Below are 57,671 nucleotides of genomic sequence, written 5' to 3'. Positions count from 1 at the left end.
GGAATCTGTGGGGCAAGAACCGATCGGTCAACTTCTTCAGCCGGGTGTCCTTCAGGCGGCATGGGGCGACCGACGCGAGCAACCCGTTGGTGCCCCCGGTCACCATCACGATGACCAATCTCGAGTACCGCGTCATCGGCTCGTACCGCGAACCGCGGTTCCTCAATACCCGCGGCGACCTGCAGGTCTCCGCCGTGCTGGAGCAGGGCAGTCGTACCAGTTTCCGGTACAAGCGCCGTTCGGCGCGTATCGATCTCGGTGGGCGCCTGGCGAGCGGCTGGAGCCTGCTCGGGCAGTACTCCTTCGAGCGCAACGAGATCTTCGACGATCGCATCAACGCGATCGACCGACCACTGATCGACCGCCTGTTCCCACAGGTGCGATTGTCGATCCTGTCGGCATCCACGGTCCGCGACACACGCGACGATGGGCTGGATCCCGGCAAGGGGAATCTGGTCAGCATCAGTGGGGACCTGGCGCTGCGGCAGATCGGATCCGAGGTGGGGCTTGCGAAACTGTTCGGCCAGGCGTTCATGTACCGGCAACTGCCGACCAGCCGGCGCATCGTCTTTGCCGCCGGGGCCCGGCTCGGATTGGGAACCGGTTTTCGCCGCAGTGTTCAGGTGCTCGACGCCAGCGGCCAACCCGTGCTCAACTCCGACGGCCAGCCGACGTACGAGAATGTGCGTGATCTGCCAGCCAACGAACGATTCTTCGCCGGCGGCGACACGACGGTGCGTGGGTTCCAGCTCGATCGGCTCGGTCGCCCCGATACGTTCGACCGGGACGGTGTGCCGATAGGCGGTCACGCGGAAGTCGTGCTGAACAGCGAATTGCGGATGGCGGTGTGGAGGGATGTGGGCGTGGCGGCGTTTCTCGACGTCGGCAACGTGTTCAGCCAGGTGTCCGACCTCAATGTGACGCACTTGCGCACCTCGGCCGGGTTCGGCCTCCGGTACAAATCGCCGGTAGGGCCTCTGCGTGTGGATCTGGGATTCAAGCTGGGCACGCTGCAGTCGTTTGGGACCTATTCAGAGAGCCGTCTGGCGCTGCACATCAGCATCGGCCAGGCGTTCTAGGGTAGAGATGGACAAGAGCCGTCGCGTGCGCGTGTTCGCGGTTGTGCTGGCCTTGGCGGTCTGCGTCGCGGGCGTCCGTGCGAGCGAACTGCTCGACCGCGTCATCGCGGTGGTGTCCGGATCCGTGATCACCCTGTCCGATGCGCGCACGGCCATCATGTTCGGCCTGGTCGATACCCACGATGCCCGCGATCCGGTGGCCGTCGCGATGCAGTGGCTCGTCGATCGACAACTGGTGCTCGACGAGGTCAATCGTTACGAAACGCCGGATCCTGACCTGGCACACGTCGAACCCGCGTTCTCAGAGATTCGCAAGAAGCTCGCCGGCGGAAAGGGTGCTGCCTCGGCGCTGGCGTCGCTCGGGCTCGACGAAGATGGCGCGAAGCGGTTCGTGCGCGATACCGTGCGCGTGCAGCAATACCTGAGACAGCGGTTTGAGTCGATGCTGCCCGGAACAGACGAGGAACTGCGACAGTACTACTCGGCCAACAGAGGTCGATTCACCCGAGACGGCCGACAGCTCACGCTGGAGGAAGCCCGGGATCTCGTGCAGGAAAGCCTGCAGGAAAGTCGCCGCATCCAGGCCATCGACGCCTGGCTGGCCCGTCTGCGCCGGAGGGCCGACGTGAACGAATTGTACCTGCCGGTCCGCTGAATCCTGCTACCGGTTTCATGACCCGTTCCTGCGGCCGGCTCTAGCTGCCGTACGCAGGTTATGAAACCGTCTCTAGTGAGACAGCTTGCGAATGCGGATGACGGGCCCGGGGTTCGCGGGCGTCGGCTCGATGACCTTGACCTCGGTGCCGGCAGCCGCCAGCCCCGCATAGGCTGCGGGCATCGGCGGCGCCCCACCGGATTCCGTCGCGCCGCCCCACGCATCCGACGACAGCACGACCCATTCGGTGCCCTCTGCGAGGAGCGCGGCCGGGTCGCGGCCCGCCAGCGACTTGACCGTGCTGAACTTGTAGCGCTCGGGAGGCAGATCCAATCCCCGGGCTTCCGACACCATCTTCGACTGGTACCACACGTTGTGGATAATCCACTCGTAGGCCAGCGACTGCGTCGTCTTCGTGCCAAAGTCGCGAACCCACCGCACCGACTTCACCGATGGTGGCAGCAGCGCCGCGACGGTCAGTCCCACGATGAGTGTCGTGCGAACGACCCGCGGAATGTCGAACCGGCGCAGCAGACTGACGCCGGAAATCGTGGCGATGGCTGCCCACAGGCACATGAACGGCACGATCGGCAGCGCGTACCTCGCAAACAGGAAACTCCAACCCGTGATGAGGTTGAAGAAGACCAGGGGGAAGATCACCAGCAACACAAACCGCACGTGCCCCGGGCCCTGGAACATGCGCACCGTGCTCAGTCCCAGGCCGTAGAGTGCCAGCAGGAAGGCCGGCCAGCCGAGATTCGCGATCAGATGCTGGACATAGATGAGGGCCGTTGAATCGCCGCCAGGCTGCCTGGGCACGAATGCCCGGGTCTGCGTACCGAACCCGTTCAGGAAATGGGGCAGATCGAGAATGGCATACGGCGTCGTCACGAAAAACGCGACCACACAGGACACGACCACCAGCACGACGTCGATGGCCGCGCGCTTTCTGGTCGATCCGGCCATCAGCGCGGCACAAAGCGGCATGATGGCCGCGTAGAGGCCGTTGTACTTCACACCAGCCGAGAGGCCGGCCGCGGCCCCGGCCAGGACGAAGGTGAGGGTCCCGGGCTTCTCGAGCGCGCGCAGAGACAGCAGCAACGTGAGCGTGACGCAGAAGACGAGCGGCGTATCGGTCAGCGCAAAGTGGGCTTCGCGCACGTGGAGCGGCATCACCGCGAAGAGCCCCGCGGCGAACAGCGCGTGGCGTGCCCCCCAGCGCATCCCGACCTGGTGCACGAGAACGATGGTGGCAGCGCCCAGCGTGGCCGTGGCGACTCGACCCCACAGGTAGAAATCGGCCATACCGACCTGTTCCACGGCGTTCCAGGCGTGGCGCATCGCGCCCGTCAGAAACTGGACGACCGCGACGCCGAGCTGGAAGTAGACGACGCCAGTCGGGTATTCGAAGAAGTGCGGATTGTAGTCGCCGGACTGCAGGATGCGCACCACGGTCGACATGATTGCGGGTTCGTCGATGCCGACCGCAAACGGCACGCCGGTGCTGATGTTCCACAACCGGAGCGTGAACCCGATGCCCACCACCACCAGCAGGACCAGCACGGACGGCTTGATGTCAGACGATTCTCGCCACTCTCGTTCGGTCACGACGTCCTCGTCTCTTGGAGAAGTTCCGAGAAGACCGCCAGCAGGCGGTCGGTCACAACGGTCCAGGAGAATTCTGCGTCAACCAGGGCTCGTCCGGCGAGACCCATTTCTGGAAGGCGCGTCGGCTCCGCCAGCGCCCGGCGCAACGCGGCGGCCAGCGCGCCGGGATCCCCTGGCGGCACGAGCCAGCCGGTGTGACCGTCCCGCACCTTGTCCGGGAGTCCGCCCGCATGGCTTGCGACCACGGCCCGTCGGTGCGCCATCGCCTCGAGGGTCACAATCGAACTGCCCTCATAGAGCGTGGGATGGACAAAGAGCGTGGCGGCTTCGTACCACGCATGGAGCGCCGGTTCACCCTGTGACCCGACGAGCATGACCCGATCGATGAGCCCCGAGTGACGCAATCGCCGTTCAATCACCGGACGGAACGATCCGTCGCCTACCAGGACCCAGCGCCAGGGGATGTCTGCCATCGTGGCCAGCGCGTCGGCCAACACATGAAAGCCCTTGTTGTGTTCGAGGCGGCCCACGCTGAGGAGGATCGTCTCGTCGCGGGCGATCCCATCGTGCTCCCGGATCCGTTCGCCCTCTTGTGGTCCCGCCAGTTGCTCGGCACGCCGCAGGTCAACCGCGTTGGGGACCAGGCGCATATTCTGTTCGGCGATCCCGAGATGACGCACGATCGCGGGCTCAATGGCGCGATCCGTCGCAATCACGCGCTCGGCCGTCCTGGCACAGAGGCGCACGGCGGCTCGCAGGGGAGCGTATCCGATCCGCTTGAAGGTGTGTCCGCCATACGTACCATCGATGCCGCCGAATTCCTCGAGGCCATGCGGGTTGAAGACGAAGGGCGGCGTCATGTGCCGCCGGCGTCGATGCACCATCGCGTACCCGAGCGCGCTTGCGCCGTGTCCGTACACCAGGTCGAGGCGACCACCTTCAGCCAGCTTGGCCGCGACGCGTCCTGCGCGATACCCGAACAGCGGATACGCCGTCGAGCGATCCAGCACGGTCGTACCTCGGCGGCCGGCCAGCGGAAACGTGCGATACGGCACCTCGTGCACGACCAGACGCGGGTGGGTCAGATTCGCGAGTTGTTCGGGGTCAGTGACGCCGCGCGTGATGAGTGTCACCTCGACGTCTCGTTCGAGCATGTGCCGCACCAGATCGCCGACGTGCCGCTCCAGGCCGCCGATGCCGTGCAGCGGAGCCACCGATCGCGCGATGATCGCGAGTCTCAAGCCGGCCGGGAAGGCAGTGCGGTCAGGCATGCGCCGTCCCTCGCTTGGCGACCGCGGCGTAGATCGCCTCGATGCGCGCGACGACCGACGCCGCCTCGAAATGCCGATCGACGTGGGTGCGAGCCTGAGCGGCCAATCGCGCCGCCAGCGCCCGATCCGCCACCAGCCGCGCCACGTGATCGCCCAGTTCGTCCGGCGTCGACGACAACAGCCCCGTCTGTTCGTGCTGCACGATATCGATCGTGCCGCCGGTGTTCATGGCGGCCATCGGAACACCCAGAGAGGCCGATTCGAGCAGGACGCGGCTCAACGATTCCGGGCCGTATGACGGGAACACCAGCAGGGATGCGTGCGCCAGCCAGGCCAGCGCCTCGTCACGCCCGAGCCACCCGGTGAACCGCACGTCCCGCCCAAGCCGCCGGGCCGAAGCCTCCATCTGATCGCGCAAGGCGCCATCGCCAACCACCACCAGTGGCCAGGGCAGACGTGCACGCTCGACGGCCGGCAGCAGGAAAGCCGCGCCTTTGTTCACCTCGAGCTTGCCGACAAACACGGCGTACGGCTCCTCAAGGGGCGCCGTGGTGCCGGCAGCCGCGGCGCGCACGCCAGTGATGTCCACCGGGTTCGGCACCACCTCGATCCGGGCATGCCGCAACAGGTCGGACCGGTCCGCCAGATCCCGTGCGATCGTCGAACTCACGGCCACAATCGCATCGGCGCGTGCCAGGGACTGCTGCTTTCGCCGGAGGTTGCCCCGCATGTACGGGATGAACGGAATGGCCGCTGGCCAGGCTGCTCCGGCGCGTGGACGCACGCACCGCGTCATCATGCCCGCCGAACAGGCCGGACAGAGTGTGGCCGACTGCGGATCGTGGATGAGCGTCCCCCAATAACAGACGGGCCAGTAGTCGCGCACGGTGCAGACGACCGGGATCCCCAAGGCCTGCCCGGCCTCCACCGCGGCTGGAGCGGTCAAGACGTGTTGCGCGTGGATAATGTCGGCGCCGATCGCCCGTGCCACTTCCTGGATGCGCACCGCGAGCTGCGCCCACAGCCGCTCGTTCTTGAAGACATTCCTGACAAACGGCACGCGCGGCGCGGCCCATGCCATCTCCTCGATCCCGAAGCCATCATAGTCGCGTGTGCCGCTCGATGCCTGTCCCGGACGCGGCTGAACGATGATCAGTTCGTGGCCATGCCGGCGCAATCCACGCGCCAGCTCGTACGTGCTCCACCCGCTGCCGCCGCAGTGAGGAGGAAACGCGTCGGTCGCGATGAGGATGCGCATCAGGACGTGTGCCTGGCGCCAGGGCCCTGGCCCGACGCCACACGGGCGTCGAGCGCCGCGGTGAGCGCCTTGTCGAGTCGCGTGCAGTGGGCCTTCCAGCTGAACGACGTCGCCACACGCTCGCGCGCCGCGGCTCCCAGCGTCCGCCGCAACGCGGCATCGTCGACCAGGCGCCCGAGCGCTTCGGCCAGACCGCCGGGTTCACGGGGATTGTAGAGCAGGCCCTCCTGGTGTGACCGCACGATGCTGGCGAGGCGGGGAATCGCCGGTGCCACAACCGGGAGGCCCGCGGCCATGTACTCGAACACTTTGAGCGGCGACCAGTAGAACGCGAGTTGAAGCGGCGGGTGCGCCTCGAGATCGAAGGGCGCGACGCCGATGTCGGCGGCAGCCAGGCAGGCCGGCATCTGATCGTGCGGAACGGCGCCGGTCAGCGTGATGCCAGGCACGTGCGACGCTTCCTCTTTGACCCGCGGCCATTCGGGGCCGTCGCCAATCAGGACGGCCTGAAGACCGCTCCGGCCGCGCGCACGCAGGGCGCGGACGGCACGGACCAGATTGATGGCTCCGTGCCAGGCGCGAAAGGCCCCGGCGAAGACCGCGAGGACTGCGCCCGGTTCCCTGGTAAACGGCAGTTGACCCTCGGCGCCTGGCCTGAACGATTCAGTGTCGGCGCCCCACTCGATTTCGACGATGCGGTCCGGCGGCACAAACGCGGGGATGATGGCGGCGGTCGGTGTGATGACCAGATCGGCGCGCCGGCATTGCCACTCACGCCATCGACGCATCGGCTCGACAACGAGGAGTCGGTCGAACCAGGCTTTCGGCGACCCCGGATAGTCGATGACCGGGGCATTGACCTCGAGTACCGCCAGCGCATCAGTCGCATCGGCCGCGCGGATGCCTTCCCCGCCGAAGTTGTGGTAGCGCTCGATGACGACTTCGGCGCCGACGCGGTAGGCCATGCGGGCGACCGCGGCGGCACGCAGGCCGCGCAGATGACGCATCCCGAACGGCGGCGACATGGCATGCCACTGGACCTGGCCGGCGGGAAACGGCCCGTCGCCCGGTGTGGTGAGCACGTCGACGTCATGACCCAATGCCGCCAGGCCGTCGGCCACCGACCTCACATGGACCGATCCGCCGGTGGTGCCGGGGACCCGCTGGTCGAGCGCCACATACAGGATCTTCACCGGCGCCGCTCCTTGCTGGTCGCGTCGTCCTTTACCAGCAGGGCAAAGAACGGGCCCGAGCGCACGCGCCCAAAGAGCAGCATGTCGAGCGTCATGGCCCAGGTGGTCAGCCGCAACGCCATGTAGGGCAGACCCCGGCCATCCACCCGCGCCTTGGCGGTCGAACGCGCCTGCCGGGCGGCTTCGGCCGTGTCGATGGCGCGGCCGGCTGACGCCGCGCGTCGGGCCGCGCGTCGGGAAAGCCAGTGCTCCGCGAGCCTCATGAAGATGTTCTCGACCACCGCCCCGACCGCCGGCGTGTAGTACCGGATGCGCGCGATCCGGAATCCGGCCGACGCGACCACCGCCTCGAGATCGGGAATGTCCGCCAGCGGGTTGAGGTGATCGGATTTTCGCAGCCGCTCGCGCGACAGATCCATCAGGCCGCGGCGTTCGAGCCAGCCCGCCAGGGCATTGACCATTTTGAGACCGCCAGCCAGCCGGGAGTTCTTCCTCACGTGGCTGTAGACGAACAGCGCGCCGCCAGGGGCCAGCACGCGTGCGGCTTCGCGCAGCACGTCGACCAGCGTCTCGTGCGACACGTGCTCGAACACGTCGAGCGCATAGCCTTTCGAAAACGCGCCGGTGGCAAACGGCAGCCGGCGCAGGTCGCCAAGCACCAGATCGATCTCGGCTCGGGCCTCCCGCGCGAAGTACGGGCTGACGTCGATGCCAACCTGGTATGCGCCCATGTCGGCGTTCCAGACGAGGGCCTTGCCACTGCCGCACCCGAGATCGATCACGGTGTCGGACGACCCCGGTGCGAGGAACTGCCGGAGCACGTCATTGCGGATCTTCGCCGACAGGAGCGGCGGCGACACGTGTTCGTGCCGTGCGTCGGCGTGCAGCGCCTCGTCGAGGTACTTGGTCTGTTCCGCGTAACTCACGCCGGGGTGCAGCACCAGGTACTCCGCGGATGTCGCGAATTGGCGACCACACGCCGCGCAGACCAGTTCGGGCTGGCCGCTGCGCAGCGTTCCGCCGCAATCAGGACACCGGACCAGGGTCAGCAACCGTGACGAGATCACGCGCGCGTCTCCATCGCCGCCGTCAGGGCGGCATCGAGCCGTTCGGCCCGCTTGTCCCACGTGTACTCGGCGACGTCGCGACGCGCGTTCGCCGCCAGTCGTCGACCGAAAGCCGCGTCGCCGACGACGCGCCGGATGCCCGCGGCCAGGGCGTCGACGCTTCCAGGCTCCACCAGTACCGCGTTGTCATCAGGCCGGAGCACTTCCCGGAGCGCCGGCAGATCGGACGCCACCACCGGACGGCCGGAGGCCATGTACTCGAACAGCTTGAGCGGCGACGTATAAGCGGCCGATATCCGGCTGGGCAGATTCGGAACGACCAGCACGTCGGCTCTCTGCAGGAGGGCCGCGACACGCGGCGGTTCGACCATGCCCGCAAACTCCACGCGGCCCGGCGCCGCCTGCTCGGCCAGGGCCTTCACCCTGGCGAAGTCGCTTTCACCCTCGAGGCCGCCCACGATGAGCCCACGCATGTCGGTCAGTTGGCCGAGCGCGCCGACCAGTACGTCGAGCCCCTTCCACGGATACAGATGACCCGCGTAGCAGACGACCGGCGTGGCGTCGGGAGCGTGGTGCACCAGATCGGATCGATTGCCGGCCACAGGCAGACGCGCGCCGTCCGGGATAATGGCAAGGCGAGGGCGAGGACCGTAGCGCTGTTCCAGTTCGCGCGCGAGCCCAGCCGTGATCGTGACATACGCGTCGGCCCGACGCCATACACGCTGTTCGCGTCGGTCGAGACGCCGGCGTTTCGCGCCTCCAGCCTCAGGTGCGCCCGCGTGAAGCGTGGGCATCTCGGCGCTGACGGCAGGGGCGAATCCGTGCGACTCATACACGACCGGAGGACGCCAGCGCGCCGGGAGCATCAAAAGCAGCGCCGCCAGTCCCAGATCGCGGGTCAGCACGACGTCGGTGTCGTTCGCGCAGACCGTGCGCCGGATCGCCTGCGCAAGGTACGCGAGGCGGCGCGCCGGAAGATGGCGAGGCGTCGCGACCTGTTCAATGTGCAGAGACGCCATCGGCGGCAGGCCGTAGTACGAGAACGGATCACGCCCGGGCGTGAAGCGATCGGGTCGCACCACCAGGTGCACGTCGTGGCCCAGGCGTGCCAGCGCGTGACACGTCTCCATCGTCTGCACGCCATTGGCGCGCTCCAACGGGAAGCGAATATCAGCCAAGTACCGAATGCGCAATGGACCCCGTCTTGTTCGTCAGCGCGTGCCGTCTGGCACCGTGGCGTTCCGGTAGAAGCTCTGTCGCTCGAAGAGATAGCGATAGGCAATCTCCGGCAGTCGCCGTGGCACGGTGACGAAGGTATTGTAGGCGTTCTTCGGCAGATCGAGGCGTTGGCGGTCCATCCAGCCGGCGCCGAACTGGACCATGAGGCCGAGGTTCCACCACACGCTCATGACCACGACGAGCGAGAGCGCGGCGCGCGCGAGGCGTGTGCGGGCCCGGGCATACAGCACCGCGACCCCGACGACCAGCAGCACCGTCAACACGACGAAACGGCGCTGACCGAACGCGCCAGCGACCGTCCAGCTCTCAACCGATCCGGCGACGTAGATCTGCGAGAGCGCCATCACCAGCATGCAGAGGCCGAGCCAGCGCAGCGGCCGCGTGTGCTGGTTGGCGGGGGATGGCGGAAGACGCCACGTCAGCATCATCACCCAGCCCACCATCGCCAGCAGCGCGAGCGGCGTCCAGCACACGTAGCCGTGCTCCGGCGACAGCAGCACGTCCAGCGCGTGTGGCGCCGTCCAGCTCATCTTCCGGCTGACCAGTCGAGATGGGCTAAGCCGTCCGTTGAGCGCCAGGTAGGCCGCGGCTTGAGGAAGAAACGTGAGCGCGAACGCTCCAGAGAACGCGAGCGCTGAGGCGAGCAGGCGGGGCCTGGGGCGCCGCCGCAGCGACCAGGCGAAGTCGAGGCCAGGCCCCAGCGCAAGAAAGGCATCCTGCTCGCGGACCATGGTCATCATCGCGGCCAGCACGCCGAGCACGGCCAGGCCGCCTGGCGACCAGCGCTCCCGCACCATCAGCCATGCCCAGACGAAGGCGGCAGCGGTAAAGGCGGACACCGCGTGCGTATACGGAGGCGCCACGTACATGTAGAACAGCAGCGGCGTCCCCAGCCACACGGCCCACGTGGCGGCGGCCGCCGGTCCCGCATCCCGCATCCCGCCGATCTGCAGCACGCGCCGCGCGACCGCGAACGCCAGCACCAGCGCCATCACGCCGTAACACGCGGAGCCGTAGCACACCGCCGCGACATAGGGCCTCGAGTAGCCGTCTGCCTCGACGGCGTAGCCCAGCCCGCGCGCGACGCGAACGCCGGCATCCGCCACGGCGTAGAACGGTGCCCACAGCAGCGCGCAGCCGATTGTGCTGAAGTTTCGCCGCAGCCCGGTTTCCGTGGTGAACTCGAGAAACGTCAGTCGGAAACCTTCGTCGGTGATGACCCGGCTCTCGTACAGGTGGCGGTACTCGTTGTCAAACGAGAAGTCGTGATCGAACCAGAGCGATCGGAGAAACGAGAACGCCTCGACCTCGTCGGCCGCATAGAGCCTCGTCGTCACGCCCGGCATCGACAGGGCGGCGACCAGCACCAGGAGGGCGATCCACCGGGCGCTACGATCCGAAGACCACGAACTGGACAATCTGCGCCACATTGAAGCCAGAGTGACTCACGGCGGAGGCGGTGAAGCTCCCGCGTTTCAGGTAGAGGATGCCCCAGAAGAGGCCGAGCAGCGTCGTGACGACGCCCACGTCCCATCCCTGGATGAAGTGTCCCGCGCCGAAGACCACGCTGAAGATCACGAGACCGACCCGCGCGCCGCCGAGATGCTGCTCGAAGCGGCGCAGCACGAAGGCCCGCTGGAGTTCTTCCTTGATGCCGCCGCTCAGCACGGCGACGGTGGCGAGAATGGCGGCATCACTGCGCGATTGGATCAGGTCTTCGAATGGATTGATCGCGACGTTGTGCAGGCCCGGCCACAGCAGGCGCACGGTGACCAGGGCCCCGATCACCAGCCCGAAGACCACCGGTACCAGAGCCAGGCCCAGCCCGGCCTCGCGCAGGATCGATCGCGTACCGAACAACAGCACGCTGAGGCGCTCGCCGCGAAGCCGGACGAGCGCCACGATGAGGCCGACCAGCACAACCGCGTCGACAAGCCACAGCGTCACCACGTAGGTCATTGAAAGGCGGCCGCCTGGGGCGTGCGCATCGAGGCCGGCCCCGACGAGCAGCAGCCCGATCGCCACCTGCGTGGGGAATCCAGAGGCCAGCACAACCTCAACCAGCGCGGAGACCCGCGCGGCAAGCGTTGGTGGCGTCGCGGTCCGGGCCGTCGGCACGACCGGAACCGACGCCGTTACGGGATCTTGCACAATCCAGTGACTCTATCATGCGGTTACGCGCGGCCCGAAGTGGCGGCGCGCCGCCATCAGCCGCCGTCCTGCAACCGAAACCCTGGAAGGGGCGTCTTAAACTCTACAGCAGACCGAAAAGCGAACAAATGGCGAAAAATGTGAAAATGCGCCATAATACACACTATATTGCGTCCGCCCTAATCATGGGACACTATATGTGGTGTAATTCCGCTTGACAAGATCGGCCTGGCCAGCGCATATTGACGCTTCGATATCAGATAAGGGTGCGCGAGAATCTCCCAGCTTCTCGCCAGTGGAAGTCAGAACAGGACGGCGGGTTCGTACCGAGGATCGGCGAGGTTCCCGGGATGTCAGCAGCGCATCGGCGCTGCAGGTGATTGCACCGTGATGATGGGACACCGATCGACGGGCGGACTGGCCATTCTGGCCACGCGGTTGCCGGACATCGCGGGTGGAGAATCCGGGCCGCAGTCACCAACCAGCGGTTGAGTGTCGTTGGCAACGCGCCTGTCGGGGCCAGGGTGGCGTTGTGTTGTCGGAGGACGTATGCAGAGAGGGGCGCAGGACACCAGGGCGATGGGCTCCGAAGGGGTTGATCCCGGCAGCGACGCGTCGCGGCGTGCCGCGACGTCGGCGCCGGGGATGGAGTACTCGAGGTACTTCACGGTGGCCGGGCGCGATCCGTTCGACGAGATCGTGTGGGACACCCGCGATGCCGTGATTGCCAACGAACGCGGCGAGGCTGTCTTCGAGCAGCGCGGCGTCGAAACCCCGAAGTTCTGGTCGCAGCAGGCCACCAACATCGTCGTCTCGAAGTACTTCCGCGGGACCCTGGGCGTGAGCGAGCGCGAATGGAGCGTCCGGCAGTTGATCGGGCGCGTGGTCGACACGATCACCGGTTGGGCGCGCGCGCAGAAGTACTTCGCGACCGAGGAGGCCGTCCAGGCCTTCAGCGACGACCTGAAGCACCTGCTGGTGTATCAGAAGGGCAGCTTCAACAGCCCCGTCTGGTTCAACTGCGGCATTGAGAAGCACCCCCAGATGTCGGCGTGTTTCATCAACTCGGTTGAGGACACGCTCGACTCGATCCTGACGCTCGCGAAAACCGAAGGCATGCTGTTCAAGTTCGGATCCGGGACCGGGACGAACCTGTCGTCGCTGCGCTCGTCACGCGAGATCCTCGCTGGCGGAGGCACGGCATCGGGCCCCGTGTCGTTTATGAAGGGCTACGACGCCTTCGCGGGGGTGATCAAGTCTGGCGGCAAGACCCGCCGCGCGGCGAAGATGGTCATCCTGAACGCCGAGCACCCGGACATCGTGGACTTCATCAACTGCAAGGTCGAAGAGGAGCGCAAGGCCTGGGCGCTGATTGACGCGGGCTACGACGGGTCCTTCACGGGACCGGCCTACGCGTCGGTGTTTTTCCAGAACTCCAACAACAGCGTGCGCGCGACCGACGAGTTCATGCGTGCCGTCGTGGATGACGGACCGTGGCACACGCGGGCCGTGGTCAACCACGACACGATCATGGACACGTACAAGGCGCGCGATCTGATGCGGATGATTGCCGACGCCACCCACATCTGCGGCGATCCGGGGATGCAGTTTGATACGACGATCAACCAGTGGCACACCTGCCCGGCCTCCGACCGCATCAATGCGTCGAACCCGTGTTCGGAATACATGTTCCTCAATGACTCGGCGTGCAACCTGGCGTCGATCAATCTGATGAAATTCGCCGACGAGCGGGGCGAGTTCGACGTTGAGGCCTTCAAGGCGGCCGTGCGGACGTTTATCACCGCCCAGGAAATCGTCGTGGGCAGTGCCAGTTACCCGACCAAAGCCATCGAGCGCAACAGCATCGACTACCGTCCGCTGGGCCTGGGCTACGCCAATCTCGGCGCGCTGCTGATGTCGCGCGGCGTGCCCTATGACAGCGACGCCGGCCGCGCCTACGCGGCGGCGATCACGGCGCTGATGACCGGAGAGGCGTACGCGCAGTCAGCCCGCATCAGTCGGGACCAGGGCGGTCCTTTCGCCGGCTACGAGCCGAACCGCGAGCCGTTCCTGCGCGTCATGCGCAAGCACCGCGACGCACTGCGCGATGTCGCGTCCGCGCTTGTGCCCAGCGACATCTTCGAGGGCGCTCAGCAGTCCTGGGATGACGCCATCGACATCGGTGGGGAATTCGGGTATCGCAACGCCCAGGCCACCGTGCTGGCGCCGACCGGGACGATCGGCTTCATGATGGACTGCGATACCACGGGCATCGAGCCCGACATCGCGCTCGTCAAGTACAAGAAGCTCGTCGGCGGCGGCATGATGAAGATCGTCAACGGGACCGTGCCAGCCGCGCTCACCCGTCTCGGGTACACCGATGCGCAGGTCAAGGCCGTCGTCGAGTACATCAACAAGAACGAGACCATCGAGGGCGCACCGTACCTGAAAGAGAAGGACCTGGCGGTGTTCGATTGCGCCTTCAAGCCGTCCAAGGGACAGCGCACGATTCACTACATGGGACACATCAAGATGATGGGCGCGGCCCAGCCCTTCATTTCGGGGGCCATCTCGAAGACGGTGAACGTGCCGAAGGAGGCGACCGTCGAGGACATTTCCCAGGCGTATCTCGAGTCGTGGCGACTGGGCGTGAAAGCCATCTCGATTTACCGCGACGGCAGCAAGCGCACGCAGCCGCTCAATACGTCGAAGGACAAGAGTCAGGCGGCCGGCCCCGCGGCAGCGCCCAAAGCCGGACCCCACATCGTGCGGCGGAAGCTGGCCGAAGAGCGGAAGGCCATCACGCACAAGTTCGATATCCAGGGACACGAGGGCTACATCACCGTCGGCCTCTACGAAGACGGCATGCCCGGCGAGCTGTTCCTGGTGATGGCCAAGGAAGGGTCGACGATTTCCGGATTTGCCGACGCGTTCGCCCAGGCCATTTCCTACGCGTTGCAGTACGGCGTGCCGCTGCCAGTGCTCGTGGAGAAATTCAGCCACATGCGGTTCGAGCCGTCGGGCATGACGAAGAACCCGCAGGTGCGCTTCGCCAAGTCGATCGTCGACTACGTCTTCCGCTGGCTGGCGACGAAATTCCTGTCGACCGAAGCCCAGTTCCGGGCGGGCGTGAACGGCCCGGAGCCGGGCGTGGAGAATTCGCCGAAGAGCGCGGACGGCGAACAACTGAAGCTGGCTGTCGTGGGCGCGTCTGCCGAGGGCCTGGCTGGCGGGCAGGCGGCGGCCATGTCGACCATTCAGAATCAGGAAGACGCGCCGCCCTGTAATCTCTGCGGGGCCATCATGGTGCGCAGCGGCAGCTGCTACAAGTGCGCCAACTGCGGCTCGACCAGCGGGTGCGCGTAGGGCGCTGACGCAGAACAGAAGCCACGCGTCAGTCGCTGGTAGACAGATGACGTCGATCCCGTAGGGGCGGGCCCCTGTGCCCGCTCCCTTCCTACGCACTGCCGTCAGGCGTATCGTCGGCCGTGGACTGGAGTTCCGACTTCCGCGCTGCCGCTTCCTTTCGCTGCCCGGCCAGCGCCAGCACCATCACGCCTGACCAGAATGCCGCCCGGGCCGACTCGGCCAGCACCCGGATTTCGCCGTAGAGATGCATCGAGTTGTGGAGACTGATGGCCTGCAGCCCGAGCAACGCCGCGAACCCCAGAGGCAGACCGCCGGGGATGCGGGCTCGAATCAGTACAGCCGCCGGAAAAAGCAGCAAGGCTATCGCTGAGGTTGCGACATCGGCCCACCGTTCCAGCCGCGACCAGACAACCAGGTCGATGACCGACCATCCCACCGTATACAACGCGTATCCGAGCAGTGCGAGCGTGGCGGCGGTGAGCACGGCACTGTTGTATCATGCGGCGTGTGACACCGCACGGTTCTTCGTGGCGAGCTATCCTTTGTTCGACGAGCACCCATGGATCTTGAACTGACTGATAAAGTGGCCATCATCACCGGATCGAGCCGGGGTCTGGGGCTCGCCAGCGCGACGGCGTTGGCGCTCGAGGGTTGCCGCGTCACGCTGTGCGCGAGAAGCGCCGAACCTCTCGAGGCAGCCGCCCGGCAGTTGCGCCAGCGATGCGGGGACGCGACGCGCGTCCATGTGATTCAGGCGGACGTCGCAACGTCGGCGGGCGTGGCGACGATCGTGGATGGCACCGCGGCACATTTCGGCGGGATCGATATCCTGGTAAATAACGTCGGAATGGCGCGTGGCGGTGACCTGCTGGCGACCACTGACGCAGACTGGCAGGAGGCATTCGATCAGACGATGTTCCCGGCCATTCGGGCGTCGAGAGCCGTCGTCCCTCACCTGCGTCGGCGGGGCGGTGGCGTCATCCTGATGATCGCCTCGATCTTCGGCCGCGAGACCGGCGGCCGCATGACCTATAACGCCGTGAAGGCCGCGGAGATCAGCCTCGCCAAGTCGCTCGCGCAGCAGTTGGCCACAGACCACATTCGCGTCAACAGCATTGCGCCCGGCTCGATCATCTTCCCCGGCGGGTCGTGGTGGAAGCGCCAGCAGGCCGATCCAGCCTGGATCGCGGAGTTCGTGGAGCGCGAGCTGCCGTTCGGCCGGTTCGGCACGCCCGAGGAGGTCGGCACGGTCGTCGCGTTTGTGGCCTCGCCGAAAGCCAGCTGGGTGAGCGGCGCGAGCATCGTCGTCGACGGTTGCCAGTCCAGGTCGCTTTTCTAACGCTCTTTCTTCGCCTTTCGCCTCTTGATCGATTTCTGGCGGCCTAGTACCATGCCGGACATGCCGCTTTCCCCTGAACCGACGCGCCCGGATGGGCGGAGCGATGCGCGGCGGGACACCGCCCTTGAGCTGGCCCTGCGGGCCGTCGTGCCTGGGCCCTGGCCTGTCGACCGTCCCGATAGCCCCGATGGCTTCATCACCGCCATCCGTCGCCTTCCCGAGGAGGAGGCGCGCTACGAGGACTTTCCGGCTGGCATCGACCCGCGTCTCCGGGCCGCGCTGGCCAGCCGGGGCATTGAGCGGCTCTACACGCACCAGGCCCGGGCGATTGAGCACGCCCTGGCCGGGCGCCACGTGGTCATCACGACGCCGACAGCCTCGGGTAAGACGCTCTGCTACAACGTGCCCGTCATGAATGGCATCCTGGCGGATCCGTCGTGCCGGGCGATGTACCTGTTTCCGACGAAGGCGCTCGCGCAGGACCAGCTGGCGGAGCTGGACCGGCTGTCCCAGGAAATTGCGAAGGCCGCCGATGTCGAGGTCGGCGTATTCACCTATGACGGCGACACGCCGCAGGACGCCCGCCGCGCGATTCGCGGCCGCGCCCACGTGGTGCTGACCAACCCCGACATGATGCACTCGGGCATCCTGCCGCACCACCCGCGGTGGGCGAAGCTGTTCGAGAACCTGCGCTACGTCGTGATCGACGAGCTGCACGCCTATCGCGGGGTGTTCGGCAGTCATCTCGGCAACGTGTTGCGGCGATTGCGGCGCATCTGCCAGCACTACGGCTCGTCGCCGACGTTCATCTGCTCGTCGGCCACCATCGCCAATCCGCTCGGGCTGGCCGAGAGTCTCGTCGAGCAGCCGTTCGCGCTGGTCGACCAGAGCGGCGCCCCGCGGGGCGAGAAGTACTTTCTCTTCGTCAACCCGCCGATCGTCAACAGGCAACTGGGCATCCGGCGCTCCTACATCGCGCAGGCCAGGGCGGTCGCGCTCGACTTCCTGAACAAGGGCCTGCAGGTGATCGTGTTCGCGCAAAGCCGGCTGTCGACCGAGATCCTGACGAGGTACTTGAAAGACGCGCACGAAGGCGAACCGGGCGCATCCGATGTGATTCGCGGTTACCGGGGAGGCTACCTTCCGCATCGGCGCCGCGAGATCGAGAAAGGTCTCCGCGACGGATCCGTCCGTGGCGTGGTGTCGACCAACGCCCTGGAACTGGGCATCGACATCGGTGCGCTCGACGTGGCCGTGCTGGCCGGTTATCCCGGAACCATTGCGTCGACGTGGCAACGAGCCGGTCGCGCGGGGCGGCGAGCGGGCCGGTCGGCGGCGGTCATGGTGGCGCGCAGTGCGCCGCTCGATCAGTTCGTCGTACGCCATCCGTCGTATTTCTTCGACGCATCGCCGGAACACGCGCTGGTCAACCCCGACAACCTCCAGATTCTGGTCGACCACATCAAGTGCGCGGCATTCGAGTTGCCATTCACGGTGACCGAGACGTTCGGGCGCGAGAACTTGCAGGAGATTCTCGGCATTCTCGCCGAGGAAGGCCTCGTGCACCTGAGCCGGCCGCCAGGCGGCGACGAGACGACAGGGCAGTGGCACTGGACCAACGAGTCGTACCCGGCCAATGCCATCAGCCTCCGGTCGATCTCGTCGGACAACTTCGTCGTGGTCGACAAGACCGACACGACGCGCGTCATCGGCGAGACCGACTTCAACACGGCGCTCGAGATTCTCCATCCCAAGGCGATCTACATCGTCGAGGGTCGGCTCTACCAGGTGGAAGAACTCGATTTCGTGGGCCGCAAGGCCTACGTGCGGCACATCGACTGCGATTACTACACCGATGCGATCACGTACAGCCGCGTCACCGTGCTCGACACATTCAACGCGTCCGGTGAGCGGCCACGGGCGCTGCCGGCCCATGGCGACGTGCACGTGGTGTCGCGGGTGGTCGGCTTCAAGAAGATCAAGTTCTACACGAATGAGAATGTGGGCTCGGGCGAGCTGGACCTGCCCGAACGCCAGATGCACACGACCTCCTATTGGCTCACGGTGCCACGCGAGTTGATGACCGCGCTGCCGTGGAGTGCGGATGACAGACGCGACGGCATCGTGGGGCTGTCGTATGCCATGAGGCAGATTGCGCAGTTGCTGCTGATGTGCGACGGACACGATATCGGCGTCTCGATTGGGCCGGCCACCGACGGAGACGCGGCCTCGCAGCCCGCGGCGGTGCCTGCCGCCTCGTGGTCGTCGTCTGTGGCCGAGGGCGATGAGCCGCGCGTGTTCATCTACGACAACTACCCCGGCGGGATTGGATTCAGCGAGCCGTTGTTCCGGATGCACGACGATCTGGTCGCCCGGACACGCGAGTTGATCGCGGGTTGCTCGTGCGAGTCGGGATGTCCATCGTGCGTCGGTCCGCTCGGCGATGTGGGCGTGAAGGCGAAGGACGTCGCGCTGGCGATCTTGGGGCGATTGTAGAGTGTGGGAAACGATGCTCCGTGGGCCGGGCTGGAGCCCGGCGATCCCAGGGGTGTCACGCTGTTCACTTGTCCGATCTGTCTCGAGCCTGGGATTGTGGTCGCCCCAAGTGCGCCCTCAAGCCTGGGATCGCCGGGCTCCAGCCCGGCCTCGAGGCGCAGTTGCTGTCTGTGCATCGTCATCGCCTGAGCATGCCCACTGACCCCTCCCGCCTCTCGTCCCGCCTGAGGGACCTGTTGCGGACGAGCTCCACGCCGGGCGCCGCGCGAGACGAGGTGCGCCCGATCGAGGGCGAAAATCCTCGCGCCGAATCCTCGTGCGAGCGGCGCTACGTGCCGGATGATGACGTGCCGGTTGGGCACGAGGTTCCAACCGGCTGCGTGGTGATGGAGCGGCACTACGAGCTCGAGCGGCATCACGGCAGGCAGGCCGTCGGGCACTATGCCGAGGTCATCGAGCGATGTCTGCCGGCCCTGGCCGTGCTCGCTACCGACGAGCGCGCGGCGGGCGGTCCCAGACTCGAGCGCCCGCGGCGGCTGCACTTCGAGGCCACGCGACCGTTTGCCGATGACCGTCGGCGACCGATGGTCCCGACACAGGGGCCGCTGCTGTTTTTCGATCTCGAAACCACGGGCTTGAGCGGCGGCGCAGGCACGATCGCGTTTCTCGTGGGCTGCGGCTACTTCGATGGCGAGGGGTTTCACGTGGTTCAGTACTTTCTGTCCGGCTACCACGCCGAACACGAACTACTCGTCAGCCTCGCCGCGCTCACGGAGAAATTCGGCGGCCTGGTGACGTTCAACGGCCGGACCTTCGACGTGCCGCTCATCGAGACCCGTTATTTGTTCCACCGCCTCTCGTCGCCCTTTGGCGACATGCCGCATTTCGACATGCTGCACCCGGCGCGGAGGCTCTGGCGGAGGCGCGGCGACTCGGGCGCTGGGCGGGATGACGGCCGGGGAGCCGACTCGTTCGATCAGTCGAGTTGCGCGCTCGGCGCGCTCGAAGAAGCCGTTCTCGGCGTGCATCGCGTCGATGACGTGCCCGGATCCGAGATTCCGTCCCGTTACTTTCACTACCTGCGCACCGGGGATCTACAACCGCTGGAACCGGTGTTTGAACACAACCGGTTGGACCTGATCTCGCTCGCGGCGTTGACGGCGCTCGGGATGCGGATGGTGGATGGCGGGGCCGAGGCCGTGCCGTCGCCGCACGAGGCACTGGCCATGGGGCAGATCTACGAGCGCCTCGGGCGAAGCGGAGAAGCCGAGGCGCATTTCGCACGGGCGGCAGGATTGGACCCCGCGCCATGGGACGCGCGATCAATCGATCACACCATCCGTGCGGAGGCCCTCCATCATCTGGCCGTCCATCGCCGCCGGCAGCGGCGCTACGCGGCGGCCGCCGAAGCCTGGCATGGCATGCTCGATGCCGGCGCCGGGCAGCCGCTCGCGCAGGAAGCCAGGCGCGCGCTGGCGATTCACCACGAACACCGGTGTCGTAATCTCGACGCCGCGCGGGCGTTCGTCCTGCACGCGCTGGAATCCGAGCGTGACCCGGCCCAGATCGACGCCTTGCGGCATCGGCTGGCGAGACTGGACAGGAAGCGCCTGGCAGGGAGAGAAGAGCATCCCGACCAGGCGACGCTCAGGCGGGACTGAGTGACGAGGAGGCGCTGCCCTCAGGCAGACGCCTCTTTGCTCGCCTTCTTGGTCGTCGTTGTCTTCGTCGCGGCAGCCTTCTTGCGGGATTCGACCGTCTGGGCGCCGAATTTCTTCGTGAAGCGCTCCACGCGGCCCTCGATGTCCAGAATCTTCTGGCGGCCGGTAAAGAACGGGTGGCAGCTCGAGCAGATTTCGAGGTGCAGCTCCTGCTTGGTGGAGCGCGTCTTCCAAGTCGCACCGCATGCGCAGCGCGCCTCGACCTCGTAGTACTTCGGGTGGATACCTTCCTTCATACGGGCTCCTTCCGGACATCCAGAACCATCAAGTATAGCAGCGGGTCGGCGAAAAAGGCTAGGGGATCACGGGCGCGACCACCTCCGCCAAGGCTACGGCGGTCCGCCGAAGCTCTACGCGAAGGCGGATGAATCGCGCCCCTACGGGATCACCGTCGTCCGATCCCACCGGTGCTTGCGCATCGAGGCGAGCAGGGCTGGGGGAAGCGGCCTGCCGTCGCCGGCAGCGAGATTGCGATCGACGTGCGCCACGGTGCGCATGCCCGGGATGACGGTGCTGACCGACGGGTCGTGCAGCGTGAACCGCAGCGCGACCTCAGGCAGATCCAGACCGGCAGGGATATCAGCCTTCACCCGGTCGACCCGCGCCAGCGTCTCGCGGAGGTTGGCGGGCGTGAAGTACAGATTGCGCCAGTCGCCCTGGGGCCAGGTATCGTTCGCGGTCATCGTGCCGGTCAGGCTGCCTTCATCAAACGGCACTCGGGCAATGATGGCGACGTCGAGTTCCCGGCAGACGGGAAACAGTTCGTCCTCTGGAGCCTGATCAAAGATGTTGTAGACCACCTGCACTGCGTCCACGACTCCGGTCCGCAAAGCCTTGATGACGTTGGTCGGCTCCCAGCGATTGACGCTGATGCCAATACCCTTGACCAGTTTCTCGTCCTTCAATGCCGCGACGGCGCGCACGAATCGATCATCAGCGGCCCAGGCGTCGGTCCACACATGGAACTGCTGGAGATCGATCTGGCTCACGCCGAGATTCGTCAGGCTGCGCTCGGTGGCCTCGCGGATGTAGTCCGACGGGAAAACAGCGTCGAGCGGAGTGGACGGGCGAGCCGGCCAGCGTCCGTTCTTCGGCGGGATCTTCGTCGCGATGATCGGGCGGGCTCCGGTCCAGTCAGCCAGGACGTCCCGGATCAGCTGTTCACTGCGACCGTTGCCGTACGCGAGCGCCGTGTCGAGAAAGTTGCAGCCAGACTCCAGCCCGCGTCGAAGCGCCGTCCGCGACTGGTCGTCGTCGGATCCGCTCCATCCGCCCATGCCCCAGGTGCCGAAGCCGACTTCGGCGACCTGCCACCCGAGACGCCCAAAGACGCGATACTTCATTCCGGTATTGTACCGCGGGCTGAGATCCCGGGGCCTTTCGCGTTGTTGACTTTGCCTGTTCGGACCCCTAGGATAGGGCTGCTCCCTTCGTGGGCAGCGATCGAACTGGCTCGGCCAACACGGCCATGGCGGTTGGATGGTTGCCGACTGTCCAATTCATACCAGGGAGAGCATCATGAAAATTTCGGCCCGTTTTAGCAGGATGGCCGCAGTGGTCGGCATCCTCCTGCTTGTTGTGACGCAGGGTACCGTCTCGGCCCAGACCACGTTGGGTCGTCTGGCGGGCACGGTGATGGATGCCTCTGGGGGCGTCCTGCCTGGCGCAACCGTGACCATGACCAACACGCAGACCAACCAGGCGCAGACGACGGTCACGGGCGCCACGGGAGCCTTCCTGTTCCCGCAGCTGCAGGCCAGCACCTACAAGGTGGTGATCGAGCTGCAGGGATTCAAGACGGCGACGTACCCGAGCACCGCCATCAACGTGAACCAGGAATCCTCCCTCACCGCGCGGCTGGAAATCGGGGGGCTTTCCGAGACCGTCATCGTCGAAGGGACCTCGCAACAGGTCCAGACGACGACGCCTGAAATCACCCGGACGGTCTTGCAGCAACAGTTGCTGCAGCTCCCGGTCGTCAACCGCGACATGACGAACTTGATTCGTATGCAGGCGGGCGTGCCGGGCGTGGTGGCGCGCGTGAATACGGGCATCAACGGCGGCCGTGCGACGTGGACCCAGGTGACCCAGGACGGCATCAACGTCCAGGACAACTTCATCCGCACCAACTCGCTCGACTTCCTGCCGAACCGGCCGACGTCGGACAACGTCGCGGAGTTCACCATCACCTCGTCGGTGGCGGGCGCCGACTCGGCCGGCGGCGCGACGTCGATCCGCATGGTGACGCCGTCGGGCACCAACCAGTTCCGGGGAAGCGCCTTCGAGCAGAACCGCGACAACAGGTTCGCGGCCAACTCGTTCTTCAACAACAAGTCCGCCGTGCCGAAGCCTATCCTGAAACAGAACCAGTTCGGCGGAAGCGTCGGCGGCCCGATCCTGAAGAATAAGATGTTTTTCTTCGGCTTCTACGAGGGATTCAAGCGGCAGCAGGCGGGAGCCCAGAACGTGACGATCCCGGCGTACGCCGACACCTTCCAGGGCGTGTGGCGGTACCTCGGCCTGGACGGCCAGGTGCACGCCGTCAACATCCTGCAGGCGGTCGGCCTGTCGATCGACCAAAAGATGCAGTCAACCATCCTCTCGAAGATCCCCGACGCCTCGCACGTGAACAACTACGACCGAGGCGACTCGAAGGCGGGGGCGGTGCTGAACACGGCGGGCTACCGGTGGAACCAGAACCGCCTCACCAACCGCAACTACTTCGGCGGCCGGGTGGACTACGAGTTGAATCAGAACCACCACGTCGAGTTGATCGGCAGCTACTTCCACGAGACCGACGACCGTCCCGATCTGGATTTCATCAGCCAGGATCGGCCGCTCGCCTTCACCGATTCGCCGGTGAAGCGCTTCGTCGGGTCGTGGCGCTGGATGGTGTCGTCGAAGTTCCAGAACGAGATGCGCGCGGGCGGCAACCTCGCGCCCGTCAAGTTCGAGGTCACCGCGAGCGCGATTCCGACGCTGAGGTTTGCGGGCCAGACCGGGACGCTCCCGCTCACGCTTCAGGATCCGGAGATCAACTTCCTGCCGCAGGGCCGGTACACGAACACGTACCAGTTCAACGACAATGCGTCGCTGACGCTGGGGACGCATGCCCTGCAGATGGGCATGAGCTACCAGCGGATCCACGTCAACCCTTATAATTACGAGGCGAGCGTTCCGACCATCGCCTGGGGATTCAGCTCGACCGCGCCAGCCAGCGTCCAGCTCACGAACAACATGTTCCCGGGCGGCATCAGTTCGGCGAACCTGTCCAGCGCGAACACGATGCTGTCGCTCTTGTCCGGTACCATCAGCGGGGTCAGCCGGACCTTCCAGGTGCAGGATCAGAGTTCGGGGTACGTCGCCGGCATTCCCAACAACCGCAACTATACGCTGAACAACATCGCCGCCTACTTGCAGGACAGTTGGCGATGGAAGTCGAACTTCACGGTACGTGCCGGCTTGAAATGGGAGTACTACAGTCCTGTGAAGGAAGACAACAACCTCGGGTTCCTCCCGGTCCTCAACGGCAGGAGCTACGAGGAAGTCCTTCGGGATCCCAACGCCACGGTGAGCTTCGTGAACGGCGGGATGTGGAACCCCAACAAGGCGAACTTTGGCCCGACGATAGGCTTCGCCTGGGACGTGTTCAAGGACGGCAGGACCTCGGTGCGTGGAGGTTACTCGCTGACGTATGTCAACGAGGAAGGTGTCACGGTTGCCACGGCCGCCCTGGGCAACAACGCGGGCCTCGCCTCCGGCGCGAACCTGTCGAATCTGTACACGACCCTCAATGCCGGCGTGCCGGAGATTCCGACCCCGGCCTTCAAGACCGTGCGGACGCTGGCGGACCAGATGGCGCTCAGTGCGACGGGGTCCATGGGTATGGTCGACCCGAACATCAAGCAGCCGAAGGTACACCAGGTGAGTATCGGCGTCTCACGTGAACTCCGATGGGGCGTGGCTGCCGAGGCGCGCTACATCGGCACGTTCGGACGGGGCATCTGGAAAGGGATCGACATGAACCAGGTCCAGGTGTCGCCGGCGTTCGCTGACGACTTCCAGCGCGCGCGCAACAACGGGTACCTGGCGCTGGCGGCCAACGGGATCTTCGACCCCACTTACAACTCGGCCGTTGCCGGCAGCGCGACGCTGACGGTGCTCCCGACCTATGGCGTGTCCCTGCTGGGGGGCAGCAGCGCCCGGACCTTCATCCAGCAGAACGAGGTGGCCGGCCTGGCAGACTTCTACGTCACGAGCCGGGTTGCGGGCGCCTTGGCGACGATCTACCAGAACGGCGGCATCTATCAGGCCGCCGTGACGAAGAACGACGGCTGGCAGAACTACAATGCACTGCAGGTCGAACTCCGACGGCAGTACCGCAACGGCTTCATGGCCCAGGTGAACTACACCTTCAGCCACACCACAGCCAACAGCACGGGCGGCACCAGCCAGAGCCGTTTCGAGCCGTATCTCGACAACGCGCGTCCACAGCTCGATGCCGGACGCTCGGCCTACAACATCACCCACCTGGTCAACGCCAATCTGATATTCGATCTGCCCTTTGGTGAGGGCAGAAAATGGCTGAACCGCGGCGGCCTGTTGAACGAGATCGTCGGCGGATGGCAAGTGAGCAGCGTCATCCACTGGCAGTCCGGATCGCCGGTGGGCATCTACTCGACGCGCGGGACGTTCAATCGGGCGAACCGGTCCGGTGCCAACACGGCGAACTCGACGCTGTCGCTTGCTGAGATCGCCAAGCTCTTCAAGCTGACGTCACTGCCCGACGGCCGGATCTTCTGGATCGACCCGACGCTGGTCGGACCCGATGGCCGGGCGGTCGGTGCGGACAACCTCGCCAACACCGGATTCTCCGGGCAGGTCTTCTTCAACCCGACGGCTGGCCAGGTCGGATCGCTGCCCATTCTGGCGTTCGACGCGCCGGCGATCTGGACCATCGACGCCTCGCTCGCCAAGAAGTTCAAGATCGTCGGCCGGTACAACCTGGAGTTCCGCGCCGAAGCGTTCAACCTCACGAACTCGGTGTCGTTCTACGCGGGCGACTTCAATATCAACAGCACGACGTTCGGCCGCATCACGGGCACGGGGAACGGCTCCCGCATCGTGCAGTTCACGCTGCGGTTCTCGTTCTAGCGGTTCGAGGATGGGAAACTAGCGGCGAGGCAGGAAAAACGCGGCATGCTGGGCGCCGAGGCTCAACGTGCCGCGTTCTCTTGTACGTCCATGAAAGGCCACGCCGTCGAACGGCACGCGCCTCCGAGGCCCGAACCCCGAATCCCGAATTGCTACCGGTTCATCGCTCCGAGGAATTCCGCATTCGTGCGTGTCTTGGACATCTTCCCCAGCAGCAGTTCCATCGCATCCACGGCAGAGAGGGGATCGAGCACCTTGCGGAGGACCCACACCTTGCTGAGGATGTCCTTCTCTATCAGCAGCTCTTCCTTGCGCGTGCCGCTTTTTCGAATGTCGATCGCCGGAAACACGCGGCGGTCTGACAACTGCCGGTCGAGCAGGATCTCGAGGTTGCCGGTGCCCTTGAACTCCTCGAAGATCACATCGTCCATCCGGGACCCCGTGTCGATGAGTGCGGTGGCGACAATGGTCAGCGATCCGCCGCCTTCGATCTTGCGCGCGGCGCCGAAGAACCGCTTGGGCTTCTGCAAGGCGTTGCTGTCGACGCCGCCCGACAGGATGCGGCCGGACGCCGGCACCACGGTGTTGTAGGCCCGCGCGAGCCGCGTGATGGAATCGAGCAGGATGACGACGTCGCGGCCGGTTTCGACGAGGCGCTTGGCCTTCTCGATGACCATTTCGGCCACCTGCACGTGGCGCTGCGGCGGCTCGTCGAACGTCGACGACACCACCTCGCCCCGGACCGATCGCTGCATGTCAGTGACTTCTTCGGGCCGCTCGTCGATGAGCAGCACGATCAGGAACACCTCCGGGTGGTTGGCCATGATGCTGCTGGCCAGGGCCTGAAGCAGCATCGTCTTGCCCGTGCGGGGCGGGGCCACGATCAGCGCGCGCTGCCCCTTGCCAATCGGTGCCATCAGGTCGATGACCCGCGTGCACAGCTCCTCGGGATTGTGTTCGAGATTGAACTTCGCCTCGGGGTAGAGTGGCGTCAGATTCTCGAAGAAGACGCGTTCCTTCTTCCGCTCCGGCGGCTCGAAGTTCACCGCATCGACCTTGACCAGCGCGAAGTACCGCTCGCCTTCGCGCGGCGGTCGAATCTGGCCGGACACCGTATCGCCGGTCTGCAGCTCGAATCGCCGGATCTGTGAGGGCGACACATACACATCGTCCGGGCCCGGCAGGTAGTTATAGTCCGGCCCGCGGAGGAATCCGTAGCCGTCAGGCAACGTCTCGAGCACGCCTTCGGAGAACATCAGGCCATTGCGCTCGCTGCGCGCCCTGAGGATCTGGAAGATCAGGTCCTGTTTGCGCATGCCGGTCGCGCCCGGCAGGTCGAGTTGCTTGGCGACGCCGGTCAGCGCCGCGATATTCATGGCCTTCAGTGCGGCGAGATCGATCTTCTCGACGTCTACGGTTTGCGGGGTGTCCACTGATCCAGTTGTTGCGCTATCCATGTCCACAGCTCTTCGATGCCCTCGCCACGTGGCGCTGAAACCATCAGCGCGCTTGTTCCAAACGCCCGCGTCAGTGCGTGCGATGTCCGCTGCCGCTCGGCACGCGACAGCTTGTCTGCCTTCGTGGCGACCAGGCGCAGTGGGCATCCCTGCGCGCCGAACCACCTGAAGGCCTCAGCATCCGAGTCCAGACCCGGGTGACGGGCATCGACGAGCAAGATCACGCCCGCGATCGCCGGCCGGATCCATCCGCCCCGGACATCCCCGAAAAAGTATTCCCGGGCGAGCGTCTCAAATGCCTGCCCGTCGCGCACCCCCCGCGCGTACCCGTACCCCGGCAGATCCACCAGGTGGAACGCCGCGCCACGCGAGGGCTGCAGCCGGTAGTAGTTGGCCAGCCGGGTCTTGCCCGGGGCCGCACTGGTCCTGGCCAGCGTTCGGCCCGCCAGGACGTTGATCAACGTCGACTTGCCGACGTTGGATCGACCAGCGATCGTAAGCTCCGCGAGCGGCGTCTGCAGCAGATCACGGGCGCTCGCGGCGCTGGTCACGAACTCGGCCGCCGTGATTCGTAGTGTGGCCATGCACCCGCAGTGACGCCGAACGACCCGGCAGACCGCCTGCCGAGCACCTGACACGGCCTTGGGCGCCGAAGCTGCAGAAGGCAGCGAAGGCGGCTAGTGCGTGACCCGATCATCCCCGGCCGCGGGCCCGATCTTCACGGGTTCGATCGCGGAGACGGGCAGCGGACGGCCAGGCAGGGGACCTGCCAGCGCGATCCGTAGTACGTCGTCCATCGTGTCGACGAGGTAGACGCTCAGGATGTCCAGAACGTTTCTGGGAATATCTGCCAGGTCCTTCTCGTTGTCCTTCGGCACAATGATATTGGCGATGCCCGCGCGATGGGCCGCGAGCACCTTTTCCTTGAGGCCACCGATGGCCAGCACCTTGCCCCGCAGCGTGATCTCGCCGGTCATCGCGACGTCCCGCCGGACGGCTATCCCGGTCAGCACCGACACGAGCGACGTCGCCATCGTGATGCCGGCCGACGGCCCGTCCTTCGGGATCGCGCCTTCTGGCACATGGATGTGCACGTCGCTGCGCCGGTGGAAGTCCTTGTCGATGCCGAACTCCTCCGACTTCGACCGCACGTAGCTCAGGGCTGCCTGCGCCGACTCCTGCATCACATCGCCCAGTTTGCCGGTGAGCGTCAAGCGGCCGCGCCCCGACATCAGCGTGGCTTCCGTGACGAGGATTTCGCCGCCAACTTCGGTCCAGGCCAGCCCGGTGGCCAGGCCGATTTCGTTCTTCTCTTCGGCCATCGTCGGCCGGAACTTTGGCACGCCGAGGTACTGCGTGACTTTTTCCGCCGTGATCTCCTCGATGTACGCCTTGCCGTCGAGGACGACGCGCCGGGCGACCTTGCGGCAGATGGACTGGATCTCGCGTTCCAGGTTGCGGACGCCCGCCTCTCGCGTGTAGCGCTGGATCACCGTCTGCAGGGCCTCGTCGGTGAACGTGACATTGGCCGGCAGCAAACCGGTGCCCTCAAGCGTCTTCGGCACGAGGAACCGCTTGGCGATCTCGGTCTTCTCCTGCTCGGTGTAACCGGGCAACTGCATCACTTCCATGCGGTCGCGCAGCGCCTGGGGCACCGTGTGCAGCACGTTGGCCGTGCAGATGAACATCACGTTCGACAGGTCATACTCGACGTCGAGGTAGTGATCGAGGAACGTGTGGTTCTGCTCGGGATCGAGCACTTCCAGCAGGGCGGCCGACGGATCGCCGCGGAAGTCCATCGACATCTTGTCGACTTCGTCGAGCAGGAACACCGGGTTCTGCGTGCCGGCCTTCTTCATCATCTGGATGATCTGGCCCGGGAACGCGCCGATGTACGTGCGGCGATGGCCGCGGATTTCCGCCTCGTCTCGGACCCCGCCGAGCGACAACCGGACGAACTGCCGGTTCATCGAGCGCGCGACCGACTTGGCCAGTGAGGTCTTGCCGACGCCCGGAGGGCCGGCCAGCGTCAGGATGGTCGCCTTGGGTTTCTTGACCAGCGCGCGGACGGCCAGGAACTCGAGGATGCGCTCCTTGATCTTGTCGAGCCCGTAGTGATCCTGGTGCAGGATCTCCTCGGACCGCTTGAGGTCGCGGCTCTCCTTCGACTTCTTGTGCCACGGCACCGCGATGAGCCAGTCGAGGTAGTTGCGCGAGACGGTCGCCTCGGCCGACATCGGCGGCATCGCTTCCAGGCGCTTCAGTTCCTGGCTCGCCTTCTCCTCGACCTCCTTCGGCATCCGCGATTTTTCGATCTTCTTCTTGAGCTCGTCGACCTCGTTGCCTTTCTCGTCCTTGCGGCCCAGTTCCTTCTGGATCGCCTTCATCTTCTCGTTGAGGTAGTACTCCTTCTGCGCCTTTTCCATCTGCTTCTTGACGCGCGTCTGGATCCGGCGGTCGACCTGGAGCTTGTCCACCTCCGTTTCGAGGATGGCGGCGATCCGGTTGAGCCGCTCGAGCGGCGAAATCATCTCGAGCAGGTTCTGCTTCTCGTCGACGCTGACGGCGAGGTGGGCCGCAATCGTGTCCGACAGCCGGCCCGGATCATCGACGCGCACCGCGGCGATCATCGCGTCGTACTGGAGGTTGTTCGAGAGCTTGACGTACTGCTCGAAGAGCGACACCACGCGGGTCATCGCGCCTTCCACGTCGCCAGCCGTGTCGCGGTGACGCGGCAGGACCTTGACGACGACGCGATAGAAGCCCTTGTCTTCCTTCCACTCGATCGCACGGCCGCGGTCGGCGCCCTCGACCAGCAGTTTCACGTTGCCGTCCGGCAGCTTGAGGCTCTGCACCACGTTGGCCACGCAGCCCATGGTGTAGATGTCCTGGGGCTGCGGGTCGTCCACCTGGGCGTCGTGCTGCGCGGCCAGGAATACCCGCTTGTCCCTCTCGAGCGCGTGCTCCAGCGCCTTGATGGACGCCGGCCGACCGATCACAAAGGGCACCATCATGTGCGGAAAGACCACCAGGTCCCGCAGCGGCACGATGGGAAGGGTTTCGTAGATTTCCACTATCCCGCCTTTTCCATGAGCATCATCGGTTGAGCCTTGTGCTCGACCACTTCGCGGCTGATGACGCACTCCCGTATCTTCTTTTGACCCGGAAGGCTGTACATCAGATCCAGCATCAGGTCCTCGATGATCATCCGCAAGCCGCGCGCGCCCATCTTGCGCTTGATCGCGCCTTCCGCGATGGCCTCCAGGGCGTCATCGGTGAAGCGCAGCTTGGCGTTCTCGTACTCGAACAGCTTCTGGTACTGCTTGGTGATGGCGTTCTTGGGCTGCGTCAGGATCTGGACGAGCGCCCCCTTGTCCAGTTCGTGCAGGGTGCCGACCACGGGCAGCCGGCCGACAAATTCCGGAATCAGCCCGTACTTGATGAGATCTTCCGGCTCGATGCGTTCGAGCGTCCCGCCCAGGTCGCGCCCGTCGTGCGGTTTGACGTCGGCCCTGAAGCCGAGGGTCTTCTTGCCGATGCGCCGCTCGATCACCTTCTCGAGGCCCACGAACGCCCCACCGCAGATGAACAGCACGTTGGTCGTATCGACCTGGTAGAACTCCTGGTGCGGGTGCTTGCGGCCGCCCTGCGGGGGCACGTTCGCCACCGTGCCCTCGAGGATCTTCAGCAGCGCCTGCTGCACGCCCTCGCCCGACACATCGCGCGTGATCGACGGGTTCTCGTCCTTGCGGGAGATCTTGTCGATTTCGTCGATGTAGATGATGCCCTGCTGGCACTTTTCGATGTCGCCGCCGGCCGCCTGCAGCAGCTTGAGGATGATGTTCTCGACATCCTCACCGACGTAGCCGGCCTCCGTCAGCGTCGTCGCGTCCACGATGGCGAACGGCACCGACAACATCTTCGCCAGCGTCTGCGCCATCAGCGTCTTGCCGGTACCGGTCGGGCCGATCAGCAGGATGTTCGACTTGGAGAGCTCGATGTCGTGCTTGGTGCGTGCGGTCTTGTGGATCTCGATGCGCTTGTAGTGGTTGTAGACGGCGACGGCCAGTTTCTTCTTTGTACGCTCCTGGCCAATCACGTAGTCGTCGAGGAACTTCTTGATGTCCGGCGGGGTCGGCAGCGTGGTCCGCGGAGCGCCCTTGTTCTCATAGCGGTTGTCATCCGCGATGATGTCGTTGCAGACCTCCACGCACTCGTCGCAGATGTAGACGGTGGGCCCCGCAATCAGCTTGCGGACGTCGTTCTGATCTTTGTTGCAGAACGAGCAGCGGAGCACTTCGGTTTCGCCGTTTTTCTTGACCATGCCAGCAACCCGCTTCGTGGGGCCGGGCCGCCTCGTCTCGGCGGCACGCCCGCACGTCTGCCTCAGGTACGTTTCCGGATGACGTCGTCAATGATACCGTATTCCTTCGCCTGGTCCGCCCGCAGGATGTAGTCGCGCTCGGTGTCCTGCTGGATGCGCTCCATCGGCTGCCCGGTGTGGTGCACCAGAATCGTGTTCAGGTTCTCCCGCATCCGCAGCAGTTCCCGCGCCGCGATGTCGATGTCGGTCGCCTGCCCGGCCAGCCCCTGCATGAGCGGCTGGTGGATCACGATGCGCGAGTTCGGCAGCGAGAACCGCTTGCCCTTCGTGCCGCCCGCCAGCAGGACCGCCGCCATCGACGCCGCCTGCCCGAGGCAGTACGTCTGGACGTCGGGGCGGATGAACTGCATCGTGTCGTAGATCGCCAGGCCCGCCGTGATGGAGCCGCCCGGACTGTTGATGTAGAGCAGGATGTCCTTTTCGGGATCCTCGGCCTCCAGAAACAGCATCTGAGCGATCGTCAGGTTCGCGATCTGGTCGTCGATCGGCGTGCCGATGAAGATGATGTTGTCCTTCAGCAGCCGCGAGAAAATGTCGTAGGCCCGCTCGCCGCGGTTCGTCTGTTCCACGACCATCGGCACCAGCTGCATGCGCGCGTCTCCTGGAGTGCGATTCATCGTCAGTGCCTCGTGCTATCCCGTCGTGATGCTGGCGTTGGCCAGCAGGAATTCGACCGTCTTCTCGCGGCGCATCCCGCTCCGCAGCCGTCCGAGCCCGGCGTCTTTGTCCAGATGCGCCCGCACCGACGCCGCTGACCGGGCGCTGCGCTCGGCGTAGCGCTGCACTTCCTGATCGAGATCCTCGTCGCTGACCGTGACCGACTCGTGCCGGGCGACCTCGTCAAGGGCGATGGTGGCCTTGACCGCATCGACCGCCGACTCGCGCTGGCCGTTCCGGAATTCCTGCCAGTCGATGCCGGCCTTGTTCGGATCGATTTTCTGTTCCACCAGTCGCCGCGCGAATTCTTCGACGCGCCGGTCCAGTTCCTGGTCGACGAGCGCGGCTGGCACGTCGAAGGACACCCGCTTGGCCAGATCACTGAGCAGAGCGCTGCGGACCTCCTGGTCCGACTCGTGGTCGGCCTCATGCTGCAGGTCGTGACGCACGCGTTCCCGCAGTTCGGCCAGCGTCTCGAAGCTGCCCAGATCCTTCGCGAAGTCGTCATCGAGCGCCGGCACGACCCGCTGCTTGATGCTCTTGAGCGTGACGGTGTACTCCACCTCGGTGCCCGCCAGTTCCGTCGCTGCGAAATCGGCGGGGTAGTGGATGGTGAACGTCTTCCCGGCGCCGATCTCGAGCCCCGTCAACTCGTCGTCAAATCCGGGCGGGTTGGCCGACGCGCCGAGCTCGATGGTGACGTTATCGTGCTTCTCGTGGCCCGGTTTGCCCGAGGCGCCAGCCGGTACCTGGCGAACCAGGTCGACGGTGGCCCAGTCGTGCAGAGCCAGGGGACGGCCTTCAATCGGCTCGAATCGGGCTGCACGCTGACGCAGCCGCTCGAGAGCCTCGTCGACCGCCGCATCTTCAATGACCGCCGGCTTCTTCCTCAACGCGATCCCGCGGTACTCGCCCGGATCGAATGCCGGCACCGTCTCGAAATTCGCCGTGAAACTCAGCGGCTGCCCCGCATTGACGACAACGTCGGTGACATCGGGCGTCGCCACCGGTTCCAGATCGCGTTCGCGCAGGGCCTGGCCGAGAGCAGTCGGCACCAGCGTTTGGGCCACATCGTGCAGGATGTCGTCCTTGAACCGCTGCCACACGATGTGGGTGGGCACCCTACCCGGGCGGAATCCGGGGATCTTCGCGCGGCGGCCCAGCGCAGCGGTGACCCGCGCGATCTCGCCATCCACCACGTCGCTTGGGATCTCCATGACAAGACGCTTCTGTGTCTCGGTGACCTCGACAAACTCGGTCTTCATCGTCTCAATGTATCGGTGTCGGACAGTGACAGGAACAGCGGCCGGCCGGGCCGCAACGGGGCGATCATCCTGGAACGGGCTTGGTGCGAAAGGGGGGATTTGAACCCCCACAGCCTTTCGGCTACTGGATCCTAAGTCCAGTGCGTCTGCCAGTTCCGCCACTTTCGCAAGAACGGCTGCGACGTCCCAGGAGGCGAATCCGACGTTGCCCTCTCCCGAGACCTCCGTAAACCAGAGCGTAGCACGCGGTTTTCCGGGGGGTCAAACCAGCCGCCTTCGCTGCCCTCGCCAGAAATTACACCTCCGTCTTACCAAATCGGCACTCCAGAGGCATTCTCCAGCGGGGCCGGTCCAGGGCAGCGGACCGACGGTAGGCCGTCTACGTGCCCTTGCGGGCACTCAGCCAGACGCCGCCGAGCATGAACGCGGCGAAAGCCAGCATGCCGAGCCCGGTCCACACGTTAACGTTAATGCCGAGCGACACCTGATACACGGCCGGATCGCTCAACAGGCCATAACCGGCCAGCAGCAGGCCAAGCGCACCGAACATCAATCCGATGGGTAGTCGCAAATCCAGTTGCATCGTCTCCGCCCCCAATACCGCTTGCCACGCCGAAGCCCCCAGACAGGCTCCCCGGGATCGCCACGCTCCAGCGTGGCCGGGCTGCCAGCCCTGAGGGAACTCGAAGGGGAGCCCGGCGCTCCCAGGAAAACGCCCGTCACACCGCCCACCCGACTCTCGAACCCCGAATCCCGAATCCCGAATCCCGAATCCCGAGATATCTACCAGAAGTAGATGTTGAGCAGAATCGTCAACACACCGACCACGACCGCCAGAACCGCCGGCCGCTTGTACCATGCCTGTTCGCCGTCGCGAATCCTCGGCGTCAGGGAGTACACGAGCCCCTTGAGCTCCTCCGACTGGCGCGGCGTGGTCGCGAGGCTGATGAGGATCGTGACGACAAAACACGTCGACCACGCCCAGATGGCGCCCCAGAAGTTCTGCGCCATGTCACTCGGGTACGCATGGAGCTTCGAGAGCGCTGCCGCGCCCACCCCAGTCAGCCCATAGTGCACCGCGGCCGCCGACATTCCCGAGATGAGTCCCCAGAACGCGCCGTTGGCCGTGGCGCGCGCCCAGAACATCCCGAGCAGGAACGTGGCGAAGAGCGGCGCGTTGATGAATGAGAACACCAGTTGCAGCAGGTCCATGATGTTCCCGAACTGCATCGCGACGTAGGCCGTGGCCACGCTCGCCAGCGTCCCGAACACGGTGGCCATCCGTCCCATCCACATGTAGTGCGCATCCGTGTCGTGGTTGCGCAGATACGGCTTGTAGATGTCGTACGTCCACACGGTGTTGAACGCGGTGACGTTGCCAGCCATGCCCGACATGAAGCTCGCCACCAGCGCCGTCAGGCCCAGACCCAGCAGGCCCGGCGGGTAGAACTTCTGCAGCATCAGCGGCATCGCCATGTTGTAATCGGTCGCGCCGTTGAACACGAATGCGGACTTCGGCAGGATCGCGATGGCGATCATTCCGGGCAGGATCACCAGAAACGGGAAGAACATCTTCGGAATGGCGGCCAGCAGCGGCGTGCGGCGCGCGGCGTTCATCGACTTGGCGGCCATCGCGCGCTGGATCACCAGGAAATCCGTACACCAGTACCCGAACGACAGCACGAACCCGAGCCCCATTGCCATGCCAAACCATTCGACGCCCATCGGGTTGGCCGCCGGGCTTCCCATGTGCTGCCACGATTGCGTCCAGGCACCGGCCGCGTAGCCCGCGTCGGTGGCGACGGTTGAAAGTCGGGCCTGCAGGCCGGTCCAGCCGCCGGCGTTCACGATGCCCACAAACACGAGTGGCAGGAAGCCGAACACGATGAGGAAGAACTGGAGGACCTCGTTGTAGATCGAACTCGTCAATCCGCCGAGCAGGATGTACACAAGCACCACCACGGCCGACACGACGATGCTGACGTTGATGTCCCAGCCGAGCAGCAGCTGGAACAACCGGCCCATCACGTACATCGAGATGCCGGATGAGAACAGCGTCATGACGGCAAACGAGATGGCGTTGAGCCCGCGGGTCTTCTCGTCAAATCGCAGGCGCAGATACTCGGGCACCGAGTGGGCCCGGCTGCCGTAGTAGAACGGCATCATGAACACGCCCACGAAGATCATCGCGGGGATGGCGCCCACCCAGTAGAAGTGGCTCGTCATGATCCCGTATTTGGCCCCGCTGGCAGCCATGCCGATGACTTCCTGCGCGCCGAGATTGGCGGAAATGAACGCGAGGCCCGTGATCCACGCGGCCAGGCTCCGGCCCGACTCAAAGAAGTCGAGGCTCGTCTTCATGAAACGCTTGAGCGCGGCGCCGATGCCGAGCACGAAGACGAAGTACAGACCGATGATGGCGTAGTCGATGCCGTGGAGTTGCATATTGAGGAGATTATTCAGAAGCAGAAGACAAGAAGCAAGAAGTAAGAAGTAAGAAGTAAGAAGTAAGGGAAGACGTCACCGGCGGTGTTGCGGTAAGCTCACCCGGATTGGAGTCGCCGTGAATTCAGCCAATCCTCAATCCCCAACTTCCAAACTGCCATCCCGGCCGCTGCCCCGCGCGGAGTATCTGATGTGGGCCAAACGCCGGCCGCATCCGGCCAACGATCTGGCGCGCAGCGACGTGATTGCGCTCGCGCTCGACGATCTGCCCGGCGCGCGCGCGGCACTCGAGCTGGCCGGGCGCAACGACAACGGCTACCCGCCGCTGGTCGAGTTGATTGCGGCCCGTTACGGTGTCGGCGCCGATGGAGTGGCGACGGCGACCGGTACCTCTGGCGCCAATTTTCTCGCCTGCGCGGCGCTGGTGCGCCCGGGCGACGACGTGCTCGTGGAGCAGCCGGGGTACGACCCGCTCTTTGCGGCGCCCAGGATGCTCGGTGCCAACATCGTGCGCTTCGAGCGCCGTTTCGAGGACGGATTTTGTCTCGACCCCGACCGGGTGGCCGCGGCACTCACACCGCGCACACGGCTCATCATCGTCACGAACCTGCACAATCCCACGTGCGTGGCCATCGGCGAGGATGAGATGCGTGAGCTTGGCGCCATCGCCGATCGCCACGGCGTCCACGTGCTGGTGGACGAGATCTACCTCGACTCGATCCTCGGCCAGCCGTGCCCGCCCGCGGCGGCGCGTGGGCCCTTATTCATCTCGACGAGCAGCCTCACGAAGGTCTACGGCCTGGCGGCGTTTCGGTGCGGGTGGGCGCTGGCATCGCCGCGCGTGGCCGAGGAGATTCGCCGCGCCCGGGATCTGGTCGATGGGTCGGGCTCGGTGCTGATCGATCGGGCCTCGGTCGTCGCATTCGAGCACCTGCCGGAACTGGCGGAGCGGTCGCGCGCGATTCTCGCGCCACACCTGGCGTTGGTCGAGTCGTTCATGGCCAGCCAGCCGGCGCTGGAGTGGGTGAAGCCATCCGGCGGAACGGTGGCCTTCCCGCGCCTGCGGAGTGGAGAGTCGGCCGACAGGCTTGCCGAGCGATTGCTGCAGGAGTTCGACACGGCCGTCGTGCCAGGCCGGTTCTTCGACGCTCCCGCTCACTTCCGGGTGGCGTTTGGCATCAAGCGTGACGCCCTCGAGCGAGGCCTCGACGCGATCTCCCGCGCCCTTTTCGCACCTACTTCAGGCGCGCTCCGAGCGTGATGACGATGTCCCGCGTGGCCCAGTCACTCCGGCTGCTTTTGGCCCCGACCGCCGCAGGGTCCGGCGCGGGCATGTCCACCTGGAGGATTCGCGCCGACGCGAGGTTCGGATTCGTGGCGCCCTGCCACCGATCCACGACGGCGCCGTTGATGCGCTCGATGGCAAACGGGGCAGACAGCCGCACCTGGTAGCTGCGTCCACGCCGGCCTTCCACGCGCAGCGTATAGACCTTGCCAACCAGCCGTGCATCGATCACCCGCAGCCGTGACGACTCGTCGCCAAGCTGCAACGGCGTGTGAATCGGGACCACCTGAACGCCGGGCAGGAACTTCACCGAGTACGTGGTCGGTCCGGTCGCGAGCCGCACGGTGGAGGCGCGCGCGCCCCGGGAGACGTCGCCAGTCGTCGTGAAGGGCTTGCCCCCGGCATCGCGCATCATGATCTCGGCCCCCGGCTCCAGCACGAAATGGAGCTCCAGCGGCAGCGCACCGCCCTTCGGGACCACCGACATGGCGTATCCGGATTCGTCACGCGTAATCGCGATGTCGGCCGTGATGTCGTGCCAGCGGACGTTTCGCAGGCGGAGATAGCCCCAGCCCGGGGGAAGCTGCGGCGCGAGCAAGAGCCGTTCCCCGACCGCTTTTCCGTCACGCGTCTCGGCTGGGAGTGCTTCAAGACCCACCAGCCCGCGCAGCAGCGTCGAGACGAATCCGGTCGTGGCAAACAGCTGATGGGGCACCGCAGCGTCAATCGATCGCAGGCGGTCACCAGAGAAGAGTTCGGCCATGTACCCGCGCGACTCGAGAAACGTGAGGTCCGCCGTGCCGTCCAGATATCCCCATGCCGCATCCGGCCGGTTATTCGTGTACAACGCGAGCGCCGCGAACCCGCTTAGAAACGGCCATACGGCGCCGTTGTTGTGGCTCAGTGGACCGTAGAGCGCGCTGTCGATCGACAGCATCCGAGCCCCCCAGTCGGTGCCGACGCCGGCGCCCGCCAGTTCGTCGAGTGCGCCGTCGACCGCCGGTCGCGTGACGTCGAACACGCCGCGCCACAGCCCGAAGCCTGGCCACGCGGTTGGCTCGGCCTGACCCTTGCCGTCCTTCAGGTAGGCGAAGTAGATGCGGCGCCCCTGATCGTCAAGGAAACGCTGGTTCAACGACCCACGCGCCTTGATGGCGGCGTCGCGGGCCTTGCCGGCCAACGGATCGCCAGCCACCCGCGCGAGTTCCGCTGCCGCGTCGGCCGCCTCGGTCCACGCCGCGCCGAGGAAGACGTCGGTCAGCACGTCGCCGCGACGAAGCGCTCCCGTCTCAACCGCCGCAAGCCCGGCTTTCGTGTTGTCCATCAGGCCGTCGCCATTTTCATCGGTCGACACACAGTAGTCGTACGCCAGCTTGATGGACGGCCAGAAGCTCTTGGCCAGCGCGACATCACCACTCGCGCGCACATAATCGCGCACCGCCGTGATGTAGAGCGGGGTCGTGTCGGCGTGGTAGTAGCCGTACGGATAGTCCTCGAACCACTTGATGTAACCGGCGCCTTGCGACAATTCGTGCATCATCTTGCCGTCCGCCCGCTGGCGTTTTCGGAGAAACTCGAGCGCCTGCTTCACGGTCGAGAAGTCGCCGTAGGCGGTCATGGCCCACGAGTTGATGAACGCATCGCCGCCAAAAAACCACCCGAAGCCGGGCCGCTCACTGGTGCCTGAGGGGCCCAGGCCGGCAATCAGCCCGCACCCGAGGTGTGGATTGCAGACGAAGCCCTTATCGAGCGCGACTTTCCCCCATTCAAACGCGAGGTCGAGCCGATTGTCAGGCGTGTTGATGCTCGTGAGCTCGTCCCGAACCCGGCGGTAGTGCTGCTCGGCTTCCGCGTAGAGCGGGGCGGCGGCCGTGAGCAGTTTCTGATACGTCGCCTTTGCCGCGTCCAACCCCTCGGGGCTCGCCGCGATCACAATCGGCACCAGACCCTTGGCAGCCGTCTCGGGAGTAATCGCGATGGTGAACTGCGTCGGCGCGTCCGGCAGGTTGTGCGCGGGCTGCTCAGGCGGCTCGACACCAAACGGCGATCCGATGAGCGCGGCATTCTTCCCGCTGCCCTCGCCGGCGACATACGCCTTCAGCGTGTTGTCCCAGTAGCTGTACTGTCCACCGAGTGCCGCCGGCCACATGGGCTTGAGGTCAACGCGGAACTTGACGACGAGATTGAGAGGTTCCGACGTTCGGACGTCGAGCAGCACGAGCGCGCCCTGCTCATTGAGGGGCACGAGCCACGTCGCATCCACGGTGAAGGCCCCGTGCGCGTAACGGATGGTCGACGCTTCGGGACGAATGTCCACCGAGCTCGCGAGGCTTGCGCCCGGGATGGGATCGGCGTACTCGGGCACGCCGAACGACAGCCGGAAATCGTGCAGCACCTTGAGCGGGTACACCCATGCCTCGAAGCTGCCATCTTCGCGCCCGAGGAGCGCGGCCTTGCGGCCCGACGCTTCCATGTAGCGCTCGGGACGGGCCACGCCGGCGAGCGTGATGGGATTGGCCGCGCGGGCGAAGCGGCGAATCGTCGCCGGCGACGCGGCGGCCGGTGGAGCAGCGGGCGCCGGTACCTGGCTCTGCGCGCGCAGTGTACCCAGTGTGGGCAACAGGATGGAGGCCAGGACGGCGAAAAGCAACGTCTGTCGGGCGTATCGGTGCGTCATGTCGCGTTCCAGTCGGGGGCGGCACGTCCGGAGGAGATTCCGGCAGTCTACTTCTTGAGCGGCGATGGCACAATCGGCGGCTTCGGCGCCGGGCCCTTCTCGGCCTGGATCTCAACCTCCTCGAAGATCACGCTCGGCACGATCAGGGAGATCATGGCGGCCATCATTGACGTGCCACCTGGCAGTGTGGGGATGCCGTTCGACGAGGCGACAGCCGTCGTCGAGTAGAGCGTCCGCTCGCGCGAAGCTTCCAGGATGTTCTTGAACGTCGTGTATTGCACGTTCGCGAACACGAGCCCCCGGACGGCCTGCTCGGTGCCATCGGGCAGCACCTTTACCACGCTCAGGATCTGTGGCCCGAGCTGTGCGCCCCCCGCGCCGCCGCGCCCGAAGCTCGGCATCACGCCCGACCTGCTCACCGTCCGCACGATGTAGCCGAATGGCCGGCTTTGCTGCTTCAGCAGCTCGAGGTACCTGGGCTTCAGCTCGCTGGCAGGCACCGCCTTGCTGCTTTCCATCTGGAACACGCCAGCCTGCGAGTTGCCCGTCCGGCCGTGCCCGTTCGAGCGCAGGAGGTCTTTCTGCGGCGTGCGGCCGGTGAGCAGCGTCAGCAGGCGGCCGTCCTTGACGAGCGCGACGTCCTGCGCGGGGACGCCGTCATCGTCGACGGCGTATGAACCGATGACGACCGCGTCGCCAAACTTCTTGACCGACGGCGTGTCGTTGACCGAGAACGACTCCGGCAGGACGCGCGAACCGATCCGGTTGAGGAACGGCGGCGTGGGGAATCGCGGCGGGGGGCCGCCGGTCGACTCCATTTCCGGCGCGCGCTGGCTCAGGAAGAGCGGCACCAGCGTGGTGCTCATCAGCGCCGGCGAGGCTTGGCCTTCGACCAGCACCGGCCCCGTGAACTCGTCGCCGACCTTCGTCAGGCGCAGCGCGGTCAGTGACGACGCCAGGGCTTCAGTGCGCGCCAGCAGGTCGGCGGCGGAGGGAAGGTCGTCCACGGTGCGGCCGCTGTGCTCGATGTAGTCGCGCAGAGCCATCCCGTCGATCGCCTGCGTCCCGGCGCCCACCTGGAAAGAAGCCGAGCGGATCGGCTCGACAACCTTGAACCCCTCGCTGTTCAGGAAGTAGCGCATGCCCTGTGACTGGCCGATCGACACGTTGGACGAGTCGATGTCCGGGTGCTTGAGGAACACGCTGGAAATCCTCTTCACGTCCTCGAGCCAACCCCGCAGCTTCGGCGACAGCGGCGAGGCAGGAAGGAACGTCTGGGCGGGCGTCTCGCGGGAGAAATCCGGGATCGGATTGGGCTCGGCCGCGAGGGTCTGCGCCGCGGCCTTCTTCTTCGCCAGCGTCTGGACCGCGCGTTTGTACGCGCCATCGGTGGCGAGCCACATCTCCCGGCGCATCACCGCGTAATCGTCGTCGAGCGGGAGTGCGAGGGCGAACTGGCCGTACATGGACAACATGCCCGGGTCGCGGCTGAGCGCCTGAAACCGCGAGCTGTCCAGGTTGTAGTCGCCGACGCGGACCTCGACCCTCAGCGTGCGGCTGCGGGACGAGTACTCGCTGATCAGGCTGCCAAGCGTCGCGGTGATGGCCTCGCTGGCGGACTCGGTGATCAGGTACGCGACGTAGTAGGGCGGCGGCTCGTTCGGCAGCCGGAGGCCGTTCATCGCCCGCGTCATCTCCTCCTGCATCGCCTGCACGATCGGGGACTGCTGGGCCTGCCGGGCCTGAGGCGCCGGGGCCACGCAGAAGCAGGCGCCGATCAGGATCGCTGTCGTCACAGATCTCTTCATGGCGGTCTCCCTCAGTTCTGCTTCTTCCGCTCGGGCGCAGGGAGAATCGGCAGCATCTCCTGCGACTGCGTCTTCTTCTGGACTTCCACCTCGCTGACGAGCAGCGCCGGCGAGACAGCCGCCACCGGCACGCTTCCGCTCTCGGCGCCGCACATGCCGTTGAACACCTCGGGCTTGTCGCTGGTGGCGACGATTTTCGCGAACGCGGAGAGCGGCGTGCCGATCATGTCGACGCCGCGGACGAGCTCCGGCGTCCGGTTGTCCGGGTAGATCCGGTAGACCAGCGTCGGCAGCACGGTGAACGCATTCGGGAGCGTCCGCGACGTGAACGTGAAACCGCCCTCGATGTTGTCGAACAGCAGCCCGAACGGCTTGCCTTGCGCCTTGATCTCCTGCTTGAGCCTGGCCATCAACGCGTCGTGGGGCATGGACATGGTGGACTCGACAATCAGGTTGGACTGGCGCGACGCAGGGGCGTACCCCGTCTGGGCCCGCCCGTGGCCGTTCGACTGCGGGAAGCCGGCGAGCGGCGTGCGACTCATGAGGAAGGTCTTCAGGACGCCCTTGTCGACCACCGTCACGCGCTGCGCCGTGACACCCTCGTCATCGTAGGCGTAGTAGCCGGCGAGGTCCTGGCCCGCGGCCTTCCGCAGCGTCGGGTCGAACGTGACGCTTATGAAGGCTGGCAGGATCTGCTGGCCGATCTTCTTGGTGAACGTCTGCGAGTCGTCGACGTTTTTCTGCCGCGACCCTTCGACGCGGTGGCCGAAGATCTCGTGGAAGAACACGGCCGCCGATCGTCCCGACAAGATGGCCGGTCCGGAGAACGGCTCGACCACCGGTGCCGCGCGCAGCGCGGCGGACTGCTTCATCAGCGTCCGCACGTCCGCCAGCATCTGGGCCTCGCTCGGCAACCCGGCCTGCGATGTGGCCTGGTACGAGACGTAGAGCGGCAGCTCCATCCCGTCGGCGGCCTTCGTCAGGCTCTGGATGTAGAGCCGCCACGTCGTCGTGCCTTGGAGCAGCTGGCTGCCTTCGGTGCTGACGAAGTAGGTCGTCCGCGCCTCGGCGCTGAGGCCGGCATCCGCCATGAAGATCAGCGGGTCCTCGGCAAACGGCGCCGTGATGCGGCGGAGCCGGCCTTCCCATTCCTTCACGTCGATCGTGTAGGCGGCGGGCTGGCCGATGAATGTCTGGGGCGGCTCCTTCGACAAGTCCGCTGAGGGCGACTCTTCCTTCACCTTGGTGGCGATGTTGGTCTTCACGCGGGACAACGCTTCGACCGCCGGCTTGTAGCGGCTGTCGGTCGTCCGCCAGACGACAGCCCGGATGGGCAGCTCATCGTCGGTCAGGGGCAGCGAGACCAGTGAGTAGCGCGGGCCGCCGCTCATTCCGCCACGCACCTGGTGCGTGCTGTCGAGCTCGTAGCTGCCAACCCGCACATCGGCGGTCAGCCGCCGGAACCGGTTCTCGGAGCTCTGTTCGATCGCGCCGAACGCCGCGCTGATCGTCGTGGAGCGGGTATCGGTGACCGAGTAGCTGATGAAGTACGGTGGCACCGGCTCTTTCTTCAGGATGTCGAAATTGCGCGCCAACTCCGACTGCAGGATGGCCAGCAGCGGGTTGGCCGCAGCCGCGTGCGGCGCAGGGGCGTTCAAGGTGCTGACGCCCAGGACGATGCTACAGACGAGTGTCGCCTGCCGGAGTGCCTTCATGCCGAGTCCTCCTGTCGAGACCGTGCGTGCGCGGTGGGGGCGGCCGGGCACTGCGCGTGAGACGCAATATTCTACACGCCTTCACTTCTTCCATGTCAGCGAGAACACCAGCACGCCGTCGTTCTTCTTGATGGTATCGTCGGCGACCTCCTCGCTTTCGACGCTGTCGGCCGAGAGGATCTTAAAACCCGCGGCCGACAAAAACTTGCCCGACTCGAGCATGACGCGCAGGTGGTCTGTCGACCACACCGCCCCGACCGCGTCGGCGTCGCAGCCGGAGGACGACTCCGGCTCCGGGTCGACCCGGATCGCCATCGTCCAGGTGGTGACGAGGCCGTCGGTCTTCAACTCGAGGCGGTGCGGGACCTGGCACGACTTCAACGCGCGCTCCCACACCTGGTTGAGGTGCTCGAAGTCGGCTGACCGCAGCGTGGCGAACGGCGCGCGGTCCCGGAGAACCACCGACCGGATGTTCGTCCCGCCGAGCGTGCGGAAGCCCATGGTGAGGCTGTCGGTTCCACCCAGGATGGCGTCAATGTAGGCCTGCTCCTCGTTGAAGCGCTTGCCGGAGTCGTCTTCGTCGGAGCGGACGTTCTGGTCGAGCACGGCCCACTCAATCGTCCCGTCGTTCCGGATGTAGATCGTGGTGCTCGTGTCCTTCTGGAGGCAGGCGACCAGCGGAACGACCGCGACGAGCAGCAGTGCGAGTGTCTTGTGTCTCATGGTTGTGTCCTTTCTCCTCCCTATCATTGAAGACGGCAGCCGCAGGGTGAACCGAACGCACCCTGCCCAATCCCACGGATTCGACTTTCCCGCCCGTGCATCCCGGTGGTAGTGTGGTGCCCGCCATGACAAGGGAGGAGAGCACCGCGCTGTTGATGGCCGCCAAGGCCGGTTCGGCCGAAGCGCTCGGTCGCCTCTACCAGCGGGTGTCCGGCCGGTTACTCGCCGTCATCCGGATCCGGATGGGCCGTGATTTGCGGAGCCGGATGGAGTCGCGCGACATCCTGCAGTCCACGCTCCTCAGGTCGTTCGAGCGACTGGACCAGTTTGCCGGCGGTGATGGCGCAACCCTGATGGCCTGGCTCGCGCGCATCGCCGAGAACGAGATTCGCGATCAGGCCGATTTCCAGCACCGGCAGCGCCGCGACATCGCCGCGTCGATTCCGCTCGACCAGATCCATGAGGTCATGGCGACCCGCGTGCGGTCTGCGTTCAGCCAGGTGGCCATTGGCGAAGAGGCCACGCGCCTGGAAGCCGCGCTGGAAGCGCTCGACGCGGATTATCGCGAGGTCGTCGTCCTGAGGAAACTCGAGGAACTCAGCTTCAAGGAAATCGCCGCGCGCATGGGACGAACCGAGGACGCCTGCCGGATGCTGCTGGCTCGCGCGATGGTGGCGCTCACCCTGAAGCTGCGGGAGCTGGCATGACCGACCCGGATCTCGAGGCTCGTTTTGAGCGTTGGGTCGCGCATCACGTGGCCGACGGCAGGACACTCGACCCGGCCGTCGTGTGCGCCGACCGGCCCGAACTGGCCGCGCCGCTCGCCATCCTTATCGAGGAGTACCTGAAGGTCTGCAGCACACTCGAACAGGCGGGAGACGCGGTCGACGCGCTCGACGCGCTGCAGGAGACCGCCCTGCCCGCCTTCGAGGGCTTCAGGACCATTGAGCGCATCGCCGCCGGCGGCATGGGTGAGGTCTACAAACTCCACGACCTCAGACTCGACCGCATGGTGGCCGCCAAGGTCGTGCGAACCGATCGTCACCGGGCGGTGAGCCTCAACGATTTTCTGAAGGAGGCTCGCACGCTCGCACTGTTCCAGGATCGGCGCATCGTCCAGATCTACGAGTTCAGGCCCGACTCGACGCCGCCGGTGCTGATCATGGAGTACGTGGATGGCTTCGAGCTGGGCAAGATCGGGCCGTCGCTCGAGTACCCGCAGCGGGCCCGCATCCTCAAGGAGGTCTGCGAGGCCATTCACAACGCCCACACGCTCGGGCTGCAGCATCGCGACCTCAAGCCCGCCAACATCATGCTCGATGCGCAGTTGCGGCCGAGAATCCTGGACTTTGGCCTCAGCGCCGGCGACCCGGCACGCGGGCACTTTCGCGGCACGCCCCGGTACCTGGCGCCCGAGCAACTCGACCCGTCGATGGCGATCGACCGACGCACCGACGTGTATGCGCTTGGGGCCGTGCTGTACGAACTGCTCTGCGGGCTTCCGCCATTCGAGGGGCGCGACGAGGCGGAGTTGCTCGCGGCCGTGCGCGCCGGAACACCACGCTTGCCGGTCGAGATCGAACCGTCCGCGCCGGAACCGTTACAGGCAATTGCGCTCAAAGCGCTCGAGCATGATCCCAGGGACCGCTATCCCTCGGCCCACGAGATGGCGCTCGATCTGGGGCGTTACCTGGAAGGCCGGCCCGTGTTCGCGCGTCCGAGCCAGTACGTGTCGGTGCTGGCGACGCGCGTGCGGCCGCACCTGCAGCAGATTGAAGATTGGCTCCGTCTGAAACTGATCTACGCGCACGAGGCGGCGACCCTGAGAACGGCATACCGGCACCTCGACCGGCGCGAGGACGATTGGATTGGCGAAAGCCGCTCGCTGTCCTACTCGCAGATCGCCCTCTACCTCGGGGCGTTCACGTTGATGTGCGGCAGCCTGTTCTACTTCGGCGCGCATCGGTTCTACGAAGCCGTCACGGGCGTGGCCGAACCGTTCGTCGTGCTTGGCCTGCCGTTTATCGGCCTCAACGTCGCCGCGCACGTGCTGGCGCGCCGCGACCACAAGGCCGTGTCGGTGGCGTTCTACCTTGGCGGCGTCAGCCTGCTGCCGCTGTTCCTGCTCATCCTGTTCCACGAAACGAAACTCTGGGTTGTGCCGGACGGCACGCCGGGCCAGCTGTTCAGTTCGGGCGTGTCGAACCTGCAGTTGCAGGTCACCGTGCTGGTGGCGTGGGCGTGGTCGGCCTGGCTGGCGCTGCGGACGCGCACGATCGCGCTGAGCACGGTGTTCACCCTGCTTGCGCTGCTGTTTGTACTGTCCGTGCTGGGGGATTTCGGCTTGCGTGTGTGGATCGAGAAGAGCCAGTGGGACCGCCTCGCGCTGCACCTGCTGCCGCTCGTGCCGATCTACGCGCTGTTCGGGTTTGGACTCGAGCGAAGCGGCAGAGCCTGGTTCAGCGGGCCGCTCTATACGGGAGCGGGCCTGTCGCTCGTGATCGTCATGGAACTGCTGGCGCTCGATGGCAAGCTTGTCAGTTACCTTGGAGGCCTCTCGCTGCAGCGGTTCCAGTCCGGGCGCGTGAGCGACCCGCTCCTGCTCGATACGCTGGCCGGGATGTCGCTCAACGGCGTGTTGTTCTATACGTGCGCCTCGGCCGCTGACGCCCGCGGCACCGAACCCATGAAAACGGCCGCCTGGCTCCTGTTCACGCTGTCGCCGTTTGCCATCCTCGAGCCGCTGGCCTATCTGAATGAGACCGCGGAGTACTCGCGGGTGTTCGACTGGTCGTACCTCGGTCTGGCGCTCGTGATTGCGCTCGTCAGCCACCGGCGGCAGCGCAAGAGCTTCTACTACGCGGGACTCGTCAACAGCGGCGTCGCCTTCTGGATGATTGCCGATCACTACAAGTGGTTTGATAAGCCCGCGTGGGCCATGATGCTGGTGGTCGTCGGCCTGGTGGTGCTGGTGGCGGGCTTCGGCCTGGACGCGCGCGAGCGCCGTCAGCACAGGCCAGGAGCGTGACGCGAAGGTGGTACGATGACGCCATGGGTTCGCGGCGCGTAGCGCTGATTCTGCTCTTCGTGGCGGCTCTGCTGCCGTACTTCCTGAATCTCGGCGCGACGTCCATCATCGATGCCAACGAGGCGTTCTACACCGAGACGCCTCGCGAGATGATGGAAGCGGGCGACTACGTCAATCCCACGTTCAACTACGAGCCGCGCCTCAACAAGCCGCCGCTCTCGTACTGGGCCGTCGCCGCCTCCTACAAGATCTTCGGGGTGTCGCTGGCCTCCGCGCGGCTTCCGGTCGTCGTGGGCGCCCTCGTCATCCTCGCGACGGTGTTCGTGCTGGGTCGGATGGCGTGTTCGACCAGCGCTGGCTTGCTCGCCGCGCTGACGCTGGCGGCGACGCCGCGGTTCCTGCTGTTCTCCAGGCGCATCATCATCGACGTCTATGCGGCCATGTTCCTGGGGCTGACGCTGCTATTCTTCGTGTTGGCCGAGACGCAGCCGCAGCGTCGGCGCCGGTGGCTGTTCGCGATGTACGTGGCGACCGGTCTCGGCGTGATCACGAAGGGTCCCGTCGCCATTGTCCTGCCTGCATTGGTGTTCCTGGTTTACCTGGTCGCCTCCCGGCGACTCATGAGCATCACGCGCATGATGCTGCCGGCCGGCGCCGTCGTGGTCTCGGCGATCGTCGTGCCGTACTACGCGTTGCTCTGCGGGCAGCATGGCTGGGACGCCATCTCGACGTTTCTGATGCGCGAGAATCTGGCACGGTACGCCGAGGGGATCGGGGCCCCGAGCCGCGGGCCGCTGTTCTATCTGCCGGTCCTGTTTGCCGATCTGTACTTCCCGTGGTCGCTCCTGCTGCCGGTCGGCCTCGCAGTCGTGCCGTGGCGTCGCCTATGGCGCGGGCGCCCCGAACATCACGGCGACGGCGGGGTGAACGATCCGATTTCGCAGGAGACGGTTCGTCTGCTGCTGGGCCTCTGGATCATCCTCATCGTCGTGTTCTTCTCGCTCTCGAAGGCGCAGCAGGATCTGTACATCCTGCCGTGCGTCGTCGCGGCCGCGCCGCTTGTCGGCGGCGTGCTGGACGGATTGTTCAGGAAGGCGCTGTCTCCGCGACTGACCGCGGCTGCAACGTGGAGCCTGGGTGTGGTCGCCGTCGTGCTGCTGGTGTTGGGAAGCGCCATCGTGTGGTTCGTCGGCGGCGCTGAAGATCGCATCCACCTCGCTGGGGCCACAGCCACGGGCGTCGTGCTGTGCGTCGGGTCGGCGGTGGCGCTGGTCGCTCTGGCCAGGCGGTCCGCCGCGACCGCGTGCGCCGCGATCGGCGCGGCGCTGGTCATCTGCCACTGGGTGCTGGTCCTGTGGGCGCTGCCCGATTTCGAACGCTACAAGCCCGTGCCGCACTTGGCGCGCGCCATCCAACAGGCTGCAGTGCCTGGCGCCCGCGTTGGCACCTACCGCGTGGCCACGCCCAGCCTGACGTTCTACCTTCGGCGGCACGTCGACCAGATGTTCGACGTGTCGGAGGTATCCACGTTTTTCAAGAGCCCCTCCGTTGCGTACTGTGTGATGCGGCAAGAAGAATACGAGCCGATCAAGACGTTGATCGGCGTGCCCACGTCTGTCCTGGCCGCCTCGCCGCGTTTCGACGCACAACTCCGGGATTTCTTCGACCGGGGACCACTGCCGAATCTGGTGGTGGTGACCAACCGCGCACGTCAGTAGGCACGGCGCGGGCGGCGCCGTGCCCCGATAATCACTCCCGGAGTGGTTGCGCCGGCACAAACACTCCGGGAGTGATTACAGAACGAACTGTCGGTTGTTCGGCAGTCGATCCGACGGTCGCCGGAATTCCGCACGGCCGGTAGAGGGTCAGTGGGACGGGCGCTCTGAATCAGGCCAGAAAACACGGCTTGGGAGGTTCTGGCCGCTGGCATTCCGATTGCGTAATAATAAGTCGCCAGCCCACCGCCTGGGCTTTGACGTTGACGGATGGGGGCCCGTCAGCGTTGGGGAATCAGACGGTGGGCTACTTTTTTGTACGGACCCGCCTGCCCGTGCTCCGAATTCAGTCTTCAGGCTATGCCCTTGGCCGCGGTTGGCCAATCAACTCAGAGGTGCCTGCCAGTGCCGCGTTGTACAGATCCGGGAACGCAGCCTCGTCGATGCCGAGTTCCTGGGCGCGCGCGGAAAACCCTGCCCAGTCTCCCCGTTCGTACGCCTCGACGCAGTCCAGAATAGGCCGCAGACGCCCCGAGTGCTCGACCAGCCCGGCGCGGACATCATCGGAAATGGGTAACTGGCCAACCACCGTCGACATCGGCTGACCGACCACCACATCAATGAGCGAGAACACGCCAAGCAGATAGGCCTCCGACCTGCGTGCGTCGCCCTCAGTCGCAGGCGCCAGCGCTTCGCAGAGCCGTGCCCGAGTCACTGACGTGACGATAAGTTCGGACGGTCCCTCCTGGCCAAGTCCGGCCAGGGCCCACAACGTCACCAGCTTCCGGATGTTGTCCTCTCCCAGCAGGAACAGAGCCTCGCGGATCGACGAGACCCTGTTCCGCAAGCCGAATCCGGCGGAGTTGATGTAGCGGAGGAGTTTGTACGAAATCGAGACGTCCTGTTTGGTGATGTGTTCAATCCGGTCGAGATTGAACGACCCATCGTTCATCTCTTTCAGTAACCGCAGGTAGTTCAGCTTGAACCCGGGCACATCCTTCCTGGACAAGACAACCGGTTTCTCGAAGAAGAACCCCTGGAACAGTTCGAATCCCAGCGCCGCTGTCTGCCGGAACACCTCGTGCGTCTCGACCTTTTCGGCCAGCAGCCGAAGGCCGGGCCGGCGTCTGCGCGCGACAAGCCCCTTCAGGTTGGCTGGCGGGGTCGTCAGGACATCGATTTTCAGGCAATCAGCCAGAGCGACAAGTCGATCCATCTCCGGCCGGTCGACAAAATCGTCAAGAGCGATCCGATAGCCATCCTTCTTCAGCTTCTGGCATGCGTCGATGACGGCGTCGTCCGGCTCAACGGTTTCGAGAATCTCCACGGTGACCAGGCGCGCGGGCAACAGCGAAGCGTATCCCTGAAGCAGCGCCTTACGACCCACGTTGATGAAAGCGCCCCGCCCATCCGTCAGTTGATCGATGTCGAAGAGCAGCATACTGTCGTTGATGACCGACGAACTCATCGCATCGGCATCGATGCCCTTGCAGTAGTTGTCAAGGTCCGAACGGAAGAGGAGTTCGTACGCGACGACGCCGAGCTTCCTGTCGAAGATGGGTTGCCGGGCGATAAACCTAACCACGCGTGTCGTCCCCCCGTCCCGTCCAGTCGTGTCGAGCCCGGTCGAGTTGCTTGGGTGCGAGCCGAAGACCCGCTACCGATCCTGTCGGCCCTTTGGCGGCGCCGGCCGATCGTCGTCATCAGTATCGTTCCCCGCCGCCGCTGGCAGGGCGCGGATGAAGGCCGCACGAACCGGAGGAGGCATCACACTGGTGGGGCCCTTGACGGACCGCCAGATGATCTCGTTCAGTTCCTGTTCAGGGGCCAGGTCGGCTTCCGCCAGATACATCCGCGCCGACGCCGCCGCCCCCCACGCATTGACGGCGTTCTTTTCCTGGATGTCGATGCGCGCCGGCCTCGCTTTGTACGGCGTCAGGACGGGCATCGTCTGAAACGCGTTGTACATCGGCGTGGCGGCCGCGTCGTAGTTGCTCATCGGAGGCGCGCCGAGGATGAGCTCGATGGTGCGCAGCATCCCCGACGTCGTGTAGAGCGTGCTGTCGACGACCATCCGCCTGGTGAACGGGCTGATGACGAGCGCGATGGACCGGTGCATATCGACGTGATCGGGCCCGGCCTGCGCATCGTCCTCGAGCACAAAGATGGCCGAGTCCTTCCAGGACGAGCTGTTGGTGATCGCGTCGACGATCCGGCCAAGGGCCACGTCGTTTTCCGCGACCATGGCGCGGGGGGTCGGGTAGCCCGTGCGGGTGCCGGCCGTGTGATCATTGCCCAATCGGATGATGCTGAGGCTGGGCAGCGTGCCGCTCTTGTCGAACCGCGTGAATTCCTCGATCCAGATGTCCACGCGCTTGTTGTCCGGGATGCTCAGGTCGTAGGGCGGGTAGTTCGGATGAACCAGTCCCTTGAGTCCGGGCACGGTGGCCGTCACGTTGCCTTTTCCGGTGTCGTGCTCCAGTTCCGGTTCGGCGCCGCGTTCAACGAACTCCCCGTAGCTTCGAACGCTCAGTCCCTTGCGCTTGACGGCATCCCAGATGTAGCCGTTGAGCGGTGCCGTCACGTTGCCAAAGGCGTTGCGCATCTTGCCGCCGCCTTCGCTCAGGTACCGTGCGCCGCGGCCGCCGTAGTTGGTCGGCCAGATCTTGTTGACGAAGTCGGTGGCATAGGCGCCGGTCGAAAAGGCATGCCCGTCGTAGCTGACCTGCGCATCCACGTAGAAGTTGTCGAGTACGACGAACTCGCGTGCCAGCGCGTGGGCGTTGGGGGTCACGTCTTCGCCGAAAAGCGCGAGGTTCGGGTCGCCGTTGCCGCGCTCGAGGTCTCCCAGGATCTGGTCGTAGGTGCGGTTCTCCCGGATGATGTAGAAGACATGCTTGATGGGAGAGGCATCGCCGACTCTTTTCGGAATTGGTGACGCGGCCGGGGCGGACGTGGGAGCCAGGATCGATGCACTGGTGAATGGCGTCAAGCTGTAGACGCTCTTCGTCATGGCCTGAAGCCTCGCCTGATCCGGAACCGGCACGATGGACAACGAACCCTGCAGCATGGCGCCGCTGTACTGGCCGTCGCCGAACCCCGGCACGCCGGGATGGCTGCCGCGCGGATTGGCGAGCGAGGCGAGGCCCTTGCCGCTCAGGATGTAGATTCGAGCGCCGTCCTTGCTGAACATGGCGGCGGTCGGATACCAACCCGTCGGGATGAACCCCTCCACCGCGCTGCGCTGAGGATCGCTCGTGTTGATGACGGCGACGGCGTTGTTGTCGGCGTTGGCGACGAGCAGGCGATTGCCGTCGGGCGACAAGCCGAGACCATTGGGCGTGGCTCCGGGAGGCGCATCCGGGAACAGGGCAACCGATACCTGTTCCTTGACGGTCTTCGACGCGACGTCGATCACCCAGACGGCGTTCGTGTTGGCGCACGCGACGAAGAGCCGCTGGCCATCTTTCGAGAACACCATCGCGTTGGGATGCTCACCGACGGCGATCTCACCGCGCTTTTCGAGCGTCGCCGCGTCAAAGACGAGCACCTTCGCGCCGCCCCAGACCGACACGTACACGGACTTACCATCGGCAGAGATGACACAGGTATAGGGTTCGGCGCCGACGTCAACGGTGCGTCGAACCAGCCCGGCCTTCAGGTCGAGCATCGTCAGCGCTTCGCCGAGCACGTGTACCGCATACAGGTTGCGACCATCCGGGGCGATCGCGATGCCGCCCACGAAACTCTGTTCGACCGGCTCGGGCCGGTTGATCCCGGGCTGCGGGCGCTGGGTGTCGCGCCCGAGCGCGAAGAGCGACCCGAGCGTGAGCTTGCCGGGCGTCCAGTACAGTTCGCTGACCGCTGTCTGGCCAGCCGCCGACGAGAAGACGCGCCGATTGTCCGGATGCCAGGCCAGTCCCAGCCAGGCGTGCTCCAACGTGGTCTTCGAACTCACGTAGCCGTGTTTGAGATCGACAACCGTGAGCGTGGGCTTGGCGTACCCGTTGTTGGTGATGACCAGGTAGTTGCCGTCCGGCGATTCCACCATGGCGAGCGGAAGGTCGCCCACTGACAGGTGTTTTCCCGCCGGCGCGATCTTCCAGCCGTTGGGGAGCAGCGTCACGCCCTTGCCGAGGTTACCCGGCCAGACGGGCGGGGCCGGTCCCTTCTGGGCCACCGACACGACGCCCGAGACGACAAGAACGACACATACGAGGGCGAGCGCGAGAAAGTGTCGGGACCGCATGCGGGATATCCTAACGTTTGCCGAGCAACCTGAGCACCCCTAGCGACATCGAGTCGGTGTACGTGATGAGCAGCACCCCGATGCCGGTGATGATGAGGAACGGCAACACATGCCGGTACAGGCTGGTCAGCGGTTTGTTGAACCGTGAGGACGACAGGAACAGGTTCAGGCCGACCGGCGGGAACAGGAATCCCAGTTCCAGGTTGGCCAGGAAGATGACGCCCATGTGCAGCGGGTCAACGCCGAAATGTTTGCCCATCGGTGCGATGATCGGCGCCAGGATGATGATCGCCGAGTAGATCTCGAGCACGCTGCCAAGCACGAGCAGCAGCACATTGAGCGCCAGCAGGAACACCACCTGCGTGTGAATGTTCTGTTTGACCCATCCGAGCAGCATGTCGGGGATCTGGGCATCCACCAGGTAGCCGGTGAGCCCCATCGCGATGCTGAGCAGGATCAGCACAGCCCCCATCAGTCCAGCCGCCTTGAGCAGTACCTCCGGAAGCGCCTTAAAGATGTGGATGTCGCGCGTCACGAAGCACTCGACCACAACCGCGTAAAAGAGTGCCGCCGCCGCCGTTTCGAGCATCGTCGCAACGCCGCTCACGAAGAGCGCGATGATCACGACCGGCAGCCCCAGTTCCCACTTCGCGTGCCAGCCGGACGCGGCCACCTCGCGCACAGAGAACCGCTGCCGCTCTTTGCTGACGCGGCGTCCAATCAGAATCCCGTACGCGGCGGTGATCACGACGAGCAGCAACCCCGGGAGCAAGCCCGCCAGATACAGATCTTGGGCGGGCACCTGCTGTTCGCTCGAACTCGCCACCACGCTGTAGAGGATGACGGGGAGGCTCGGCGGAAACAGCAGGCCAAGAGAGCCCGAGGCAGTGACCAGGCCGAGCGAGAACCCCTCGGAATAGCCGTCCTTTCGAAGGATGGGGTAGACCAGGCCGCCGAGCGCGATGATAGTGACGCCGGAGCCGCCGGTGAAGCTCGTGAAAAGCGCACAGACGACAGCCACCATCACGGCCACGCCGCCAGGCATCCATCCGAAGATGGCGCGGAAGAACCGGACAAGCCGTTCGGCGGCCGCGCTCTCAGCGAGAACGTATCCCGCGGCCGTCAGAAGAGGGATAGCCGGAAGTGTCGGCGACGAGATCAGCTGGTACACCCGGGAGGTCACCTGGTTCACCGGCACGCCGTCCCGGAAGAAGAAGACCAGCGCGATCCCGCCCATCGCCACGAACACGGGCGCTCCGAGAAGCGCCGCCAGCACGATCACGAGCGCCAGCGGCCACACATAGACGGCCGCCCCTGGCGGCAGCAGGCCGATCGAAAAGGCCGCTGGAATCGCGATGAACGCAATCGCCCGGCCCCACCATTGATCTGACGCCTTCCACGCGAACACCAGCGCGCCCAGCGCGAGCGCGATCGGCATCACCATCAGGCTCATCCACGCGGGCAGCCCGATGGGCAGCACACTGTCTACCGCCCCGCGGGTTGACTGGACCACCTGCCAACTGGAGAAAGCGAGGATGCCGACCACGGCGGCCGCCACCGAGAAAGCAAACAACCGCGACAGCTTGCGCGCCAGTCCCTCCTCGAAGAACTCCGAGGTGGAAAGCGTCAGGTGCTTGTTCTGGGTGGTGGCGGCCAGGCCGCCCACAAACGCCAGCCACAGCGTGAGGTGGGAGACGTACTCGTCCTTGCCGATGATGTGGAATCCTCCCAGTGGCCGGCCGATGATATCAATCAGCGGCAGGACGCAGGCCAGACCCAGGGCCGCCACCAGGACGCCCTGTTCGGTTCGCTTGAGGACGCCGGTCACCATACCTACTTCCCGGCCGGCTTGGGCGGGTGCGCCTTCCGGTACTCGGCAAGGAACCTGAGCGATTCGTCAAACATATCGGCTGGCACGTAGTCGCCGCGGAGCTTCGGGTAGATGCTCTCGACCATCTTCCGCCAGAGGTCCTTGGTCTTCGCGTCTACCGGCACGACCTTCAGCCCGGCAGACTGCATGGCCTTCACGTCCGACTCGCCGCTCCTGCGGATTTCGGCCTGGAGCTTGGCGCCGGCATCGCGCGCCGCATTCAGGAGCGCCGGCTTCATATCGGCCGGAATCTGGGCCCACGTGCCCTTGTCGATGACCGTGGCGCCCAGCATCAACGCCCAATTCATGTCGGTCATGTACTTGGCCTTCTCGTAGTAGCGGGCGATGGCGCATACCTGCGGCGGGGCGCCGAATGCCTCGAACAGGCCTGTCTGCAAACCTGTGATCAATTCGGTCAAGGGAGCCGGCCTCGGGTTGAACCCGAGCGACTTCCAGATCTCGATCGACTTCGGATCACCGGCCCAGCTGAAGAGCTTCAACTTCTTGAGGTCGTCCGGGGTCGCCACCGGGGACTTCGTGAAGTAGTGGACCCAGCCCCCGTCCGCCCAGTTGACCACCACGAAGCCCTTGGCTTCGAGCGACGCCTCGATGCGCGGGCGCATCTTCTCGAGCACGGCGTAGACTTCCTCGTACGTGTCGAACGCCATCGGGATGCTCAGCGCGTAGATGCTCCGATCGATCTCGGCCAGGCCTACCGACGTCAGGACCGCGCCCTGCAATCCTCCCAGCCGCATGTCGCGGACGTAGTCCGGGTCGTCGCCCCTGCGACCGCCCGGGTAGAGGATGATCTTGACCTTGCCGCCCGAGATCTTGCCCCACTTGTCGGCGACTTCCTTGAGCACCAGGAACCACGACGAGTTTTCCGGGACCAGCGTGGCCATCTTGATCGTGATGGTCTGGGCCGAGGCCGTCGCCGGAGCTAGCCCGAGCACGGCCACCATCAGCACGCCGGCGAGGGCGGCCGACACGAATCGATGAAGACGTCTGTCTGTGTATGCGGTCATGATCCAGTCTCTCTAGAAAAGCTCGTTGATCCTCGACAGCAGCCACTTCGCGCGCCGCTGGGCGATAACGTTGACCAGTTTCTGTTCCGGCGCCAGGCTGATGTCGATCGCCAGCGCCTCGTTCAGCAGTTGCTCGAATTCCTTCTTGTTCTGCTCGCTCACCGAGACCGATTCGGCCAGGCTCACAAACGGTGAGACGCGCTGGCCGTGGGCGAGCGTGTTAGCGCGCTCGAAATGCTCGCGGGCGCTCTTGATCGAGCCCCCGGCGGTGGCATGCCCGGCGTCCCACGAAACGAAGAAGTCGTGCAGCGACCCCAGGTCGTAGGTTTCGTCCAGCGCCAGGGCCCGCCGCATCATCTTTTCGAACAAGGTCTGTTCGACCGAGAGACGCGAGTCCGCAATATCAATGGCAAAGGCCGCCGCCCAGGCGGCCGCCGTGTAATAGAGCAGGGGCACGTGCTTCTTGCTCAGCTTGGCCAGCACGCCATCCGTATTCTTGCGGAGTTGATCGCCGAAGCCGGGGAACTCGACCTCGAATGCCCGGATGCCGTAGTCGCGACCGCGCAGGTACAACTTCTTGGCGCGCGCGCGCATCGCAGTGGCCCGTTCGAGGTCCTGCGCCTCGATGAAGTCGGCCTCCTGCTGGATAAACGCGTAGCTGTACTGCGTGAAGCCGCTGCACGCGGCTGTCAGCAGACCCTTGTGCTTCGGGGACTGATCGATCAGGCTTTCGATCGTCTTCAGGGCAAACGGCACGGCATCCCGAACCAGTTCGGGGTCATCGTCTTTGGCGAAGCCGGAACTGCCTTCAGCCAGGGCGTTTCCGAGCGTGTTGATCGCCATCATCTTGATCGAGCAGCCGGTATGCACCAGCGCCAGTGCACACAAACACAGCGGCAGCAGCGATCGCCTGACCAGGTTACTCATGAGCCCTCCAGACAGAGCCCCTATTCTATGCCAGCCGCCGGCGCCTCGCCCAATCCGAGCGTCGCCGTTGCCACTATCCTTAAGGACGGGATCGCGGGCGAAAACCGAACACCAACGGGGCCGCCGGGCGACGGGCCGTTCGGTTATTGCTTCGACTCGCCATGACAGTTTCGTGTTCTTGCGGGGCGATCCGGTGAATTATGCTCGCTCAGCACTAAGTCCTACGTGAATAGACTCGTTGCCGAATTCATGGATCGAAGGACTTAGCAATTGACAATTGGCGCCCGTCAGACTACATCTTCCATCGGCCAGGGAGTGCCACCAGAACATGATCCTCGAGTCTGTCCGCGTCGAAAACTTCAAGTGCATCGACGACTCCACCGAATTCACGATTCGGCCACTCACCGGAATTGTCGGCAAGAACGAATCGGGCAAGACGGCGCTGCTGAAGGCCTTGTACCGCGTGAACCCGATTCTGCCGATCGATGGGGATTTCTCAGACGTCGAGTACCCGCGAAGACGGTGGGCGTCCTACCGGCAAAAGCGCCAGAAGGCGCCAGACCGAGTCGTGACGACCACCTGGAAGCTCGTGGATCGCGATCTCGAGGCGCTCGGGGCCGCGCTTGGGCCCGACGCGCTCACCAGCGACAAGGTGGTCGTGTCGAAAGGCTACGACAACCGCTTGCGGTGGCAGATCGATGTCGACGAGCGTCGAGTCGTCTCGAACCTGATCCGGGCGGCCAAGCTCGACGCGGCGGAACTGCAGGGCCTGTGGTCGGTGACGACGGTCGCTGAGCTGACCAGACTCGTCAAGGACGTCGAGCACCCGACGGCGGCCCAG

General features: G+C 65.3%; 40 protein-coding genes and 1 tRNA gene (2 of these 41 cut by a window edge). 12 read left to right on the top strand and 29 right to left on the bottom strand.

Annotated elements, in window-relative coordinates; translation table 11 throughout:
* A protein-coding gene (locus NT151_08445) for a BamA/TamA family outer membrane protein (GenBank protein ID MCX6538947.1) crosses the window boundary here: on the top strand, window positions 1–1,079 show its 3' portion. Its footprint begins 1,855 nt before the window's first position; only the last 1,079 of its 2,934 coding nucleotides appear in the window; the start codon falls outside the window, past its left edge; it ends in the stop codon at window positions 1,077–1,079.
* Between the two features lie 7 nt (window positions 1,080–1,086).
* The gene (locus NT151_08440; GenBank protein MCX6538946.1) at window positions 1,087–1,734 is read left to right on the top strand and encodes a hypothetical protein; all 648 of its coding nucleotides are present in this window, start codon (window positions 1,087–1,089) and stop codon (window positions 1,732–1,734) included.
* A gap of 72 nt (window positions 1,735–1,806) precedes the next feature.
* On the opposite strand, the gene NT151_08435 is transcribed toward NT151_08440, so the two are convergent.
* Genes NT151_08435 through NT151_08400 form a run of 8 tightly spaced genes read right to left on the bottom strand, consistent with a single transcriptional unit; the run spans window position 1,807 to window position 11,521 of the window.
* Complete coding sequence (locus NT151_08435) at window positions 1,807–3,342, bottom strand: glycosyltransferase family 39 protein (protein ID MCX6538945.1); 1,536 nt, start codon at window positions 3,340–3,342, stop codon at window positions 1,807–1,809.
* Entirely contained in the window at window positions 3,339–4,613 is a 1,275-nt protein-coding gene (locus NT151_08430) for a glycosyltransferase family 4 protein (protein ID MCX6538944.1), read from the bottom strand. The genes NT151_08435 and NT151_08430 overlap by 4 nt, the downstream gene beginning before the upstream one ends.
* Entirely contained in the window at window positions 4,606–5,871 is a 1,266-nt protein-coding gene (locus NT151_08425; GenBank protein ID MCX6538943.1) for a glycosyltransferase family 4 protein, read from the bottom strand. Before NT151_08425 ends, NT151_08430 begins: the two co-directional genes overlap by 8 nt.
* The gene (locus NT151_08420; GenBank protein MCX6538942.1) at window positions 5,871–7,064 is read right to left on the bottom strand and encodes a glycosyltransferase family 4 protein; all 1,194 of its coding nucleotides are present in this window, start codon (window positions 7,062–7,064) and stop codon (window positions 5,871–5,873) included. Before NT151_08420 ends, NT151_08425 begins: the two co-directional genes overlap by 1 nt.
* Window positions 7,061–8,131, bottom strand: a complete 1,071-nt coding sequence (locus NT151_08415; GenBank protein MCX6538941.1) for a methyltransferase domain-containing protein — start codon at window positions 8,129–8,131, stop codon at window positions 7,061–7,063. Before NT151_08415 ends, NT151_08420 begins: the two co-directional genes overlap by 4 nt.
* Window positions 8,128–9,324: a glycosyltransferase family 4 protein gene (locus NT151_08410; GenBank protein ID MCX6538940.1), complete on the bottom strand. Its 1,197-nt coding sequence runs from the start codon at window positions 9,322–9,324 to the stop codon at window positions 8,128–8,130. Before NT151_08410 ends, NT151_08415 begins: the two co-directional genes overlap by 4 nt.
* Window positions 9,325–9,342: 18 nt before the next feature.
* Window positions 9,343–10,737 carry a hypothetical protein gene (locus tag NT151_08405; GenBank protein ID MCX6538939.1) on the bottom strand — a complete coding sequence of 465 codons (1,395 nt, stop codon included), beginning with the start codon at window positions 10,735–10,737 and terminating at the stop codon, window positions 9,343–9,345.
* A 22-nt stretch (window positions 10,738–10,759) separates the two neighbouring features.
* On the bottom strand, window positions 10,760–11,521 hold the full coding sequence (locus NT151_08400) for a CPBP family intramembrane metalloprotease (GenBank protein ID MCX6538938.1): 762 nt from the start codon (window positions 11,519–11,521) through the stop codon (window positions 10,760–10,762).
* A 579-nt stretch (window positions 11,522–12,100) separates the two neighbouring features.
* On the opposite strand from NT151_08400, the gene NT151_08395 reads away from it, so the two are divergent.
* Window positions 12,101–14,887: a vitamin B12-dependent ribonucleotide reductase gene (locus NT151_08395; GenBank protein ID MCX6538937.1), complete on the top strand. Its 2,787-nt coding sequence runs from the start codon at window positions 12,101–12,103 to the stop codon at window positions 14,885–14,887.
* A gap of 91 nt (window positions 14,888–14,978) precedes the next feature.
* Here NT151_08395 and NT151_08390 read toward each other — a convergent pair whose 3' ends face one another.
* Entirely contained in the window at window positions 14,979–15,374 is a 396-nt protein-coding gene (locus NT151_08390; GenBank protein MCX6538936.1) for a hypothetical protein, read from the bottom strand.
* A 75-nt stretch (window positions 15,375–15,449) separates the two neighbouring features.
* Here NT151_08390 and NT151_08385 point away from each other — a divergent pair, with 75 nt between their 5' ends.
* The 3 genes from NT151_08385 (at window position 15,450) to NT151_08375 (ending at window position 20,386) form a co-directional block, all read left to right on the top strand.
* Window positions 15,450–16,229 carry an SDR family oxidoreductase gene (locus NT151_08385; GenBank protein MCX6538935.1) on the top strand — a complete coding sequence of 260 codons (780 nt, stop codon included), beginning with the start codon at window positions 15,450–15,452 and terminating at the stop codon, window positions 16,227–16,229.
* A 60-nt stretch (window positions 16,230–16,289) separates the two neighbouring features.
* On the top strand, window positions 16,290–18,725 hold the full coding sequence (locus NT151_08380; GenBank protein ID MCX6538934.1) for a DEAD/DEAH box helicase: 2,436 nt from the start codon (window positions 16,290–16,292) through the stop codon (window positions 18,723–18,725).
* Window positions 18,726–18,961: 236 nt separating this feature from the next.
* Complete coding sequence (locus NT151_08375; GenBank protein MCX6538933.1) at window positions 18,962–20,386, top strand: ribonuclease H-like domain-containing protein; 1,425 nt, start codon at window positions 18,962–18,964, stop codon at window positions 20,384–20,386.
* Window positions 20,387–20,406: 20 nt separating this feature from the next.
* Here NT151_08375 and rpmE read toward each other — a convergent pair whose 3' ends face one another.
* Complete coding sequence (gene rpmE, locus NT151_08370) at window positions 20,407–20,682, bottom strand: 50S ribosomal protein L31 (protein ID MCX6538932.1); 276 nt, start codon at window positions 20,680–20,682, stop codon at window positions 20,407–20,409.
* Window positions 20,683–20,823: 141 nt separating this feature from the next.
* A complete protein-coding gene (locus tag NT151_08365) occupies window positions 20,824–21,789 on the bottom strand; it encodes an aldo/keto reductase (GenBank protein MCX6538931.1) in 966 nt (321 codons plus the stop codon).
* A 175-nt stretch (window positions 21,790–21,964) separates the two neighbouring features.
* Between NT151_08365 and NT151_08360 the strand changes: the two genes are divergently transcribed.
* On the top strand, window positions 21,965–25,600 hold the full coding sequence (locus tag NT151_08360) for a carboxypeptidase-like regulatory domain-containing protein (GenBank protein ID MCX6538930.1): 3,636 nt from the start codon (window positions 21,965–21,967) through the stop codon (window positions 25,598–25,600).
* A gap of 152 nt (window positions 25,601–25,752) precedes the next feature.
* Here NT151_08360 and rho read toward each other — a convergent pair whose 3' ends face one another.
* From rho to NT151_08315, 9 genes are all read right to left on the bottom strand, one after another.
* Entirely contained in the window at window positions 25,753–27,000 is a 1,248-nt protein-coding gene (rho, locus tag NT151_08355) for a transcription termination factor Rho (protein ID MCX6538929.1), read from the bottom strand.
* A gap of 11 nt (window positions 27,001–27,011) precedes the next feature.
* Window positions 27,012–27,641, bottom strand: coding sequence for a ribosome biogenesis GTP-binding protein YihA/YsxC (gene yihA / locus NT151_08350; GenBank protein ID MCX6538928.1), 630 nt, complete (start codon window positions 27,639–27,641; stop codon window positions 27,012–27,014).
* Between the two features lie 93 nt (window positions 27,642–27,734).
* Window positions 27,735–30,131 (bottom strand): endopeptidase La, encoded by a 2,397-nt coding sequence (lon, locus tag NT151_08345; GenBank protein MCX6538927.1) that lies wholly within the window; start codon window positions 30,129–30,131, stop codon window positions 27,735–27,737.
* Entirely contained in the window at window positions 30,131–31,381 is a 1,251-nt protein-coding gene (gene clpX / locus NT151_08340; protein MCX6538926.1) for an ATP-dependent Clp protease ATP-binding subunit ClpX, read from the bottom strand. Before clpX ends, lon begins: the two co-directional genes overlap by 1 nt.
* A gap of 62 nt (window positions 31,382–31,443) precedes the next feature.
* Window positions 31,444–32,031 (bottom strand): ATP-dependent Clp endopeptidase proteolytic subunit ClpP, encoded by a 588-nt coding sequence (gene clpP / locus NT151_08335; GenBank protein MCX6538925.1) that lies wholly within the window; start codon window positions 32,029–32,031, stop codon window positions 31,444–31,446.
* Between the two features lie 42 nt (window positions 32,032–32,073).
* The gene (gene tig / locus NT151_08330; GenBank protein ID MCX6538924.1) at window positions 32,074–33,363 is read right to left on the bottom strand and encodes a trigger factor; all 1,290 of its coding nucleotides are present in this window, start codon (window positions 33,361–33,363) and stop codon (window positions 32,074–32,076) included.
* Window positions 33,364–33,444: 81 nt separating this feature from the next.
* A tRNA-Leu gene (locus tag NT151_08325) sits at window positions 33,445–33,531 on the bottom strand.
* 211 nt (window positions 33,532–33,742) lie between these two features.
* The gene (locus NT151_08320) at window positions 33,743–33,946 is read right to left on the bottom strand and encodes a hypothetical protein (GenBank protein MCX6538923.1); all 204 of its coding nucleotides are present in this window, start codon (window positions 33,944–33,946) and stop codon (window positions 33,743–33,745) included.
* 200 nt (window positions 33,947–34,146) lie between these two features.
* A complete protein-coding gene (locus tag NT151_08315; protein MCX6538922.1) occupies window positions 34,147–35,808 on the bottom strand; it encodes a sodium:solute symporter family protein in 1,662 nt (553 codons plus the stop codon).
* A 190-nt stretch (window positions 35,809–35,998) separates the two neighbouring features.
* Between NT151_08315 and NT151_08310 the strand changes: the two genes are divergently transcribed.
* Window positions 35,999–37,069, top strand: coding sequence for an aminotransferase class I/II-fold pyridoxal phosphate-dependent enzyme (locus NT151_08310; protein MCX6538921.1), 1,071 nt, complete (start codon window positions 35,999–36,001; stop codon window positions 37,067–37,069).
* Here the strand turns inward: NT151_08310 and NT151_08305 are convergent.
* From NT151_08305 to NT151_08290, 4 genes are all read right to left on the bottom strand, one after another.
* The gene (locus tag NT151_08305; GenBank protein ID MCX6538920.1) at window positions 37,044–39,770 is read right to left on the bottom strand and encodes a hypothetical protein; all 2,727 of its coding nucleotides are present in this window, start codon (window positions 39,768–39,770) and stop codon (window positions 37,044–37,046) included. The two genes, NT151_08310 and NT151_08305, sit on opposite strands and share 26 nt — an antisense overlap.
* 47 nt (window positions 39,771–39,817) lie before the next feature.
* Window positions 39,818–41,578 (bottom strand): metallopeptidase TldD-related protein, encoded by a 1,761-nt coding sequence (locus tag NT151_08300; GenBank protein ID MCX6538919.1) that lies wholly within the window; start codon window positions 41,576–41,578, stop codon window positions 39,818–39,820.
* Between the two features lie 11 nt (window positions 41,579–41,589).
* Window positions 41,590–43,293, bottom strand: a complete 1,704-nt coding sequence (locus NT151_08295; GenBank protein MCX6538918.1) for a metallopeptidase TldD-related protein — start codon at window positions 43,291–43,293, stop codon at window positions 41,590–41,592.
* A gap of 81 nt (window positions 43,294–43,374) precedes the next feature.
* On the bottom strand, window positions 43,375–44,016 hold the full coding sequence (locus NT151_08290; GenBank protein ID MCX6538917.1) for a hypothetical protein: 642 nt from the start codon (window positions 44,014–44,016) through the stop codon (window positions 43,375–43,377).
* A 125-nt stretch (window positions 44,017–44,141) separates the two neighbouring features.
* On the opposite strand from NT151_08290, the gene NT151_08285 reads away from it, so the two are divergent.
* From NT151_08285 to NT151_08275, 3 genes are read left to right on the top strand one after another with little or no spacing between them, the layout of a single operon-like run.
* The gene (locus NT151_08285; protein MCX6538916.1) at window positions 44,142–44,723 is read left to right on the top strand and encodes an RNA polymerase sigma factor; all 582 of its coding nucleotides are present in this window, start codon (window positions 44,142–44,144) and stop codon (window positions 44,721–44,723) included.
* A complete protein-coding gene (locus tag NT151_08280; protein ID MCX6538915.1) occupies window positions 44,720–47,044 on the top strand; it encodes a serine/threonine-protein kinase in 2,325 nt (774 codons plus the stop codon). Before NT151_08285 ends, NT151_08280 begins: the two co-directional genes overlap by 4 nt.
* Entirely contained in the window at window positions 47,041–48,762 is a 1,722-nt protein-coding gene (locus NT151_08275) for a glycosyltransferase family 39 protein (protein ID MCX6538914.1), read from the top strand. The genes NT151_08280 and NT151_08275 overlap by 4 nt, the downstream gene beginning before the upstream one ends.
* A 355-nt stretch (window positions 48,763–49,117) precedes the next feature.
* On the opposite strand, the gene NT151_08270 is transcribed toward NT151_08275, so the two are convergent.
* From NT151_08270 to NT151_08250, 5 genes are all read right to left on the bottom strand, one after another.
* Window positions 49,118–50,344 (bottom strand): HDOD domain-containing protein, encoded by a 1,227-nt coding sequence (locus tag NT151_08270; GenBank protein MCX6538913.1) that lies wholly within the window; start codon window positions 50,342–50,344, stop codon window positions 49,118–49,120.
* Between the two features lie 72 nt (window positions 50,345–50,416).
* Window positions 50,417–53,008, bottom strand: coding sequence for a beta-propeller fold lactonase family protein (locus NT151_08265; GenBank protein ID MCX6538912.1), 2,592 nt, complete (start codon window positions 53,006–53,008; stop codon window positions 50,417–50,419).
* Window positions 53,009–53,018: 10 nt separating this feature from the next.
* A complete protein-coding gene (locus NT151_08260) occupies window positions 53,019–54,839 on the bottom strand; it encodes a TRAP transporter large permease subunit (GenBank protein MCX6538911.1) in 1,821 nt (606 codons plus the stop codon).
* Window positions 54,840–54,841: 2 nt separating this feature from the next.
* Entirely contained in the window at window positions 54,842–55,903 is a 1,062-nt protein-coding gene (gene dctP / locus NT151_08255; protein MCX6538910.1) for a TRAP transporter substrate-binding protein DctP, read from the bottom strand.
* A 12-nt stretch (window positions 55,904–55,915) separates the two neighbouring features.
* On the bottom strand, window positions 55,916–56,830 hold the full coding sequence (locus NT151_08250; GenBank protein ID MCX6538909.1) for a TRAP transporter TatT component family protein: 915 nt from the start codon (window positions 56,828–56,830) through the stop codon (window positions 55,916–55,918).
* A 328-nt stretch (window positions 56,831–57,158) separates the two neighbouring features.
* On the opposite strand from NT151_08250, the gene NT151_08245 reads away from it, so the two are divergent.
* On the top strand, window positions 57,159–57,671 hold the beginning of the coding sequence (locus NT151_08245) for an AAA family ATPase (GenBank protein ID MCX6538908.1). 1,431 nt of this gene lie beyond the right edge of the window; only the first 513 of its 1,944 coding nucleotides appear in the window; its start codon is at window positions 57,159–57,161; its stop codon lies off the right edge, out of view.

The organism is Acidobacteriota bacterium (assembly GCA_026393675.1).
In the GTDB taxonomy this organism is placed as follows: Bacteria; Acidobacteriota; Vicinamibacteria; order Vicinamibacterales; family JAKQTR01; genus JBAXOX01.
The sequence above is the reverse complement of the archived record's forward strand: the minus strand, read 5'-3'. Positions and strand labels throughout refer to the sequence as shown.

Bases quoted from the DNA above. Each gene is read 5' to 3' on its own strand.
- NT151_08285 (MCX6538916.1), top strand. From the start codon at position 44,142: ATGACAAGGGAGGAGAGCACCGCGCTGTTGATGGCCGCCAAGGCCGGT.
- NT151_08380 (MCX6538934.1), top strand. From the start codon at position 16,290: ATGCCGCTTTCCCCTGAACCGACGCGCCCGGATGGGCGGAGCGATGCG.
- NT151_08250 (MCX6538909.1), bottom strand. From the start codon at position 56,830: ATGAGTAACCTGGTCAGGCGATCGCTGCTGCCGCTGTGTTTGTGTGCA.
- NT151_08280 (MCX6538915.1), top strand. From the start codon at position 44,720: ATGACCGACCCGGATCTCGAGGCTCGTTTTGAGCGTTGGGTCGCGCAT.
- NT151_08395 (MCX6538937.1), top strand. From the start codon at position 12,101: ATGGGCTCCGAAGGGGTTGATCCCGGCAGCGACGCGTCGCGGCGTGCC.
- dctP (MCX6538910.1), bottom strand. From the start codon at position 55,903: ATGACCGCATACACAGACAGACGTCTTCATCGATTCGTGTCGGCCGCC.
- NT151_08360 (MCX6538930.1), top strand. From the start codon at position 21,965: ATGAAAATTTCGGCCCGTTTTAGCAGGATGGCCGCAGTGGTCGGCATC.
- NT151_08290 (MCX6538917.1), bottom strand. From the start codon at position 44,016: ATGAGACACAAGACACTCGCACTGCTGCTCGTCGCGGTCGTTCCGCTG.
- NT151_08295 (MCX6538918.1), bottom strand. From the start codon at position 43,293: ATGAAGGCACTCCGGCAGGCGACACTCGTCTGTAGCATCGTCCTGGGC.
- NT151_08260 (MCX6538911.1), bottom strand. From the start codon at position 54,839: ATGGTGACCGGCGTCCTCAAGCGAACCGAACAGGGCGTCCTGGTGGCG.
- tig (MCX6538924.1), bottom strand. From the start codon at position 33,363: ATGAAGACCGAGTTTGTCGAGGTCACCGAGACACAGAAGCGTCTTGTC.
- NT151_08315 (MCX6538922.1), bottom strand. From the start codon at position 35,808: ATGCAACTCCACGGCATCGACTACGCCATCATCGGTCTGTACTTCGTC.
- NT151_08365 (MCX6538931.1), bottom strand. From the start codon at position 21,789: ATGAAGTATCGCGTCTTTGGGCGTCTCGGGTGGCAGGTCGCCGAAGTC.
- clpP (MCX6538925.1), bottom strand. From the start codon at position 32,031: ATGCAGCTGGTGCCGATGGTCGTGGAACAGACGAACCGCGGCGAGCGG.
- yihA (MCX6538928.1), bottom strand. From the start codon at position 27,641: ATGGCCACACTACGAATCACGGCGGCCGAGTTCGTGACCAGCGCCGCG.
- NT151_08300 (MCX6538919.1), bottom strand. From the start codon at position 41,578: ATGAAGAGATCTGTGACGACAGCGATCCTGATCGGCGCCTGCTTCTGC.
- NT151_08425 (MCX6538943.1), bottom strand. From the start codon at position 5,871: ATGCGCATCCTCATCGCGACCGACGCGTTTCCTCCTCACTGCGGCGGC.
- NT151_08310 (MCX6538921.1), top strand. From the start codon at position 35,999: ATGTGGGCCAAACGCCGGCCGCATCCGGCCAACGATCTGGCGCGCAGC.
- NT151_08305 (MCX6538920.1), bottom strand. From the start codon at position 39,770: ATGACGCACCGATACGCCCGACAGACGTTGCTTTTCGCCGTCCTGGCC.
- NT151_08440 (MCX6538946.1), top strand. From the start codon at position 1,087: ATGGACAAGAGCCGTCGCGTGCGCGTGTTCGCGGTTGTGCTGGCCTTG.
- NT151_08320 (MCX6538923.1), bottom strand. From the start codon at position 33,946: ATGCAACTGGATTTGCGACTACCCATCGGATTGATGTTCGGTGCGCTT.
- rpmE (MCX6538932.1), bottom strand. From the start codon at position 20,682: ATGAAGGAAGGTATCCACCCGAAGTACTACGAGGTCGAGGCGCGCTGC.
- NT151_08385 (MCX6538935.1), top strand. From the start codon at position 15,450: ATGGATCTTGAACTGACTGATAAAGTGGCCATCATCACCGGATCGAGC.
- NT151_08430 (MCX6538944.1), bottom strand. From the start codon at position 4,613: ATGCCTGACCGCACTGCCTTCCCGGCCGGCTTGAGACTCGCGATCATC.
- clpX (MCX6538926.1), bottom strand. From the start codon at position 31,381: ATGGTCAAGAAAAACGGCGAAACCGAAGTGCTCCGCTGCTCGTTCTGC.
- NT151_08265 (MCX6538912.1), bottom strand. From the start codon at position 53,008: ATGCGGTCCCGACACTTTCTCGCGCTCGCCCTCGTATGTGTCGTTCTT.